This window comes from Actinophytocola sp. (assembly GCF_035762905.1).
Taxonomy (GTDB): domain Bacteria; phylum Actinomycetota; class Actinomycetes; order Mycobacteriales; family Pseudonocardiaceae; genus DASYTH01.
In genome coordinates, this window is sequence record NZ_DASUCC010000067.1 from 1 (window position 1) to 57671 (window position 57671).

General features: G+C 70.5%; 44 protein-coding genes (1 of these 44 running past the window's edge). 18 read left to right on the plus strand and 26 right to left on the minus strand.

Features of this window, described 5'->3' with window-relative positions; genetic code table 11:
- Positions 1–33: 33 nt before the first annotated feature.
- Complete coding sequence (locus VFV67_RS13120; RefSeq protein WP_326469994.1) at positions 34–1749, minus strand: IlvD/Edd family dehydratase; 1716 nt, start codon at positions 1747–1749, stop codon at positions 34–36.
- Between the two features lie 40 nt (positions 1750–1789).
- Here VFV67_RS13120 and VFV67_RS13125 point away from each other — a divergent pair, with 40 nt between their 5' ends.
- Positions 1790–2803 carry a zinc-dependent alcohol dehydrogenase gene (locus VFV67_RS13125; protein WP_326469995.1) on the plus strand — a complete coding sequence of 338 codons (1014 nt, stop codon included), beginning with the start codon at positions 1790–1792 and terminating at the stop codon, positions 2801–2803.
- Positions 2804–2807: 4 nt separating this feature from the next.
- Here the strand turns inward: VFV67_RS13125 and VFV67_RS13130 are convergent, their stop codons facing one another.
- The 3 genes from VFV67_RS13130 to VFV67_RS13140 all read right to left on the minus strand — a co-directional run bounded on the left by VFV67_RS13130 (position 2808) and on the right by VFV67_RS13140 (position 6171).
- The gene (locus VFV67_RS13130) at positions 2808–3506 is read right to left on the minus strand and encodes a response regulator transcription factor (RefSeq protein ID WP_326469996.1); all 699 of its coding nucleotides are present in this window, start codon (positions 3504–3506) and stop codon (positions 2808–2810) included.
- Between the two features lie 182 nt (positions 3507–3688).
- Positions 3689–4060: an STAS domain-containing protein gene (locus VFV67_RS13135; RefSeq protein ID WP_326469998.1), complete on the minus strand. Its 372-nt coding sequence runs from the start codon at positions 4058–4060 to the stop codon at positions 3689–3691.
- Between the two features lie 110 nt (positions 4061–4170).
- Positions 4171–6171 carry a SpoIIE family protein phosphatase gene (locus VFV67_RS13140; protein ID WP_326469999.1) on the minus strand — a complete coding sequence of 667 codons (2001 nt, stop codon included), beginning with the start codon at positions 6169–6171 and terminating at the stop codon, positions 4171–4173.
- Positions 6172–6276: 105 nt separating this feature from the next.
- Between VFV67_RS13140 and VFV67_RS13145 the strand changes: the two genes are divergently transcribed.
- The 4 genes from VFV67_RS13145 (at position 6277) to VFV67_RS13160 (ending at position 12783) form a co-directional block, all read left to right on the plus strand.
- Positions 6277–10137, plus strand: coding sequence for a HAMP domain-containing protein (locus VFV67_RS13145; protein ID WP_326470000.1), 3861 nt, complete (start codon positions 6277–6279; stop codon positions 10135–10137).
- Positions 10134–10682, plus strand: coding sequence for a response regulator (locus tag VFV67_RS13150; RefSeq protein WP_326470002.1), 549 nt, complete (start codon positions 10134–10136; stop codon positions 10680–10682). The genes VFV67_RS13145 and VFV67_RS13150 overlap by 4 nt, the downstream gene beginning before the upstream one ends.
- Positions 10683–10981: 299 nt before the next feature.
- Positions 10982–11962, plus strand: coding sequence for a trypsin-like serine peptidase (locus VFV67_RS13155; protein WP_326470003.1), 981 nt, complete (start codon positions 10982–10984; stop codon positions 11960–11962).
- 77 nt (positions 11963–12039) lie between these two features.
- Positions 12040–12783, plus strand: coding sequence for an META domain-containing protein (locus VFV67_RS13160; protein WP_326470004.1), 744 nt, complete (start codon positions 12040–12042; stop codon positions 12781–12783).
- Here the strand turns inward: VFV67_RS13160 and VFV67_RS13165 are convergent.
- Positions 12775–14415 carry an NPCBM/NEW2 domain-containing protein gene (locus VFV67_RS13165; RefSeq protein WP_326470005.1) on the minus strand — a complete coding sequence of 547 codons (1641 nt, stop codon included), beginning with the start codon at positions 14413–14415 and terminating at the stop codon, positions 12775–12777. The genes VFV67_RS13160 and VFV67_RS13165 overlap by 9 nt on opposite strands.
- Before the next feature lie 11 nt (positions 14416–14426).
- A complete protein-coding gene (locus VFV67_RS13170) occupies positions 14427–16892 on the minus strand; it encodes a glycoside hydrolase family 127 protein (protein ID WP_326470006.1) in 2466 nt (821 codons plus the stop codon).
- Positions 16893–16994: 102 nt separating this feature from the next.
- Here VFV67_RS13170 and VFV67_RS13175 point away from each other — a divergent pair, with 102 nt between their 5' ends.
- Both VFV67_RS13175 and VFV67_RS13180 read left to right on the plus strand, forming a co-directional pair.
- Positions 16995–19766 (plus strand): RICIN domain-containing protein, encoded by a 2772-nt coding sequence (locus VFV67_RS13175; protein ID WP_326470007.1) that lies wholly within the window; start codon positions 16995–16997, stop codon positions 19764–19766.
- 135 nt (positions 19767–19901) lie between these two features.
- Complete coding sequence (locus VFV67_RS13180; RefSeq protein WP_326470008.1) at positions 19902–24356, plus strand: AAA domain-containing protein; 4455 nt, start codon at positions 19902–19904, stop codon at positions 24354–24356.
- A gap of 24 nt (positions 24357–24380) precedes the next feature.
- Here VFV67_RS13180 and VFV67_RS13185 read toward each other — a convergent pair whose 3' ends face one another.
- The 4 genes from VFV67_RS13185 to VFV67_RS13200 are packed head-to-tail and all read right to left on the minus strand — an operon-like array spanning position 24381 to position 31881.
- Positions 24381–25232, minus strand: a complete 852-nt coding sequence (locus VFV67_RS13185) for a hypothetical protein (protein WP_326470009.1) — start codon at positions 25230–25232, stop codon at positions 24381–24383.
- A gap of 26 nt (positions 25233–25258) precedes the next feature.
- Positions 25259–26581 carry a DUF6055 domain-containing protein gene (locus tag VFV67_RS13190; RefSeq protein WP_326470011.1) on the minus strand — a complete coding sequence of 441 codons (1323 nt, stop codon included), beginning with the start codon at positions 26579–26581 and terminating at the stop codon, positions 25259–25261.
- 55 nt (positions 26582–26636) lie between these two features.
- Positions 26637–28031: a glycoside hydrolase family 43 protein gene (locus VFV67_RS13195; protein ID WP_326470012.1), complete on the minus strand. Its 1395-nt coding sequence runs from the start codon at positions 28029–28031 to the stop codon at positions 26637–26639.
- A gap of 13 nt (positions 28032–28044) precedes the next feature.
- Positions 28045–31881: a discoidin domain-containing protein gene (locus VFV67_RS13200; RefSeq protein ID WP_326470013.1), complete on the minus strand. Its 3837-nt coding sequence runs from the start codon at positions 31879–31881 to the stop codon at positions 28045–28047.
- Positions 31882–31983: 102 nt separating this feature from the next.
- Between VFV67_RS13200 and VFV67_RS13205 the strand changes: the two genes are divergently transcribed.
- Positions 31984–32991, plus strand: a complete 1008-nt coding sequence (locus tag VFV67_RS13205) for a LacI family DNA-binding transcriptional regulator (RefSeq protein ID WP_326470014.1) — start codon at positions 31984–31986, stop codon at positions 32989–32991.
- A 10-nt stretch (positions 32992–33001) separates the two neighbouring features.
- On the opposite strand, the gene VFV67_RS13210 is transcribed toward VFV67_RS13205, so the two are convergent.
- Positions 33002–33634 (minus strand): transcriptional regulator, encoded by a 633-nt coding sequence (locus VFV67_RS13210; protein WP_326470056.1) that lies wholly within the window; start codon positions 33632–33634, stop codon positions 33002–33004.
- A 203-nt stretch (positions 33635–33837) separates the two neighbouring features.
- Between VFV67_RS13210 and VFV67_RS13215 the strand changes: the two genes are divergently transcribed.
- Genes VFV67_RS13215 through VFV67_RS13230 form a run of 4 tightly spaced genes read left to right on the plus strand, consistent with a single transcriptional unit; the run spans position 33838 to position 36657 of the window.
- On the plus strand, positions 33838–34359 hold the full coding sequence (locus tag VFV67_RS13215) for a DUF2231 domain-containing protein (protein WP_326470016.1): 522 nt from the start codon (positions 33838–33840) through the stop codon (positions 34357–34359).
- A gap of 17 nt (positions 34360–34376) precedes the next feature.
- Positions 34377–34787, plus strand: coding sequence for a hypothetical protein (locus tag VFV67_RS13220; RefSeq protein WP_326470018.1), 411 nt, complete (start codon positions 34377–34379; stop codon positions 34785–34787).
- Between the two features lie 8 nt (positions 34788–34795).
- Complete coding sequence (gene folE, locus VFV67_RS13225) at positions 34796–35395, plus strand: GTP cyclohydrolase I FolE (RefSeq protein WP_326470057.1); 600 nt, start codon at positions 34796–34798, stop codon at positions 35393–35395.
- 29 nt (positions 35396–35424) lie between these two features.
- Entirely contained in the window at positions 35425–36657 is a 1233-nt protein-coding gene (locus VFV67_RS13230) for an NAD(P)/FAD-dependent oxidoreductase (protein WP_326470019.1), read from the plus strand.
- Positions 36658–36667: 10 nt separating this feature from the next.
- Here the strand turns inward: VFV67_RS13230 and VFV67_RS13235 are convergent, their stop codons facing one another.
- The 4 genes from VFV67_RS13235 to VFV67_RS13250 all read right to left on the minus strand — a co-directional run bounded on the left by VFV67_RS13235 (position 36668) and on the right by VFV67_RS13250 (position 42281).
- Positions 36668–37210 carry a hypothetical protein gene (locus VFV67_RS13235; RefSeq protein WP_326470020.1) on the minus strand — a complete coding sequence of 181 codons (543 nt, stop codon included), beginning with the start codon at positions 37208–37210 and terminating at the stop codon, positions 36668–36670.
- A gap of 90 nt (positions 37211–37300) precedes the next feature.
- Positions 37301–39154, minus strand: coding sequence for a RiPP maturation radical SAM C-methyltransferase (locus VFV67_RS13240; protein ID WP_326470021.1), 1854 nt, complete (start codon positions 39152–39154; stop codon positions 37301–37303).
- Complete coding sequence (locus tag VFV67_RS13245) at positions 39151–39489, minus strand: hypothetical protein (RefSeq protein WP_326470022.1); 339 nt, start codon at positions 39487–39489, stop codon at positions 39151–39153. The genes VFV67_RS13240 and VFV67_RS13245 overlap by 4 nt, the downstream gene beginning before the upstream one ends.
- Before the next feature lie 20 nt (positions 39490–39509).
- Positions 39510–42281 carry an AfsR/SARP family transcriptional regulator gene (locus VFV67_RS13250; protein WP_326470023.1) on the minus strand — a complete coding sequence of 924 codons (2772 nt, stop codon included), beginning with the start codon at positions 42279–42281 and terminating at the stop codon, positions 39510–39512.
- Between the two features lie 183 nt (positions 42282–42464).
- Between VFV67_RS13250 and VFV67_RS13255 the strand changes: the two genes are divergently transcribed.
- Positions 42465–43049: a sigma-70 family RNA polymerase sigma factor gene (locus tag VFV67_RS13255; RefSeq protein ID WP_326470024.1), complete on the plus strand. Its 585-nt coding sequence runs from the start codon at positions 42465–42467 to the stop codon at positions 43047–43049.
- A gap of 50 nt (positions 43050–43099) precedes the next feature.
- The gene (locus VFV67_RS13260; protein WP_326470025.1) at positions 43100–44260 is read left to right on the plus strand and encodes a hypothetical protein; all 1161 of its coding nucleotides are present in this window, start codon (positions 43100–43102) and stop codon (positions 44258–44260) included.
- On the opposite strand, the gene VFV67_RS13265 is transcribed toward VFV67_RS13260, so the two are convergent.
- The 5 genes from VFV67_RS13265 to VFV67_RS13285 form a co-directional block, all read right to left on the minus strand.
- Entirely contained in the window at positions 44200–45432 is a 1233-nt protein-coding gene (locus VFV67_RS13265) for a Fic family protein (protein ID WP_326470026.1), read from the minus strand. The two genes, VFV67_RS13260 and VFV67_RS13265, sit on opposite strands and share 61 nt — an antisense overlap.
- Positions 45433–45790: 358 nt before the next feature.
- The gene (locus VFV67_RS13270) at positions 45791–47845 is read right to left on the minus strand and encodes an NAD(P)/FAD-dependent oxidoreductase (RefSeq protein WP_326470028.1); all 2055 of its coding nucleotides are present in this window, start codon (positions 47843–47845) and stop codon (positions 45791–45793) included.
- On the minus strand, positions 47845–48660 hold the full coding sequence (locus VFV67_RS13275) for a ferredoxin (RefSeq protein WP_326470030.1): 816 nt from the start codon (positions 48658–48660) through the stop codon (positions 47845–47847). The genes VFV67_RS13270 and VFV67_RS13275 overlap by 1 nt, the downstream gene beginning before the upstream one ends.
- 147 nt (positions 48661–48807) lie before the next feature.
- Positions 48808–49584 (minus strand): DUF4142 domain-containing protein, encoded by a 777-nt coding sequence (locus VFV67_RS13280; RefSeq protein ID WP_326470032.1) that lies wholly within the window; start codon positions 49582–49584, stop codon positions 48808–48810.
- A gap of 2 nt (positions 49585–49586) precedes the next feature.
- Entirely contained in the window at positions 49587–49754 is a 168-nt protein-coding gene (locus VFV67_RS13285; protein ID WP_326470033.1) for a hypothetical protein, read from the minus strand.
- 235 nt (positions 49755–49989) lie between these two features.
- Here VFV67_RS13285 and VFV67_RS13290 point away from each other — a divergent pair, with 235 nt between their 5' ends.
- Positions 49990–50706: a hypothetical protein gene (locus tag VFV67_RS13290; protein ID WP_326470035.1), complete on the plus strand. Its 717-nt coding sequence runs from the start codon at positions 49990–49992 to the stop codon at positions 50704–50706.
- 1 nt (position 50707) lies between these two features.
- Here the strand turns inward: VFV67_RS13290 and VFV67_RS13295 are convergent, their stop codons facing one another.
- Entirely contained in the window at positions 50708–51229 is a 522-nt protein-coding gene (locus tag VFV67_RS13295; RefSeq protein ID WP_326470036.1) for a GNAT family N-acetyltransferase, read from the minus strand.
- A 170-nt stretch (positions 51230–51399) separates the two neighbouring features.
- On the opposite strand from VFV67_RS13295, the gene VFV67_RS13300 reads away from it, so the two are divergent.
- From VFV67_RS13300 to VFV67_RS13310, 3 genes are read left to right on the plus strand one after another with little or no spacing between them, the layout of a single operon-like run.
- Positions 51400–51960: a hypothetical protein gene (locus VFV67_RS13300; protein WP_326470037.1), complete on the plus strand. Its 561-nt coding sequence runs from the start codon at positions 51400–51402 to the stop codon at positions 51958–51960.
- The gene (locus tag VFV67_RS13305; RefSeq protein ID WP_326470038.1) at positions 51957–52586 is read left to right on the plus strand and encodes a hypothetical protein; all 630 of its coding nucleotides are present in this window, start codon (positions 51957–51959) and stop codon (positions 52584–52586) included. Before VFV67_RS13300 ends, VFV67_RS13305 begins: the two co-directional genes overlap by 4 nt.
- Positions 52583–52885, plus strand: coding sequence for a transcriptional regulator (locus VFV67_RS13310; RefSeq protein WP_326470039.1), 303 nt, complete (start codon positions 52583–52585; stop codon positions 52883–52885). The genes VFV67_RS13305 and VFV67_RS13310 overlap by 4 nt, the downstream gene beginning before the upstream one ends.
- Before the next feature lie 481 nt (positions 52886–53366).
- Here VFV67_RS13310 and VFV67_RS13315 read toward each other — a convergent pair whose 3' ends face one another.
- The 5 genes in view from VFV67_RS13315 to VFV67_RS13335 are tightly spaced (at most 56 nt apart) and all read right to left on the minus strand, a layout consistent with a single transcriptional unit that may run on beyond the window.
- Positions 53367–54269, minus strand: coding sequence for a hypothetical protein (locus VFV67_RS13315; RefSeq protein ID WP_326470041.1), 903 nt, complete (start codon positions 54267–54269; stop codon positions 53367–53369).
- 56 nt (positions 54270–54325) lie between these two features.
- The gene (locus tag VFV67_RS13320) at positions 54326–55435 is read right to left on the minus strand and encodes a DegT/DnrJ/EryC1/StrS family aminotransferase (RefSeq protein WP_326470043.1); all 1110 of its coding nucleotides are present in this window, start codon (positions 55433–55435) and stop codon (positions 54326–54328) included.
- Complete coding sequence (locus tag VFV67_RS13325; RefSeq protein WP_326470045.1) at positions 55432–56796, minus strand: NDP-hexose 2,3-dehydratase family protein; 1365 nt, start codon at positions 56794–56796, stop codon at positions 55432–55434. The genes VFV67_RS13320 and VFV67_RS13325 overlap by 4 nt, the downstream gene beginning before the upstream one ends.
- Positions 56793–57509 (minus strand): class I SAM-dependent methyltransferase, encoded by a 717-nt coding sequence (locus VFV67_RS13330; RefSeq protein WP_326470047.1) that lies wholly within the window; start codon positions 57507–57509, stop codon positions 56793–56795. The genes VFV67_RS13325 and VFV67_RS13330 overlap by 4 nt, the downstream gene beginning before the upstream one ends.
- A 10-nt stretch (positions 57510–57519) precedes the next feature.
- A protein-coding gene (locus tag VFV67_RS13335) for an activator-dependent family glycosyltransferase (RefSeq protein WP_326470049.1) crosses the window boundary here: on the minus strand, positions 57520–57671 show its final stretch. It continues 1096 nt past the right edge of the window; 152 of the gene's 1248 nt are visible here — the last part of the coding sequence; its start codon lies beyond the right edge, outside the window; its stop codon occupies positions 57520–57522.

The following is a 57671-nucleotide window of genomic DNA, read 5'->3' on the forward strand; positions in this document are numbered from 1 at the left end:
ACGGCGGCGGCATGCTGCGCGACTGAGCCGGCGTCAGTGCGATTCGCGGGCGACCTCCGAACCGCTGCGGCCGACGAGGAAGTCCAGGTCCGCGCCGGTATGGGCTTGCCCCACGTGGTCGATGTAGAGCCGTTCCCAGCCTCGATGCGGGTCGGCGAACCCGGCCAGGGTCGCTTCGTTCGGTGTCCGCTGCGCGAGTTCCTCGTCGGGGACCTCGACATCGATCCGGCGGCTGGCGATGTCGAGGCTGATGACATCGCCAGTACGGACGAGGGCGAGCGGGCCGCCGGCGGCCGCCTCGGGGCTGACGTGCAGGACGACGGTGCCGTAGGCGGTGCCGCTCATCCGGCCGTCGCAGACCCGGACCATGTCGCGCACGCCGGCCCGGAGCAGCTTGGTCGGCAGCGGCAGGTTGGACACCTCGGGCATGCCGGGGTAACCGCGCGGGCCGCAACCGCGCAGCACCAGCACGGAGTCGGCGGCCACGTCGAGAGCGGGGTCGTCGATGCGGGCGCGCAGGTCCTCGATCGAGTCGAACACGACGGCCCGGCCGCGGTGGTTGAGCAGGTGCGGCGAGGCGGCGGCCGGTTTGATGATCGCCCCGTTCGGGGCCAGGTTGCCGCGCAGCACGGCGATCCCGGCGTGCGGGCGCAGCGGGTCGTCCCGGCTCCGGATCACCTCGCGGTCCCAGATCCGCGCGGTGTCGAGCGTCTCGACCAGCGGCCGGCCGGCGACCGTCAGCGCCTCGGGGTCCAGCAGGTCGATCACCTCACGCAGCACGGCGGCCAGCCCGCCGGCCCGGTGCAGGTCCTCCATCAGGTGCCGGCCGGCCGGCTGCAGGTCGACCAACAGCGGGACGGCCGAGCCGATCCGGTCGAAGTCGTCCAGGGTCAGCGGCACGCCCAGCCGGCCGGCGATGGCCAACAAGTGAACAACCGCATTGGTGGATCCGCCTATTGCTGCCAAGGCGACAATAGAATTGTTGAACGATCCTCTTGTGAACAATCCTCTCGGTCTACGATCCTGCGCCACCATCTCCACCACCAGCCGACCGGACTCGTGCGCCTGAGCGAGCAGCCGGCTGTCCGCCGCCGGCAGCCCGGCGGTGCCCGGCAGGGTCGTGCCAAGCGCCTCGGCCAGCAGGCCCATGGTCGAGGCGGTGCCCATCGTGTTGCAGTGGCCCCGGCTGCGGATCATCGACGACTCCGAGGCCAGGAAGTCGTCCCGGGACAGGGTGCCGGCGCGGACCTCCTCGCTCAGCCGCCAGACATCGGTGCCGCAGCCAAGCGGTACGCCGCGGAAGGTGCCGGTCAGCATCGGGCCGCCGGGCACCACCACGGCCGGCAGGTCCACCGACGCGGCCGCCATGAGCAGTGCCGGGATCGTCTTGTCGCAGCCGCCGAGCAGCACCACGCCGTCGATCGGGTTGCCGCGCAGCATTTCCTCGGTGGCCATCGCGGCCATGTTCCGCCACAGCATCGCGGTCGGCCGCAGTTGCGTCTCGCCGAGCGAGACCACCGGCAGGTTGAGCGGCACGCCGCCGGCCTCCCACACCCCCCGCTTCACGTGCTCGGCCACCTCGTCCAGGTGACTGTTGCACGGCGTGAGATCCGAGGCGGTGTTGGCGATGGCGATCTGGGGTCGTCCGTCGAACGCGGAGCCGGGCAGCCCACGCCGCATCCAGGCCCGATGGATGTAGGCGTCCCGGCCGCGGCCCGCATACCAGGCGGAGCTACGCAGGGGGCTCATGATTCGCTCGCAAGCTCGCTCATCGGTGGACGATATCCAGGTGCGCGCTTTCGTCATCACCGGTCCGGGCCGGGCCGAGGTGCAGGACGTCCCGCCGCCGCGGCCCGGGCGGGGCGAGGTGGTCGTCGAGGTGGACCGGGCCGGGGTGTGCGGCACCGACGCCGAGATCTACTCCGGCGCGATGTCCTACCTGGACAGTGGTCAGGCGGCGTACCCGATCCGGATCGGACACGAGTGGTGCGGCGTGGTTGCCGAGACCGGCCCCGGGGTCGACCGGGCCTGGCTGGGCCGCCGGGTCACCGGGGACACCATGCTCGGCTGCGGGAACTGCGACCGGTGCACGGCCGGGCGGCAGCACCTGTGTGCCGACCGGTACGAGATCGGCCTGCGCAACGGCTGGCCGGGAGCGCTGGCCGAGCGGCTGCCGGTGCCGGTCACCGCGCTGCACCCGCTGCCCGAGCCGGTCGACCCGGTGCTCGGCGCGCTGGTCGAACCGGGCGGCGTTGCGCTGCGCTCGGTGCTCGGCGCCGGCCTGTCCCCCGGTGAGCGGCTGCTGGTGTTCGGTCCCGGCACGATCGGCCTGCTGGTCGGGCAGATCGCCGTCGCGCGCGGTGTCGAGGTGCACCTGCTCGGCCGGTACGAGCCGTCGCTGACGTTCGCAAGGTCGATCGGCTTCGCCCACGTCTGGACCGCGCAGACGCTGCCGGACCTGCGGTTCGACGCGGTGGTGGACGCCTCCAACGCGGCCGAGAACCCGGCCCGGGCGGTCGAGGTGGTCGAACCGGGCCGCCGGGTCGTCTACGTCGGCCTGTCCGGCGAGCCCAGCCTGATCGACAGCCGGGTGGTGGCCCTCAAGGACGTGACCGTGGTCGGCGTGCTGAGCGCATCGGGCGGGCTGGCCGGGACCATCGAGCTGTACGCGTCCGGAGCGGTGGACCCGCGGCCGCTGGTGGCCGCGACGGTCGGGCTGGCCGAGGCGGCCGGGGCGCTGGCCGGCGAGCGGCCGGCGGCCTGGGGCGCCGCTCCCAAGATCCACATCGATCCGCGGCGCTGAGCGGTCAGATCCAGCCGGCCTCGACCGCGATGCGGACGGCGTCGGCCCGGTTCCGCGCCCGGACCTTGGCCAGCACGCTGGACAGGTGGTTGCGCACCGTGCCCGGGGACAGGAACAGCTTGCGGGCGATCTCCGAGCCGGTGGCGCCCTCCGCGGTCAGCCGCAGCACGTCCATCTCCCGGCGGGACAGCGGGTTGGCCATCAGGGTGAGCGCCGCCTTGGCCAGTTGGGCGTCCACCACCAGCTCGCCCCGCGCCGTGCCGCGGATCGCCTCGAGCAGCCTGGTGGCGGGGGCGTGACGATCCACAGCGCCACGCACCCCGGCCAGCAGCAGCTGACGCACCGGTCCGGCCGGCCGGACCGCCGCGAGCGCGACGACCGGACAGGCCGGTACCCGGGACCTGATCTGCCCGACCAGCTCAAGGGCCCGGGTGGGCGGATGGTCGATGTCCACGACCACCACATCCGGCCGCATTCCGAGAATGCTCGGCAACACGTCCCGATCGGTTGCCGCCACCACACCCGCGACGTCCAGGTCACGCTCTCCGGACAGCAGGCTGACGAGCGCGGCTCCCATCAACCCCAGGTCCGCGACGAGCAGGACCTTGATCCGTTGCGGGACCGCTTCCCCGGCGTGCCACCCGGCCATTCGGGTGACGACACCGGACACGCGTCGCGACGACGGCACCGAAACCGCGACCATGCTGCCTCTTCTCTGCCGTGCTGGTCAGCCGGATGCTGGTACCCGGCCTGGACGCGCGGCAAACCGCGAAATTCTGCAAACTGCATTTCCACTCAGCAATTTCACCCGAATGGGTTCAGAGGTCCGATGAATGGCGGACGTCCACCTCGCCGAGGGTGAGCCCGTCCGGCGGTGCGGCGAGCTCAGCCGCGGTGCGCGAGGGCCTCGGTGACCGATCGGCGAATCGTGAACAGTCCGAGCGTCCCGGTCACCTGGAGGGGCCGAAGGACGATCTGGCTCTCGGCCACCAGCTGCAGCGCCACGTCCTGATCTTCGGCCGACTCGGCGGCGCGGACCAGGGTGGCCAGCCCGGCCGAGCCGAAGAAGGTCACCTCGGTCAGGTCGAGCACCAGATGGGCCTGGGGATGATCGGTGAGCTGCTTGACGATGTGGCTGTCCACCACCGGCGCGGTGAACAGGTCCAACTCGCCGGCGACGTGCAGAACCGCGGTGCGGTCGGCGGGTCGGGTGACCCGAACCGACAAGCGGTCGGGCGGCTGAATCGATTCGCTCACCGCGCCTCCAGGGGTCGAGCACCTCCCGGCTGTGGACTCAACCGCGGCTACCGAAGCACTCTAAGGCACCGTTTCGCGCGAACCGCGCGGCGCGTGACAACGGATCCGAATCAATGCCGTGGAGCGCGCACGACCATGATCACGATGTCGTCCTGCTGGGGCTCGGTGGAGAACACGTTGATGATCTGGCGGAGTCCGGCGACCAGGACCTTCGCCGAGGAAGCGGGGATCGCGGCGACGGCCTCGACCAGCCGCTCCGGACCGAACTGCTCCTGGGCCCGGCGCCGCTCGGTGACTCCGTCGGTGTAGAAGACCAGGGACTCGCCGGGATCCAGGTGATGCCGGGTGGCGTGCACGCGGAACCGGGAGACCAGGCCGAGTGCGTTGCCATGCTGACCGACCGGGGCCACCGTGCCGTCCGCCCGGACCATCAGCGGCTGATCGTGGCCGGCAAGCACCAGCTCGACGTCGAGCCCAGCGCCGGCCGGGTCCCGGTTGATGAACGCCGAGGCCATCGTGGCGAACTGATCGGGATCGTGCGCCTCGAGCATCATGTCGTTGAGCAGCTCGACCGAGCGGACGAGGGAATGTCCCTCGCGCACGAGGACCCGCAGCACGTCGCGCACCAGGCTGGTTCGCGCGGCGGCCCGAGGTCCCTTGCCGCACACGTCGCCGACCGAGGCGAGCCAGCTCCCGTCGCCGATCTCCAGCACGTCGTAGAAGTCGCCGCCGACGTCGGCGCCCGCGCTCGCCGGCAGGTAGGCGGCGGCGAACTCCACCTCCGCCCGGGCCGGCAGGGCGCGCGGCAGCAGGGCCTGCTGCAGCGCCTGCGCGGTCGCCACCTGGGTGGCGTTGCGCTGGGCGTTGTCGATGGCCTGGGCCGCCCGGCGGGCCAGCTCCGAGATCATCAGGACCTCGTCCGGGTCGTGCTGGCGGTCGGTGCGCCGGCCCACGCTCACCGTCCCGAGTGCCCGGCCGCGGACCTTCAGCGGCACCGCGATCCCGGCGATCGGCGGGGCGAGACCGGCGGCGTCGCCCGCGGTCGCGCTGAGCAACCCGCGCAACGTGTCGTGCGGCCGGCCGGCCGCACCGGCCTGGAGCCCGGCGCGCAGCTCGGCCAGGGTGGTCTCGTCGACGTGGGTGAGCGCCCGCAGCCGCAGCCGGTCGTGCTGGTCGAGCAGGTGCACCGCGCACCAGCGACCGAGCCGGGGCACCATGATCTGCGGCACGATCGCCGCGGTCAGCTCGACGTCGAGCGACTGGGCCAGCAGCTCGCTGGCCTCGGCCAGGTGGGACAGCCACGACCACTTCTTCCGCTCGGCGTCGCGGGCCCAGTCGGCCTCGACGGCCAGCGCGATCCGCTGCGCGGACAGCCCGGCGATCTCGGTCATCTCCGCGGTGCGTTCGGCGGTCCGGATCCGCAGCCGGCCACGCAGCGGCGCGGACAGCGGCAGCTCCACCGCGATCACGTGGCCGTTGCCGGCCGGCGAGCCGTAGCGGGCCAGCTCCCGTTCCCCGGTGCCGTTGTCCACCGACACCGTCCCGCCGTCGGCCTGCAGCACGTCACCGAGCCGCCGGAGCAGTTCGACGGTGAGCACCGAGGTCGGCAGCGTCGCGACGTGGTTCGCCGGCAGGTGCAGCAACCACCGCGAGGTCGCCACATCCGGCCAGCGGGTTTGCCGCAGGTCGAGTTCGCCCGAGGGCTTCGGCCCGGTCGCCGCCTCGTCCAGGCGCAGGGTGAACCAGATCTGGTGGCCCCGCTCGTCGTGCCGGGTCCCCCAGGCGGCGGCCAGAGCGTCGACCATCTGCAGGCCGCGGTTGTGGGTTGCCCGGCGGGGGGTGGGCGCGGCCCGGTGGATCTCCATCGCCGTGGCCCCCTGGTCGGTGACCGCGATGGTCAGCTCGCCGTCGCCGACGGTGATCTCCAGCTCGAACCCGGTGCCGGCGTGCAGAACAGCGTTCTCACAGAGTTCACTGGTCAACAGCAACGCGTCGTCGGCGAGGTCGTCCAGGCCGGAGTCGCGCAGCGCCGCCCGGACCAGCCGGCGGGCTACTCCGGGTGAACCACCCTCGCCCGGAAGTCGGGCACGGTGCACGGACGGCTGATTCACGATCGCAGTTTGCCGTGTGCCGGATTAGTCTGCACCACCCCTAGCGCTCGTAGACTTTCCGGCGGCGGGATGGAGCGGATCCTGCCGCGATGACAGGAGGCCCGCATGGTGACCGCCCGACCGACGAAGACTTCGGCGCAGTCGCCGGCCTCCGGAGCGGATGACCAGGTCGATGACCTGCTGCACGAACTGCTCGACGCGATGACCAAGGTTCGCCGGGGAACGCTCGACGTCCGGCTGGCCCGGCGCAGCGACCTGGCCGGGCAGGTGGTCGACGGTTTCAACGCGCTCGTCGACCTGCAGGAACGCCGCAACCGCGACCTGTTGCGGATCAGCCGGGTGGTCGGCCGCGAGGGCCGGATGCTCGAGCGGCTGGACGAGGAGGAGTTCGACGGCGCCTGGGCCACCGGAGCCGCTGCGATCAACTCGCTGATCGACGACCTGGCCCGGCCCACCTCGGAGATCGCCCGCGTCATCGCGGCGGTGGCCGAGGGTGACCTGTCCCAGCACATGGCGCTGGAGATCGAGGGCCGGCCGCTGCGCGGTGAGTTCAACCGGATCGGCCGGACCGTGAACACCATGGTCGACCAGCTTTCCAGCTTCGCCGACGAGGTCACCCGGGTGGCCCGCGAGGTGGGCACGGAGGGACGGCTGGGTGGCCAGGCGGACGTGCGCGGGGTGTCCGGCACCTGGCGGGCGCTGACCGACTCGGTGAACACGATGGCATCCAACCTCACCAACCAGGTCCGGTCGATCTCCCTCACCGCGACCGCGATCGCCGAGGGCGATCTGTCCCGGAAGATCACCGTGAGCGCGCGCGGCGAGATCGCCGAGCTGGCCGAGACGATCAACTCGCTCACCGACACCCTGCGGGTGTTCGCCGACGAGGTCACCCGGGTGGCCCGCGAGGTGGGCACCGAGGGACGGCTTGGCGGCCAGGCCCAGGTGCCCAACGTGGCCGGCACCTGGAAGGCGTTGACCGAAGCGGTGAACCAGCTCGCGGCCAACCTGACCGACCAGGTCCGCAACATCGCCCAGGTCACCACCGCGGTGGCCAAGGGCGACCTGTCCCAGAAGATCACCGTCGACGCCCGGGGCGAGATCGTGGCGCTGAAGGACACCGTGAACACGATGGTGGACCAGCTGTCCAGCTTCGCCGACGAGGTCACCCGGGTCGCCCGCGAGGTCGGCACCGAGGGCCGGCTGGGCGGCCAGGCCCAGGTCGAGGGCGTGTCCGGCACCTGGCGCGACCTCACCGAGAGCGTCAACCGCCTGGCGGCCAACCTGACCGGCCAGGTCCGCAACATCGCCCAGGTCACCACCGCGGTGGCCAAGGGCGACCTGTCCCAGAAGATCACCGTCGACGCCCAGGGCGAGATCCTCGCGCTGAAGAGCACCGTCAACACCATGGTCGACCAGCTCTCCAGCTTCGCCGACGAAGTCACCCGGGTCGCCCGCGAGGTCGGCACCGAAGGCAAACTCGGCGGCCAGGCCCAGGTGAAGGGCGTCGCCGGAACCTGGCGCGACCTCACCGACAACGTCAACTACATGGCGTCCAACCTGACCAGCCAGGTCCGCAACATCGCCCAGGTGGCCACCGCCGTCGCCGAGGGCGACCTGTCCCAGAAGATCACCGTCGACGCCCAGGGCGAGATCCTCGCGCTGAAGAAGACCGTCAACACCATGGTCGACCAGCTCTCCAGCTTCGCCGACGAGGTCACCCGGGTCGCCCGCGAGGTCGGCACCGAAGGCAAACTCGGCGGCCAGGCCCAGGTGAAGGGCGTCGCCGGAACCTGGCGCGACCTCACCGAGAGCGTGAACCAGCTCGCCTCGACCCTGACCATCCAGCTGCGCGCGATCGCCGGCGTGTCCACGGCCGTGACCCGGGGCGACCTGACCCAGCAGATCGGCGTGCAGGCCAGCGGCGAGGTCGCCGAGCTGAAGGACAACATCAACCAGATGATCGTCGCGCTCCGCGAGACCACCAGGGAGAACGCCGACCAGGGTTGGTTGGACTCCAACCTGGCCCGGATCGGCGGCCTGCTGCAGGGCCAGCGTGATCTCGGCGAGGTCTGCCAGATGATCATGAACGAGGTCGTTCCGCTGGTCAACGGTCAGGTCGGCGCGTTCTTCCTGGAGGTTCCCGGCAACTTCGACGGGACCGGCGTGTGGCGGCTCTACGGCGGTTACGGGTTGGGCACCGGCGACCAGGGAACCTACGCCCGCGGCGAGGGCCTGGTCGGCCAGGCCGGCGAGTCCAAGCAGATGATCGTGGTGCGCAACGCCGACGCGAACTTCACGCCGATCCGCTCCGGGGTCGGACAGTTCACCCCGGCCGCGGTCGGCGTGCTGCCCGTGCTGTTCGAGGGCGAGACCCTCGGCGTGCTGGAGATCGGCTCCGTATCAGCGTTTTCCGAACTGCACCTCACTTTCCTTGAGCGGTTGATGGTCACCATCGGTGTGGCGATCAAGACCATCCAGGCCAACCGGCGCACCGAGGAGCTGCTCGGCCAGTCCCAGCGGCTCGCCGCGGAGCTGCAGGAACAGTCGGCCGAGCTGCAGCGCACCAACGCCGAGCTGGAGGAGAAGGCCGCGCTGCTGTCCGAGCAGAACCGCAACATCGAGATCAAGAACCTGGAGATCGAGGCCGCCCGCCGCCGCGTGGAGGAGAACGCCCAACAGCTCGCCCAGGCCAGCCAGTACAAGTCCGAGTTCCTGGCCAACATGAGCCACGAGCTGCGCACCCCGCTGAACTCGTTGCTGCTGCTGGCCAGGCTGCTCGCCGACAACCCCGAGCAGAACCTGTCCGGGCAGCAGATCGAGTTCGCCAACACCATTCACAACGCCGGTTCGGACCTGCTGTCGCTGATCGACGACATCCTCGACCTGTCCAAGATCGAAGCCGGCCGGGTCAACATCGAGCTGTCCGCCGTGGATCTGACCACCGTGGCCGACGACGTCGAGCGGGCCTTCCGAGCCCAGGCCGAGGAGAAGGGCCTGCAGCTGCGGGCCCATTGCGCCGACCAGGTCCCGGCCAACGTCGTCACCGACGCACAGCGCCTGCAGCAGATCCTGCGCAACCTCCTTTCCAACGCGGTGAAGTTCACCGAGACCGGTACGGTCACGCTGAACATCGACTCGGCCCCGTCCACCCGGGAATTCGGCATGCACACGCTGGACAGTGCCGACGCGGTCGTCGCCTTCTCGGTACACGACACCGGAATCGGCATCCCGGACGAGAAGTTCGCCATGATCTTCGAGGCGTTCCAGCAGGCGGACGGCACCACCAGCCGGCGCTACGGCGGCACCGGGCTCGGGCTGTCCATCAGCAAGGAGCTGGCCCGGCTGCTCGGCGGCGCGATCACCGTGGAGTCGGAGTTGGGCATCGGCTCCACGTTCACCCTGTACCTGCCGCAGATCCTGCCGTCGGACGCGGTTCCGGTGCATCGCCGGTCCACCCCGCCCGCCACGACCGCGGACGGGCTTCCGCCGCTCACCGGCACCCCGATCATCGGCTCCACGGCGGTGGCCGCCACCCCCGGCCGACACTTGGACGGGGTCACCGTGCTGATCGTGGACGACGACGTGCGCAACGTCTTCGCCCTGACCAGTGCCCTTGAGCTGCACGGAATGACGGTCCTGTACTCCGACAACGGGACCGACGGCATCCGGCTGCTGACCGAGCACCCCGAGGTGGACATCGTGCTGATGGACGCCATGATGCCCAACCTGGACGGCAACCAGACCACCCAGATGATCCGTGCGCTGCCGATCGGGGCCCAGCTGCCGGTGGTGTTCCTGACCGCGAAGGCGATGCCCGAGGACCGCGAGTCCAGCCTGGCCGCCGGTGCCGACGACTACATCACCAAACCGGTGGACCTCGATCAGTTGCTCGGCGTGATCTCCTCGTGGGCGGCGCAGAGCCGCACCCGGCGGGCCGGCGCGGTCGCCGAGGGGACGCCATGACGGTCCGGCAGGCCAAGGCGCTGCTCGTCGACGACCGCCGGGAGAACCTGATCGCCCTCGAGGCGATCCTGCAAGGTCTTCCGGTCGAGGCCGTGTCCGTGACCAGTGGGGAGGCGGCGCTCAAGCAGCTGCTGGTCGACGACTTCGCCGTCATCCTGCTCGACGCCAGCATGCCCACGATGGACGGCTTCGAGACCGCCACCCACATCAAACAGCGGGAACGCACCCGCCACATTCCGATCATCTTCCTCACCGCTCTCAACTACGACGCCCGGCTTGCGTTCCGGGGCTACCAAATCGGCGCGGTCGACTATCTGACCAAGCCGTTCGACCCCTGGGTGCTGCGCTCCAAGGTGGTCGTCTTCATCGATCTGTGGACGAAGTCGACCGAACTCGCCGCCCAGGCCGCCGAGCGCAAGATCCTGCACGACGCCGTGACGGAAGCCCTCACCAAGCTCGACGCGTCGCCCCCCGACCCCACTGCGGCGGCCGCGGTCCTTCGCGAAGCCCAGGAGCGCGCTCGGAACTACGTGGCTCCACAGTAGACGCTCGAGGGTGTTGCGCTACCGCCGTCAACCGTCGTCCCTGCTCACTGCGCGAGTTCCCGGTTCCGGACCGCGAGTTGCCGGTTCCAGACCGGTTGCTGGGGGTGAAACGAGGCGCGGCGACCCTTTGTGTGGGCCCGGTCAACGAATGCGGCCGGCGGAAGGGCGGCCGTGGTTGCGCGGAAGGGCAGAGACCGGGTCGTGGCGGGGCAAACCGGCCGCGCCCGGGTATTTGGACCGGCCCGCTGGACTTCCTTCTCCCCGGCGGCACGAGATGCCGCGAGACAGAAGGGGTGTACATGATTTCTCTCGAGAGAGTTCGCAAGCTCCGCACGGTCGCGCTGGCCGTGGCGGGGTCCGCGGCGGTGGCACTGACCGGCGTGGTGGCGGGTCCGGCGGCGGCCGCACCCGCACCCGCACCGGCACCGGCGCCCGCGCCCGCGCCCGCGCCGGACGGCATCACGATGGTCAACGGAACCGGAAAGACCGTGACGCTGCCGGCGCAGACCGCGACGGCGCTGAAGTCGGCGGCGGGCGGCCGGTCCGGGTCGCTGGGTGCGGCCACGGCGGCGGCCACGGGCAAGGCGGAGCCGGGCGGGTTCGGCACCAACTCGGTGATCGGGCCGGACGGCCGGGTCCAGGAGTCCATCCCGTCCACCTACCCGTGGGGCGGAATCGCGCACCTGGAGACGAACCAGGGCGGCTGCACCGGCTTCATGCTCAGCCGCGACGTCCTGGTCACCGCCGGGCACTGCGTGCACTGGAACGGAAGCTGGGTCACCTCCTACACCGTCACGCCCGGGCGCACCGGCAACAGCAAGCCGTTCGGCACCTGCAGCGGCGGCATCGCGGACGTCTGGACCACCTGGAACTGGATCAACGGCTACCCGTCCGACTACGACTACGGCCTGGTGAAGCTGACCTGCGACATCGGCTACTCCACCGGATGGTTCGGCTGGTCGTACAACACCGGCGAGAACCTGGTGGGCCAGTACCTCTACGTCGAGGGATACCCGGGTGACAAGCCGTACGGCACCATGTGGTGGGACGGCGACACCGTCTACTCGCAGACCGCCAACAAGCTGTGGTACTGGGTCGACACGTTCGGCGGGCAGAGCGGGTCGCCGGTCTACCGGTACTCCAGCTCCGGTCCGTGCGTCGGCTGGTGCGTGATCGGTATCCACACCAACGGTGTGGCCGGCACCAACCCGGCGAACAGCGGCACCCGGTTCCGGCCGGATGTCATGGACTTCATCAACTACTGGATCTCGCAGCCCTGAGCCAGACCGGGCCGGGCCCACCCGGTGGGCCCGGCCCGTGGTGCAACCATGGAGCGGTGATGTCCCGTCCTTGGATCGTGCGATACGCAGCGCTGGCAATCGTGGTGGCCGCCGCCCTCCCTCTGGCCGGATGCGGCGCCAGGGACGAACCCGCCGCGGCACCGGGCGGTGCCGAACTGCGCGGCCGGACGTTCACGACGACCGAACCCGCCGGGACGACCACCACCCTGCGGTTCACCGAGGACGGACGCCTGGTGGCCAGCGGCGGCTGCAACACCATCAGCGGGCCCGTGGACACCACGGGCGGCCGGCTGGCCACCGCCGACATCAGCATCACCGAGATGGCCTGTGACCCGGACCGGCACGCCAGCGACGAACGGCTGGTGAGGTTCCTGACCGGCGGACCGTCCTGGCGGCTGGACGGGGACAAGCTGGTACTCGGTGCGGCCGACGCCGAACTGGTGCTCACCGAGGAGCAGGCGATGCCGCTGACCGGCACCACCTGGCGGCTGGACACCCTGATGGCGGGTGAGATCGCCGGCAGCACCCCGGCCGGGGTGGACGCCACGCTGATCTTCGATGCGGAGCAGGTGACCGTGACCGGGCTGTGCAACCTGCGCGCCGTGAAGTACCGTGCTGCCGGCTCGACACTCATCTTCGAACCCGGCATGTCGACGCTGATGGCCTGCGAGCCGGAGATCATGACCGTGGAGCAGGCCGCGACCGAAGTACTCAACGGCGCGGCCAGCTATCGGATCGATGGCCAGACCCTGACGATCACCAACAACGGCAAGGGTTTGCGACTCACCGCCTCAGGTTGAGCAGGTGATCTGGGGGTTCGCCCAGTCCGCGTGGTCGAAGTTGATGTTGTCGCCGCCGTTGCCGACGGTGAGGCGCAGCGTGGTACGGCCGGTGATGTCGACCGAGATGCGTTGCGCGGCCTGGCCGCCACGCCGGATGCCGGTGCTGGTCAGGGTGGTGCCGTCGCCGAGTACGGAGAACGTGACGGTGCCGTTGGTGCCGGTTTCGGCGTCCACGCCGACGTCGGCGGTGAAGGTGGAGCAGCGGCCGGCGAGGAACACGTCGATCGTGCTCGCCGCGTGGGCGCCGATGCCCTTCGCATAGCCGACCCCGCCGATGCTGAGCGGGCGGCCGTCACCGGCCGGCTGCTCGCCGTTGGACCGGTCGCGCTCGGCCGGACCCCAACCGTTGGTGGACGCCTGCCAGGGCAGGTCGCTGACGAACGAGGTGCCCGGCGGCGGGCCGGCCTGGGTGCCCGGGGTGACCCGGAAGGCGACGGTGCCGTGCGCCGGCACGGACGCGCTGATCGTGCCGGTGGTGGTGCTGACCGCCTTGGACCACACGTCGAACAGCCGGTACGAAGTGGCGCCGGGCAGCCCGGTCTCGGCCGGGTTGGTGGTGATCGTTGCGGTCGATCCGGTCTCGTTGAACAGCGCTACGGCGAAGTCGCCGCCCGCCAGCGGCCGGGACAGCACGTGCAGGCCGCCGGCCGAGCGGACCTCGCGCGCCTGCACACCACGTGCGTCCTGGTCGATCGCGATCACGTCGCGGTTGCCCAGGATCGCGAGCGTCGAAGGACTGGCCGTGCGCAGGTCGGTTCCGATCAGCAGTGGCGCCGCCATCATCGACCAGAGCGTGAAGTGGGTGCGGTACTCGGTGTCGGTCATGCCGCCGTTGCCCACCTCGAGCATGTCCGGGTCGTTCCACGCACCCGGTGCGGCGAACTGGGCCAGCGGCACGTTGATCCGGTAGATGGACAGCATCGAGCCGTACGAGTCGGTGATGTCGCCGGTTGTGCGCCACAGGTTTCCGACCGGCTGCGCCCAGTTCCACGGCTGGTTCTGGCCCCATTCGGTGATGCTGTACACCATCGGCCGGCCGGTGGCGATGATCGCGTCACGCATCCGGGTGTACCGGGTCTGCGCCGGCACACCCTGGTTGTTGCAGTTGTCGTACTTGAGATAGTCCACGCCCCAGGACGCGAACAGGTTCGCGTCCCGCTGCTCGTTGTTGAGGCTGGCCGGGAATCCGGCGCAGGTCTGCGTTCCGGCGCTGGAGTAGATGCCGAGCTTGAGCCCGCGGGCGTGCACGTAGTCGGCGACGGCCCGGATGCCGGCCGGGAACTTCACCGGATCCGGCACCAGGTTGCCGGCCGCGTCGCGGTTGCGGGTCATCCAGCAGTCGTCGATGTTGACGTAGCTGTAGCCGGCGTCGCGCAGTCCGGTCGCGACGAACCGGTCCGCGGTGGCCCGGACCAGTGCGTCGGTCACGTTGCAGCCGAAGGCGTTCCACTGGTTCCAGCCCATCGGCGGCGTTCGGGCCAGCCCGTTCTCCCAGGCATGGGCCGGCGGGGCGACGACGGCGAGGGCGAGGGCGAGCGGGATGCTCGCCGCCGCCAGCACGGCGGCGAGCAACGCGGCGAGGTGGCGCATGTACCTACTCCTCAGATGAGGGCGCGGATCTCGGTGGCGGACAGCGCCCGGCTGTAGATGCGGAAGTCGTCGAGTTGGCCGGACAGGAACGGGTCGCCGGCGTACTGGGAGCGGCCGAGGTAGTTCAGGCCGGTGCTGCCCAGGTTTGCCGGCCGCAGCGTCATGTTGGCGTTGCGGGCCACCTCGGTGCCGTTGACGTACAGGATGGCGAGGTTGCCGGCCAGGGTGACCGCCACGTGGGTCCAGGTGGCGGCCGGGAGCGCGGCCGGTGCCTCGATGCGTTGCTCGCCACCGGAACCGCTGGTGGTGATCGCGAACCGCGCGGTCCCGGTGCTGCTGCGCGGGGTGAGGAACAGGTAGGCGCTGGTTCCGGTGCCGAAGTCGAACACCCGGGACCAGGTGCTGACGGTGGTCAGCCGGACCCGGCTGGCGATGGTGAAGTCGTTGGCCCCGGACAGGATCGCGCCGGGCAGCCGGACGTGCCCGTCGGTGCCGGCCAGGCTGACCGCACCGGCCGCCCAGGACGCCGCGCCGACCAGTGTGGCGGTCCGGCCGTTGCCGGTGGCATCGCCCGCGGCGGTGCCGCTGGTCTCGTCGAACGGATAGTGCGCCACGAACGGCTGGATCGGCGGAACGGCGTTGTTCCGCCAGTACACCGTGTAGCGCTGGCCGTGCATCCGGAAGAACGGGATCAGCGACACCGCCCCCGTGCTGGCGGTTGCGGTGAACCGCAGCGGCACGTTCGGATCGGGGCGCAGGGTCGCGGAGTCCAGGGTGGGCATGGTGGACAGGTTGTTGGTGCCGTACTCGCCGGCGAGCACCACCGCGCCGTACTTCACCGCCCGCACGGCGGCGTTGTCCGGGGCCGATTCGAGCACGATCGACGGGGTGACCGCGATGTCGACCACATCGCCGGAGGCCCAGTTCCGGTCCAGGGTGAGGAAGGTGTTCGGCGTCGCCGTGACGTTCTGCACCACCCCGTTGAGCCGGACCTGGGTGCCCTGCCGCGCCCAGGACGGAACCCGCACGCGCAGCGCGATGTGCCCGGAGCCGGTGACGGTAAGCCGGGTGCTCGGCTGGTCCGGGAAGGTGGTGTCCTGCCTTATGGTGATGCCGCGGCCGGGCCAGGTGAGCACGGACGGGATGAACAGGTTGACGTAGAGCGTCTCGCCGGCGAAGAAGTAGATGCTGTCGGCGAACTTGGTGTGGCTCTCCATCCCGGTGCCGTGGCAGCAGGTGAAGTTGTTGTAGTCGTTGCTGTAGGTCTTGATCCCGCCGGGCCGCATCGGGACGTAGTAGGTGTGCTGATGCCTGGCCGCGTTGGGGTTCTGCCCGGCCAGGATGTGGTTGTACAGCGCGCGCTCGTAGAAGTCCAGATAGTCCACTCTGGACGGGTTGGTGAAGAACAGTTGCCTGGTCAGCTTCAGCATGTTGTAGCTGTTGCAGGACTCGCAGGTGTTGTCGGACAGCTGACTGGAGATCTGTTCCGGCGGCTGGAAGTACTCGCCGTTGCTGTTGCCGCCGATGGCGTAGGAGTGGTGCCCGGTCACGATGTCCCAGAAGTTGGTGGCGATCGTGCGGTAGCGCTCGACCCCGGTCTGGTGGTACTCGCGGATCGCGCCGATGATCTTCGGAATCTGTGTGTTGGCGTGGAATCCGGACAGCCGGTCCTGGTTCGCGGCGAGCGGGTCGAAGATCCGGGCGTGGTCGAACCGGCGCGCCACGGTGAGGTGATCGGGGTTCTCGGTCACCGCGTAGAGATTGGTCAGCACCTCGTTCATGCCGCCGAACTCGGTGTCCAGCATGCTCTGGATCTGTGCGGCGGAGAGCCGGTCGGTGCGGAACTTCACCCACGCCGCCTGGCGCACCAGCACGTCGAGTGCCTGGGCGTTGCCGGTGAGCAGGTGCATGTCCAGCAGGCCGGCCATGACCTTGTGCAGCGTGTAGTACGGCGCCCACACCGTCTGCCGGGCCTCGACCCGATCGATGAAGCTCTCCGGGTAGGCGGACAGGTAGCCGGTGTTGAACCCGACGGCGCCGGCCCGGGCCTGGCAGCGGGCCAACTCGGCGACCAGGTAGTCGCCCTTGGCCTTGTGGGCCGCGGTTCCGGTGTTGGCGTAGGCAAGGGCCAACGCGGACAGGAAGTGCCCCATGGAGTGCCCGCGCAGCTCGACGTTCGGCGCGTCCCAGCCGCCGACCGGTTGCGCGGTCGAGGAAAGGCCGACGTTGACCCGGAAGGTGTGCAGCATCCGGTCCGGGTCGAGGAACGACAGGTAGGCCAGGATCCGGTTCATGTTGGCCCGGAACGGGCTGTCCAGCAGGGCGACTTGGGGCAGGGGGAACGGGAAGACCGACACACCGACGTCCGGCCGGAGCGCGACGGCGGCGCTCGCCCGGCCGACCGGGAGCGCCGAGCACGCGACGGCGCCACCGGCGACGGCGAGCAGGGTTCGACGGGAGATTGCGGACCGGGCCACGACGCCCACCTCCGATGTTCGAAATACCGAACAGCGTTCTATATTCTGCACAACCACGGTAGAGTGCGGAGAGTGGTAGTTCAACTACCGGGACGGTGACCCATGCGACGACGCAGCAGCCTCCTGATCGCCACCCTGGTTGCCACACTGGGGGTTCCGCTCGGCGGTGCCGCACCGCCCGCGGCCGCGGCGGTCACCTTCACCTCGACCGCGGTCGTTCAGAACGGCGCCCGCTGCCTGGACGTGTTCGGCGCCCAGACCGGGGACGACGTGAACCTGATCCAGTGGAACTGCCACGGCGGAACCAACCAGTCGTTCACGTTCACCCCGCTGTCCGCGACCTCCGACACCTACACGATCGGCACGTCCGCCGGGAAGTGCGCGGACATCGCCGGCGCCTCGACCGCGGACAACGCCCGCGCCATCCAGCAGACCTGCAACAGCGGCAACAGCCAGCGGTTCCGGCTGGTGCCGGTGACCATCACCGGCACCGACAAGACGTTCAACCTGCAGGCGGTGCACAGCAACAAGTGCATCGTGGTCAGCGCCCCCGCCACCAACGGCGCGCAACTGGTCCAGCTGCCCTGCTCGACCGCGACCGACCGGGTCTGGCGGCTGCCCAACTTCACCTCGGACGGCGGTGGCGGCGGCGGGTTCGAGACGCTGCCCCAACTGCCCACCAACGCCTGCAACAACGCCAGCCTGCCGCGCAGCTTCGGCACTAACTTCCCGACCCCGCGCGACCCGTTCGCGTTCGGCTTCTTCAACCAGTCGGCGATCGGCTGGCAGGGCAACTGGTACCCGGCGTTCTCCTACCTGTCCGGCTCGTACTTCGCCCGCGGGGTGCCGACCACGTACACCGCGGGCGGCACCAGCTACTGCGGTGCCATGTACTCGTTCGGGGTGTTCACCTTCGGCCTGGCCGCCGGCCAGGCCCCGCCGGCGCAGTCGATCCAGTGGACCATGGACTCCGGCTACCTGCCGGCCCTGCGCACCGCGTTCACCCGCAACAACGTCGCCATCTCGATCACCAACTTCGCCAACCGGACCGTGATCGGCGGCAACCCGTTCGTGCTCGCCTACACCCGGATCTCGGTCACCAACAACGGTTCCGCCGCGGTCACGGTGCCGCCGAACGCGTCCGGGCCGAACCTGGTGCGGCTCACCCCGGTGAACGACAGCGTGCCCGCCGGCACCACGCGGACGCACGACTTCGTCGCCGCGATCGACCGGTTCGGGGCCAACGTGGCCTACCCGTCCACCGCGACGCTGGCCGGCGCGCCGAGCTACGACACCGCGTTCGGCCAGATGGCGGCCTTCTGGAACGGCCGGATCGACGCCACCGCCCAGCCGTCGCTGCCCAACGTGGCGCTGCCCAACACCGGTGGCCTGGCCAACCCGGGCACCGCGCTGCGCAACGCCTACCGGGCCGGCACCGCGTACCACCTGATGATGCAGGTGGGCAAGGCGCCGTTCTCCGGGGCGAACAACTACGCCTGGCTGCTCAACCACGACGTGCCCGGCGAGTTGGTCGCCCGGTTCGCCACCGGCGATTTCAGCGACGCGCGGAACCTGCTGCTGGTCGGCCGGACCTCGGAGCAGCCGGGCTTCCCGTCGGTCGGCGCGAACTGGTACTGGGACGGCCTGTGGAAGACGCCGTGGGCGTGGGCCGTCTACCTGTCCAAGACCAACGACACCGCGTTCGTCAACCAGTTCTTCAACGACAACCAGACGCAGTTCGGGCCGAGCCTGCGCACGATCATGCGCACCCACTTCCCGGCACAGCTCGACTCGGACGGCACGCTGCGGTCGAACTTCGACAACGACTCCACCGGAAAGTGGATCCTGTCGAACTACTCGGCGCTGATCGGGCTGGCCGCGTACAAGTACATCGCGACCCGGATCGGGCAGACCGCCGAGGCGACCTGGGCGCAGGGCGCCTACACCAGCCTGCACAACGCGTTGAATACGGTGATCGGCACCAACCAGTCGGCCAACGGGTTCAACTTCCTGCCGTGCGAGGTGCACCGGCCGAACACGGCCAACCGGTGCAACACCTTCAACGACGCCAACTGGGCGCAGGCCGGGTGGTCGGGGCAGAACCAGTGGGACACCATGCTGATGGGCGGCACCCCGCTGTCCGGCATCGTCGGTGACCCGGCCCAGCTCGACCGGATGTACCAGTGGGGCTTCGGCCGGCTCGCCGGCCGGGTGCCGTTCCCGTCGTTCGGCGCGTTCTCCGGCTACTCCACCGCGTACAACACCGCGTACTCGGAGGGTGGCCTGTACGGCACGGCGTTCCGCGACCTCGCGATCACCAGTTACGCCTGGCAGATCCAGACCACCACCGGCGGCCCGAACGCCTGGTGGGAGGCCAACGGCAGTGGGCCGAGCGCGAGCAACATCTGGGCCGGCAGCCATGCCGGACCGCAGTTCGGCGCGGTTCCCTATGCCTGGCCCATCGCTCACCAGCAGCTAGCGCTGATCCGGGCGGTGGCCGCGGAGGGCCTGACCGCGAGCGGCTCCGGTCCGTTCACCTACACCCGGCCGCTCTACATCGGACGCGGCATCCCGAACGCGTGGATCGCGCCGGGTCAGACCACCACGGTCAACAACATCACGTCGTCGTACACAGTGGATACCGCGGCGCGGTCCACCTACGGCGTCTCGCTCGCGGTGACCCAGCCAGGGGCCGGCCGGGTGATCACGGTCAACCTCACCGGCACCCCGCCCGGCGGCGCCGTGTTCGTCCAACTCCCGGTGTTCGCCTCGTCGACCGTGGTCAGCGTGACCGGCGGCAGCTACAACGCCACCACCCGCACCGTCACCATGACCCCGGGCGCCACCCAGGCCGTGATCACCCTGAACAACTGATCCGCGCCCGGGCACGTTGGGCCCGGCGCCGCAGGCGCCGGGCCTGCGGCATGTCCACCGGCCAATCGGCGTGCCAGGGGGAGGCGGGTGGGGGACACTCGGACGGGGTAGTGTCGTCGGCGAGGAGATCTCGTGGTGGATTCCCATCCTGGGGAGGATGTCGCGGCTTCGGATCCGTTGATCGGGCGCGCCAAGCGGTTGTTCGAGTTTCTGGGGCGGGCGCAGCAGTTGAAGAACCTGCCGCCGCGGGTGGTGGACAGCTACCGGCGGGACGGGGCGGTGCTGTGGCTGGCGGACCTGCCGGTACATCCGGCGGTGACGGCGGCGCACCGGGTGGACGAGCCGGGGTTCGATGACGCGCTGCTCACGATCGACCGCGTTGCGCGGTCGGAGCCGCCGGTGGCCGACGAGGAGTTGGCGCCGTGGCTGGCCGGGCCGCTGGACGACCCGGACCGGGCGCCCGAGCCGATCGCGGCGACCGAGTTCGACGGCACGACGGTCGAGGCGCCGCCGGACATCACGGCGCGGTGCCGGCAGTGGCTGGACGAATGGGAGCGGTGGGCCGCGCGGGAACGGGTCGAACGGCCGGTTCGGGCGGCGTACGGCGAGCTGTTCTCGGCCTACGTGACCGCCGCGGGCAATCCCGAGGAGCTGGAACTGGTGGTGGCCGCCGGCTGCCTGGCCTGGACGCCGCCCGGACATCCCACGATCAAGCGGCACCTGCTCAGCGCGCCCGCGGCGATCCACTTCGACGACGACACCGGCCGGCTGACCGTGCAACGGGTCGAGGCGGCCGACGCCGTCGAGGTCGAGCTGGACATGCTGGACCCCGGACTGGTCGCCAACCCGGCCCACGTCAACGAGATCCGCGCCGAGGCCCGGCTGTTCGAATCGCATCCGTTGCACCGCAAGGAGATCGGCGGGCTGATCCGCCGGCTGGTGCACAGCCTGGACGCGGACGGCGAGTACCGCGACACCGAGACCGCGCCGGAGCCCGCCCGGCACGCGGTCGCCGCGTTCGCCCCGGCGGTGATCCTGCGCCGCCGGTCCCAGCGCGGACTGGTGGACATCTTCCAGGCCATCGTCGATCAGCTCACCACCGCGGGCGCGGTGCCGGACGGCCTGCTGCCGCTGATCGACCCGCGACACACCCCGCGGGTGAGCCGCGACCCGACCGAGGGCGCGCTGGTCATGGTCGACGGCGACCCGTTCCTTCCGTTGCCGGTCAACGACGTGCAGTTGCAGATCCTGCAACAGGTCGACACCAGGGCGCAGACCCTCGTGCAGGGACCGCCCGGCACCGGCAAGACGCACACCGCCGCCGCGCTGATCTCGCACCTGCTCGCCCAGGGCAAGCGGGTGCTGGTCACCGCGCACACCGACCGGGCGCTGCGCGAGGTCCGCGACAAGCTGCCCGCGGAGATCCGGCCGCTGTCCGTGGCCGTGGTCGGCACCTCGCGCGAGGACATGTCCGACCTCAAGGTGGCGGTCGGCCGGATCGCCGCCGCCGCGACCGAGTACGACCCGGTCACCGCCCGGGCCACGGTCGGCGCCTGCCTGGACGCGGTCGAACGGCTGCGCCGCGAACGCGTCGGCCTGTACCAACAACTCGTGCACGCCCGGGAGCAGGAGGTCGGCACGCACGAGCACGCCGGCTACCGCGGCACCCTGGCCTCGATCGCCTGGCAGCTGCGCGCCGACGCGGTGCGGTACGGCTGGCTGGCCGAGCACCTCACGGTCCCGTCCGGCAGCCGGGCACCGCTGCGCGACGACGAGATCGCCGAGTGGCACGGTTACCTGCTCGACCGCGAGCTGGCCGCGGACGAGCCCGAATCCCTGCTGCGGCTGCCGGACGCCGAGACGCTGCCCGACACGGCCCGGTTCGCCGACCTGGCCGCCGCCGAGCGCGCGGCCGCCGGAGCCGAGGTGGAGCACGACACGATGCGCCGGCACCCGGCCTATCCGGCGGTGCTCCGGCTCGACCCGCAGACCCGCACCGAACTCCAGACCCGGCTGAACCAGCTCGCCGCGGAGGCCGACGATCTGGCCCGCAGGCGCGAGACCTGGATGACCGAGGCCCTCACCGACGTGCGCACCGGCCGGGCCGGCATCTGGCAGGGTCGTGCCCGCCAGCTCGGCGAGCTGACGCAGCGCTGTTCCGTGCTGGTCGGCCAGCTCGGCCCGGTGGTTCAGATCGAGGTGGCCGGCGGTGACGTCGGTCCGCTCATCCCGCCGGCCAACGCGCTCTACGCGCACCTGCAGGGCGGCGGTGCGATCAAGACCGGACCGGACGGGATGCCCAAACTCGGCGGCCTGGCCCCGAAACCGGTCAAGCAGGCCCAGTCCGTGTTCACCCGAGTGCGGGTGGACGGCCTGCCACCGACCACCACGGGGCAGCTGGCCGCGTTCCTCACCTGGGCCGAGGCCAACAAGATGCTCGCCGCGCTCGACCGCACCTGGCCGGACGGCGTTCCGGTGCCCGGCGACTTCGGGACGCCGCAGGAACGCCTGCAGTGGCACATCACCGAACTGACCCAGCTGCACCGGTTGCTGCGGCTGGCCGATGCGCTTGAGGTCGAGCAGGGCCGGCTGACCGGGCTCGGCATCCCCCGTCCGGACTGGACGGACCTGGACGCGGTGCGCGATTACGCCAAGCTGGTCGATGCCGCGGCCGCGGCCGACGCCTCCGGTGCGGCCGTCGAACCGTTGCGGCACCTGGAAAACTCCCTCGAGGAGGCGGCCAGGTGGGCGGACGCGGCACCGTGCGTGCCGGCCATGCTGGCCGCGGTGCGCGCCCGGGACCACGACGCGTACGCCACGCAACACCGGCGAGTGACCTGGCTCGCCGAGGTGCGCCGGATCCTCGCGCGGCGCGACCTGCTCGCCGCCGGGCTGACCCCGGCCGCGCCGCTGCGCGCGGCGATCGACCGGGATCCCGGTGACCCGCAATGGGTTTCCCGGCTCGCCGGCTTCACCGCGGCCTGGGCGTGGGCAGCCACCTGTGTCTGGGTGCTCGAGCAGACCGTCACCGACGTCAACGACCTGCAGGCGCGGATCAGCCGCACCGAGGAGCGGATCCGGCGGCAGGTCGAGACCCTGGCCGCGACCAGGGCGTGGGGCCACGCGGTGTCTCCGGACCGGCTCACCGGTCAGGCGCGGGCCAACCTCGAGCACTACGCATACCTGGTTCGCCGGCTGGGCAAGGGAACCGGACGCTACGCCGGGCAGCGCCGGGCCGAGGTCCGGACCGCGATGGACAGTTGCCGGTCGGCCGTGCCGGTATGGATCATGCCGATCTACCGGATCGCCGAGCAGTTGCAGATCCGGGAGAACATGTTCGACGTCGTGATCGTGGACGAGGCGTCGCAGGCCGGTCTCGAGGCGACGTTCCTGCAGTACCTGGCGCCGAAGATGGTGGTGATCGGGGACGACAAGCAGGTCTCCCCCACCGCCGTCGGCGTCGACCAGCAGCAGTTGCGCGATCTGGCGGCGCAGTACCTGGCCGACGACCCGTACCGGTCCGCCTGGCAGGACCCGCAGCGCAGCCTGTTCGACGAGGCGAAGATGCGCTACCGCGGCCTGCTCACGCTCACCGAGCACCGGCGGTGCGTGCCGGAGATCATCGGGTTCTCCAACCGGGTCGCCTACGAGCCGGACGGGATCCGGCTGCTGCCGGTGCGCCAGTACGGGGCCGACCGGCTCGAGCCGGTGGTCGCCGTGCACCTGCCGGACGGCCACGTCGAGGGCACCACCAACAAGGTCAACCCGGTCGAGGTGGAGGCGATCGTCGAGACCATCGAGAAGTGCCTGGCCGATCCGCGCTACGACGGGCTGAGCTTCGGGGTCATCTCGCTGCTCGGTTCGGCGCAGGCGAAGGCCATCGAGAAGCGGCTGCTGGACCGGGTCGCGCCGGAGGACTGGGCGGCGCGCAGGTTGCAGTGCGGCGACTCCGCGGCATTCCAGGGTGCCGAGCGCGACGTGATGTTCCTGTCCATGGTCGCGGCGCCGCGGGAAGGTCAGCGGATGGCGGTGCTCGGCCGGGATCTGTTCGTGCAGCGGTACAACGTGGCGGCCTCCCGGGCCAGGGACCAGATGTGGCTGTTCCACTCGGTCTCCCTGACCGAGCTGGACAACGCCGAGGACATGCGGTTCCAGCTGCTCGACCACTGCTACAGCGTGATCAACCGGCGGCGCGAGGGCGACGGCCGCGGGCTGATCGCCATGGTGCCGGAGGACCGCCTCGTGGACCCGTTCGCCTCGCTGTTCGAGCAGCGGGTGGCGAACCAGTTGGTGGACAAGGGTTACACGGTGGTGCCGCGTTATCCCGGCGCGGCGCACCCGCTCGATCTCGTGGTGGTCGGCGCCAAGTCGCGGCTGGCAATCGAGTGCGATGGGGACACCTGGCCGGGACCGGAGTCCTACGAGCGCAGGCTGGCCCAGCGGCGCGATCTCGAGCGGTGCGGCTGGCAGTTCTTCCGGATCCGCGAGTCGGCGTTCTACATCAACACCGCCGCCGTGCTCGACGAGCTGTCGAACACGTTGCGGGACCTGGACATCCACCCGCGCCAGATCGAGCCGCCGCGCCCGTAGCGGCCCGATCCGGCCCGGTCGGGATTACAAGCCGTAGCGGCTCTTGAGGTGCCGCCACCAGTCCCGGAACATCCACGCGTCGAACGTGGTGATCTGGGCGGCACTGCCCGCCTTCATCAGGAAGCCGGGCACGCCGGTGGGGGTCCAGTCGTAGAAGTCGTCCAAGCCGAAGCTGTGGCCGACCTCGTGCAGGAAGATGTGGATGTTCTCGTTGTTCAGCGCGCCGACGAAGTACTCGCTGCCGACCCGCTGACCCCAGTCCCCGCCTGCCCCGCCGCGGAACCCGGCGGTGAGCCACAGGGACATGTCGTAGTGCCGGGCGGCGCCGCCCGGGCAGCGCGAGTAGTTGCCGTCCTGGTGGAAGAACCGGCCGCAGTCGGCGCGGCACTGCGGTGCGTTCTCCCGGATGTCGTTGACGTAGATGTCGACCGAGTTGTCCGTCCACTGCAGCGTGCCGCGGTTGCGCACCGCCCAGCCGACCACGCGGACCGGCACGTTCGGGTACGGCCAGCGTTCCCAGCCCTGGCCGTTCTCCACCATGACGTTCATCCACTTGGTGAACTGGCGGGTGAGCGCGGCGTGGATCTGGTCGCGCAGCGCCGCGGACACCGGTGCGCTGGAGTCCCACCGCACGCAGTAGTTGATGAACCCGCGGTTGGCCATGACCTGGTCCCAGCCGTAGTTCCGGAACCCGTGCAGGTTCGGATAGGTGGACTCGACGTGCCGCCACACCTGGTCGAGCGGCTGCACGAGGTTGGCCGGCGGGTTCCACGCCTGGATGGCGACGTCGTCGGCCTGTGCCGTGCCCGGGCTCGCGACGGCGGTCAGCGCGGCGGCGACCCCGGCGAGCAGCGTACCGAGTCGTTTCGCGAACATTTCCGTACTCCTTTCCTTTCCTGGCCTCAGGTTGTTCCTGCTGCCGGTGTCGCGCCGCGGATGTTGAGCTGGTAGGGGTAGGTGTCGACGGTGACCCCGTCCCGGTAGTTGATGTGCACCGATGGAGTGGCCGCCACGGCGAGCATCAGGACGGACTCGCCGCCCTGCAAGGCGAACGTGGCGGTCTGGTTCGGCCCGAACTGCGGGCTGTACCGGACGGAGAAGTCGCTGCGCACCGCGACCAGGCTGAACCGCCAGTCCGACCCGATCGACGGGTTGACGTTGCCGGTCAGCCGAACGCTCACCTGGCCGCCGGACTGGGCCGGGTTGAGCCGGATGAGGTTGTAGCCATACTGCTGCGGAGCCTTCACGGCCGGGATCCGGTAGTCACCGTTGGCCTGGTTGACCGTTTCCAGCGACACCGTGTACCGGGGCGAGTAGCTCGCGCCGCCTCGCCAGACGTCGCTGCGGATCGACGCGCCGTCGCTGTAGTCGTAGACGACCTGACGGCGGGCATAGTCGCCGATCAGTTCGCCGAACCGGGAGTGGTCCAACCCGAACAGCCGCTTGATCGTCTGGATCGGGTGCTCACCCTGCTGCGCCTCGTACCACATCCGGTGGACCGACTCGAGGCCGAAGGTGTCCCGGATCTTGTTGATCAGGAACCAGTCGCCGTAGTACGTCTCCTGGGCCAGCCACCGGAAGTGGTGCCGGGCGCCGAAGTATCCGGAGCCGATCACGACCTCCGGGCGGCGCATCCGGGACATGAAGTTGGCGTGCGCCTCCCAGAACCGGCCCGAGTTCGGGTTGCCGAACCCGAAGCCGCCGCCGCGGCCCTGCTGCCGGTTGAGCTGGCTGGCGTAGGTCTGCAGCACGTGGTTGTACTCGTGCCCCTCCACCCACATGTCCCAGATCTTGTCGTAGGGCAGGCAGATGTGGCCGACGCCGATCTCGTCCGAGCCGGCCCAGTTCGCCGGCGGCAGGAAGTTGTTGCGCCAACTGCCGCACAGGTAGACGTTGATCCGGTAGTCCCGGCCGGGTGAGATGCTGTCCGGGTCGATGAACCGCGCGGTGTTCTTGAAGTAGGTGTAGGTCGCCTCCATCTTCTCCAGCACATAGGCCGGGTAGTCGTTGATGCCGCGGTTCGTGCGCGCCCACGCGACCACGTCGACCGCGTCACCCCAGCGGACGACGAAGTTCGCCGACTCCCGGAAGTTGCCGGTATAGGCGCCCGCCTGCGTGATGAACCGCGGAATGCGGCTCTGTTTGGCGAGGATGCCGGGCGACTCGGTGGCCCCGGTGGCCGGCACCGGGCCGGCCGTGACACCGACCAGGACGAGCGCGAGCATGACGAGTAACCTGTGGAATTTCCCCATTGTGTGTGTCCCCTTCAGAATTGGTGAATCAGTTCAATGCCATCCACTCCAACATGCCGGTGGAGAAACCGGATCTGGCGGTGATGTTCAATCGCAGCCGGGTGGTGCTCACCGGGCTGAACGTGGTGACGTTGAACGTGTTGGCCGCCACGCCGCAGGCGGACTGGTTGGGCACGTTGGCATACGCGCTGCCGGTCCAGTACTGCACCTGGCAGGACGCGGGCAGGTCGATGCCCTGGTTGTCGTCGAACCAGTAGGCGGCCGACCGGCTGACCGACACCGGGTTGGTCCACCGGTACTCCACCCACTGGGTGCCCTGCTGCGGCCAGTTCCCGTACACCGGGCGCGTGCGGTCCGCCGAGTTCGCCGGAACGAAGCCGTCGTTGACCGCGGCCAGGTTCTCCCAGGCGGACACGAACGACGTGGCCGCGGTGGCCGTGCGGGCGTGGTTGGTGCCGCTCGGCGGTCCGCCGCCGCCCCGGGTCTGCGCCACCTTCTGCATGGTGCCGTCGGCGTTGAAGAACAGCCGGTCCACCGCGACCGAGCGGCGGAAGTTGCCGCCGCCCGGCGCGTCCGCGGTGTGGTAGACCATGTACCACTGCCCGTTGAACTCGATGATCGCCGGATGGTTGGTGGTCGAGCTGACCTGGTCGAGCACCACGCCGCGGTGCGTCCACGGGCCGAGCGGGTTGCTCGCCGTGGCATAGCGGATGCAGGCGAAGCTGGACGAGCTGACGCAACCGGCGTCGTTGGCCGCGTAGGCCAGGTAGTAGACGCCGTTGCGCTTGAACAGCCAGGGCGCCTCCCAGAAGTTCGTGACGCCCTGCGGGGTGATCACCGGACCGTTCATGGAGATCATGTCCGGGTTGAGCCGGACGGCGCGCACACCCCAGAAGGAGCCCCAGTACAGGTAGGCCTGGCCGTCGTCGTCGACGAACACGGTCGGGTCGATGTTCAGCCCCGACGAGTTGGGTGTGCTGTCGCTGATCAGCGGGCCGCCGATGGCGTCGGTGAACGGCCCGAGTGGACTGTCGCCGACCGCGACGCCGATGTTCATCCAGCCCGGCCCGTTGCCGTTGATCGAGACATACCAGTAGTACCGGCCGTTGCGCGGCTCGACCTCGGCCGCCCAGGCGTCGGCGCCGGCCCACGGGAAGTCGCCGAGGGACAGCCGCGCGCCGTGCTGGGTCCAGTTGGTGGCGTCGGTCGTGGACAGCACCTGCCAGTCGCGCATCACGAAGTTCGTGCCGCCCGCCGGAGCCTCGTCGTGTCCGGTGTAGACGTACAGCGTGTTGCCGACCACCAGTGCCGCGGGGTCCGCGGTGTAGCGCGTGGTGATAATCGGGTTCACCGCGGATGACGGGCTGACTACGGTCAGTGTCAACACCACCGCGGCCAGGACCGCCGGCCAGCTTCTCCTCATGGGCGTGCCTTTCCTAGGGCAGCACGGTGACGGTGGCGGTGGCGCGCAGTGCGGTGCCGTCGACGATGCCGATCCGGGTGAACGTTCCGGGTCGCGCGACCAGGTCCGAGGTGATCGGCTGCCAGACCACCGGGGCGGCGGACGTCGTGCCGTCGGCGTAGACCTTGGTCGCCGTGCCGGGAAGTTCGGGTACCCGCCCGACCGTGGTGGCCACCGTGACCGGCTCGACCCGCACCGCCGGCTCGGCGAGCAGCTTCCACTCCAGCACCCCGACCGAGGCCAGGCCGCTCTGCAGCACGGCCCGCATCCGGGTGGTGGTCACGCTGCCGAACGTGGTGCGGTTGTACTGGTTGATCGCGGTGCCGTAACCGCTGGGATCGGCGAGGTCGACGAACCCGGCGCCGTCCCAGTACTGGATCCGCCAGGACGCCGGGGCGCGCACTCCCCCGTTGTCGTCGAAGAAGTACATGTCCGAGGCGTTGACCCGGACCGGGCTCGCCCAGTCCAGTTGGATCCACTGCTCACCCTCGTTGGGCCAGGTGCCCCAGCGTCGGTTCACGCCGTCGTTGGACGTCGGCGGGTCGATCCCGTCGTTGATCGCCGCGACGCTCTCCCAGGGCGACGTCGAGGACGCCGTCGGCGTACCGTCCATCGACACGTTGATCACGTCCGGGACCGGGGTCGCGACGACGGAGACCGTCGAGGTGCCGGTCGCCACGCCGTCGGTCCCGGACAGGCGCAGCGTGTACCGGCCGGGCTCGGTGAACGTGACCACGGTGGCCGCCGCGTCCGGGTCGGTGAAGATCGCCGTGCCCGGTCCGTCCACTTGCGACCATCGGGCGGCCAGGGTGGCGGATGGCAGGGCGTCGTCCTTGACCACCCCGACCAGCCGGGCCTTCGCCGAGCGGTTGAACCCGAGGTCCTGCTTGGCCAGCACGTAGGGTGCCGCGTTGGCCGGTCTCTGCACGCGCTCGCCGGTGCGCAGGACCTGGATCTCCTTGAGCCCGCTGCGCTGGCCGGCCTGGTGGGTGAGCACCACCCGGATCCGGTCCGTGCTGATCTCGCCGAACCGCACCTGGTTGTAGTTGGCCCGCGGGGTGAGCGGCATCCGGGCCGCACTCGGGGCGTCCACCCAGCGCGACCCGTCGCGGTACTGGATCCGGTACATCGCCGGCTCGGCCAGCCCGCCGGGAGTGCGATCCCGGTAGAAGTACAGCCGGACGGTGTCAAGGGGTTGCGCCCGACCGAGGTCGACCTCGAAGGTGTCCTCGGCGTTGGGCGAACCCCGGGTGCTCCAGTACGGCTCGTCGATCGTGGCGCCGTCCACCGCGCCGCGCGGGTCGAACCCGCTCTCGCTGAACGAGGCCGACACGTTCGCGCCGAGCGCGACGTTGGTCGCGTCGCCGGTCCGGCCGATGTCCGCGCCGGCCTTGGCGAACAGGTCGGTCAGCCGGTCGCCGGTCAGCCGTACCTGGTTGGGCGCGGCCATGTCCCGGAACCGCTGGGTGCGGCCCACCCTGGTCGGGTCGTCCGGGAACTCCAGCAGGCCGCGCTCCGGATCCCACAGCAGGTGGGTGAGCCGGTCGACGGTGAACGCCCGCCGGCCGTCGACGAACGCCGAGTAGCCCTCCGGAATGCCCGGGTAGCGGACGATCCCGTCGGCCGGGTCGTCCCACACGATGGTCAGATCGCTGTTGCGGTAGCGAATGTTGTTGACCGTGAAGTGGTCCCAGCCGATGTCGATCGGCGCGAGTTCCAGCCGGTGGTCGTCGCGCGGGCGCAGCCCGGCCACGTCCTCGATCATCGTCCAGTTGCTGCTGCCCAGGATCGTGTGGTGGATGCCGGAGCGGCCGTCGATGTTCTGGGTGGCCGGGTTCCAGTTGAACCAGAACTCGTTGGAGTCCGGGAACTGCGTGTTGCCCCGGACGAACCCGGCCCAGGCGTTCCAGTACAGCAGCTTCTTGTAGTCCTCCGCGGTGATCGCGTCGGTGTCGTAGTTGCGCAGCACCGAGGAGAACAGCCGGAACTGCACGGTGGAGTTGATCTGCGAGAAGTTGTTGGAGCCGGGGAAGCCGGCCTCGGCGGCCTCCGCCTTGTCGGCCTGGTTGGCGGTGTAGAACGGGAAGACCGGGTACTGCGCCGGATCGGCGAACAGCCGCAACGCGTTGGTGTAGGGCTGTTCGTTCGGGATCGCACCGACCGCGAACGGGTAGTAGTTGTTGATCTCCTTCCACGGGTCGTGCGCGTCGGTCGCGACGTGCCGGTGCTCGAACAGCTCGCGCTCGGGATTCCACAGCACGGACACGATCGCGGTGCGGATGCGGTCGGCAAGCGCGCGCAGCTCCGCCGCTTTCGCCGTGTTGCCGATGGTCTCGTAGGCGCGGGCGGCGGCCAGCGCGCCGCTGTACTGGTAGGCGGACTCGGCCCGGTCCAGGTTGCCCGGCCGCCAGTCGAACGAGACCGCGTCGGCGTCATTGCCGGTCAGCGCGCCCCAGTCGTACTCGATCAGGCCGTTGCCGTCGCGGTCGTAGAAGGCGAGTTGGCCCTTGACGTCGCCCTCGGCGTAGCGGGCCAGGTTCGCCACGATCTGGCGCTGGCCGCCGTGGATCTGGTAGCTGCGCCAGGCCGCCTCGGCGATGTACTGGGTGTAGCTGTTGCTCCAGTTCTCCGGATCGCCCGGGTTGTCCAGGAACCGCCCGCCGCGCGAGGACTCTCCGGTGGACACCCAGGGACCGTAGGAGTACATCGGGTCCCGCAGGTATTTCAGGTCGTCGATGAACATCGGGACGGTCAGGGCGATCGCGTTGTTGTAGCCGAGCACGCCCTCGATCGAGGTGGGGAACTGGAAGTCGTTGCCCGGGATGTCGGCGTCGAGGTAGTTGAAGCGCATCAGCCACCAGCGGTAGTAGATGTACTTCTTGATCCCCGGCTCCGGGACGTCGATGTAGGGGACGTTCTCGGCCCACCACAGGTTGTAGGCCCGCACGTGCCGGGCGAAGGCGTTGTCCGGCGACAACACCTGGTAGATGTCGTATCCGGTGCGCGACTCGGGGATCTCGTCGGACAGGAAGCCGAGCTGCACCTTGACCGTGACCGTCTGTCCACTTCCGACGGTCACGGTGCCGGCGAGCTGGCCGTCCCGCGGGGTCAGGCCCTGGCCGGACAGCCGGGGGAACACCGTGGTGAGCCGCTCGCCACGGGAGTTGAGCACGTCGTGCACGCCGGTCAGTTCGTCGCCCTCGGGTGTCGCGACCAGCGGGGAGGACACGGTCAGCGACAGGGTCTGGGCGGCGGTGCCGGTGTTGGTGATCGACACGTTGGTCACGGCCACGTTCTCGTGCGTGATGAACTTGCGCACGTCGGCGCGCAGGCCGAGGGCGGCGTTGAGGTAGCTGCCGCGCCAGTGGCTGGGCATCTGCAGCCGCTGCGCCGGCTGTTCGGCGAACCCGCCGGAGCCGATCGTGATCGCGTACCCGCCCTGGTTGGTGAAGCTGTCGAAGAACTCGTTGTAGTAGGCGACCCGGCCGCCGAAGCCGATCACCGCGTTGCTGTGCTGTCTCATGTAGACGGTCCGGCCGCGGGTCATCAGCCAGTTCCCGGCCGGGTCGGCGCCGGGCCGGGCGAGCAGCCGGTCCATCCAGAAGTCGGTGCCGGCCACCTCGCGGTCGTAGATCGCCCGCATCATGTTGCCGGGCGTGTACGCGCCCGGTTCGGCGGGCAGCGCCGGCCCGGAGAACGTCGGGTACCCGATGGTCTGCTCGGCCCGGGCGGGCACGGCGAGGGCGGTCAGGACCCCGGCGGCGAGAACGTTGGTCAGCAGGGAGGCCATCAGCCTCCGGATGATCGGCATGTGCGTCACCTCGAGAGGCCGAAAACGTTTTCGGCGATCTGACCGTAAGCGGACCGTTACAGTGGTGTCAATAGCCGAAAACCGTGCCGAAAGGGACTAGGGGTGACGCGACAGCGGAGCCAGGCGGTCACGCTGACCGACGTGGCCGCGCTGGCCGGCGTGTCGGTGGCCACCGCGTCCAAGGCGCTCAACGGCCGCGACGAGGTCGCGCCGGCCACCCGCAGCCGGGTGCTCGAGGCCGCCGAGAAACTGTCGTTCCAGCCCAACATCCTGGCCCGCGGGCTGATCTCCGGCCGCACCCGCACCGTCGGCCTGCTCACCGACGAGTTGGCCGGCCGGTTCGCCATCCCGATCCTGCTCGGTGTGGAGAACGCGCTTGGCAACGAGCAGATGTCCGTGCTGCTGTGTGACGCGCGCGGCGACCCCATCCGGCGCCGGCACTACATCCGCACGCTGCTGGCCCGCCAGGTCGACGGGTTCGTCATCCTCGGCGACAACAACGACACCCGGCCCTCGCTCACCGGCGACATCCCGGTTCCGGTCGTCTACGTCTACTGCGAGTCCGACGACCCCGCCGACCTTTCCATCCTCGCCGACGACGCCGGCGGCGCCCGGCTCGCCGCCGAGCACCTGATCGCCATGGGCCGCAAGCACATCGCCCACATCACCGGCCCGGCCAGCTACCGCGCCGCCCGCGACCGCGCCAGCGCGTTCCTCACCGTGCTTGCCGAATCCGCCCTCCCCCTCAGCGGCGACCCGTTGTACGGCGAGTGGTCCCAAGCCTGGGGCCGCCAGGCCACCCGGTCGTTGCTCGCCGCCCACCCCGACGTCGATGCGATCTTCTGCGGCAACGACCAGATCGGCACCGGTGCCGCCCAGACCCTCTCCGACCTCGGTCGCCGCGTCCCCGAGGACGTCGCCATCGTCGGCTACGACAACTGGGAGGTCTTCGCCGCCGACTCCCGCCCGCCGCTCACCACCGTGGACCTCAACCTCCCCCAACTCGGCGTCACCGCGGTGGAACACCTCTTCGCCGCTCTCGACGGCCGCCCCCGCTCCGGCGTCCTGCGCCAACCCTGCCGTCTGGTCATCCGCGCCTCGACCACATAGCCGACTCGGGTCAGCCGATGGGGCGGATCTCGACGCAGCATTCGCCGGGGCGGGGGGCGAGGACGGCGTCGACGGTGGTGGCGCGCAGTCCGGAGAGGAAGCCGGCGAGGTAGGCGCGGTTGATGCCGCAGACGAGGTCGGGGGCCTTGGCGGCGAGCGGATGGAACGGACAGTTGCGCATGCGGACGCAGGTCGGGTCGGGGCGGGTGGGTTCGAAGCCGAGGCGGGTGAGGAAGGACTCCGTGATGGTGAGGGCGCGTTCGGCGCCGAGCCGGCCGGGACGCAGGCGGTTGCGTTCGTCGGTGCCCTGGGACTCGCCGCGGGCGGCGGCCACGCGCAGGGCGGCGTCGCGGGCGGTTTCGCCGTCCGACTCGGTGATCACGGCGTCCATCAGGATGTCGGCGAGGACCTCGTGTTGGCGTTCCGGGATGTTGACCCGGATGTCGATCTCGGTCGGCTCGTAGACCTTGGGAGTGCGGCCGACCTTGCGCAGGCCGCCGACGCTTTCGTAGCGGGCGCGCAGCAGGCCGGCGTCCACCAGCTTGTCCAGGTGGAACGCGGCGAGCTTGCGGGAGATGCCGACGGCGGTGGCCGCCTCGTCCCGGGTCACCGGGCGGCGGACCCGCCGGATGAACACGTACATCCCCCGGCGCAGGCCGTCCTCCAGCGCCGCTACCGCTCTGATCGCCGGGTCGGCCGCGGGCTCGTCGGTCGTCACCCCCGCAGAATATCTCCTACGAGCGTGTTCACAAGTCGTGTGGGTGAGCATCTACCTGCTGGACTTGACGGACGAGGCGGATAAGACCAAACTCTGTTGGTGAAATAAACCCCTAGGTAGGTGTTATCGTGTCTACTCCGCAAGCCGCGGCGAAACGTCCCGTAAGCGCGCTCCTGGCCGGCCCGTACGGCCATCCGTTCCACCCGATCCTGGTGACCGTGCCCATCGGCGCCTGGGTCTGCGCCCTGGTCTTCGACCTCGCCTCCCGGTTCGTCGACGACCCGGGCTTCCTGGCCAAGGGCTCGGTCTGGCTGATCGCGATCGGGGTGATCGGGGCGGTGGCGGCGGCCCTGGTCGGGCTGCTCGACCTGTTCGCCATCCCGACCGGCACCCCCGCGTTCCGCACCGGGCTGCTGCACATGGGCCTCAACCTGGCGGTGACCGCCGCCTACATCGGGAACTTCTTCTGGCGCCAGGCCGACTACGACACCCCGGCAGCCGTCGCCACCGGCCCGCTGGTGCTGTCCGCGCTGAGCCTGGTCGCCCTCGCGGCATCCGGTTACCTGGGCGGAAAGCTCGCCTACCACTACGGCGTCCGGGTCGCCGACGAGGCCACCCAGGCGCAGGGCTACCAGACCAGAACTGACTGACCACAGGAGGACTCATCGTGGGTATCGCCGCGCTCATCACCTGGCTGCTCACCGCGGTCGGCGGCTTCGTCATGCTGGGAACCTGGGTTGCCAAGGGTGGTGTGCGAAACCCCAGCAGCACCCGGCTCTCCCCACCGCTGATCTTCGGCCACTTCGCGCTCGCCGCGATCGGGCTGGTGCTGTGGATCGTCTACCTCATCGCCGACTCCACCGCCCTGGCCTGGACCGCGGTCGTGCTGCTGGTCCCGGTGGCCCTGCTCGGCTTCGCGATGCTGGTTCGCTGGCTGCCCACCGTCCGGGGCACCACCGCCGGCGCGAGCGACGCACCGCCGGAGCGGAGCTTCCCGGTTCCGGTGGTGGTCGGCCACGGGCTCATCGCCGTCATCACCGTCGTGCTGGCGCTGCTCGCCGCGCTGAACGCGAGCTGACCGTGACGATGCGTTCGACCTCCGCACTGCGGGTCGTGCACGAGCCGGGTGACCAGGTCGACCTCGAAACCGCCGAGCGCGCCGCCCGGGAGTTCCTGCAGGCGCTCGGCGTCTCGCTGGAGTCCGAGAGCCTGCGCGACACGCCGGCCCGCATGGCCCGCGCCTACGCCGAACTGTTCACGCCGCGGCCCTTCGACCTGACCACCTTCCCCAACGACGAGGGCTACGACGAGCTCGTACTGGCCAGGGGCATCCCGGTGCGGTCGGTGTGCGAGCACCACCTGCTGCCCGTGGTCGGCGTCGCGCACGTCGGATACCTGCCGGGTGAGCGCATCCTCGGGCTGTCCAAGCTCGCCCGCGTGGTCGAACACTTCGCCCGTCGGCCCCAGGTCCAGGAACGGTTGACCAAGCAGGTCGCCGACTGGCTGTGCGATCACCTGCAACCCAAGGGCGTCGGCGTGGTGATCGAGGCCGAGCACAGCTGCATGACGCTGCGCGGTGTGCTCGCCGTCGGGTCCAACACGGTCACCTCGACGCTGCTCGGTTCGCTGCGCGCCGACGCCCGCTCCCGGCAGGAGTTCTTCGCCCTCACCGGGGTCCACGGCTGACCTCGCCGCTACGTAAGGAGAACGGCCAGATGGCCACCCAGCATTTCATGATCGTCGGTGCCGGCCTGGCCGGCGCCAAGGCCGCGGAAGCCTTACGCGGTCAGGGATTCGACGGCCGGGTCACGCTCATCGGCGATGAGCAGTACCGACCGTACGAGCGGCCGCCGCTGTCCAAGGACTACCTGGCCGGCAAGGCCGACCGGGACACCGTGTTCGTGCACACGGAGAAGTGGTACGCCGACAACGACATCGACCTGCGGCTGGGCGTCGCGGTGGCCGGAATCGACCGGAGCAGCAGCCGGGTCCGGTTGGCCGACGGCGCGAGCGACGGCTACGACCGGCTGCTTCTGGCCACCGGCGCCCGGCCGCGCCGGCTCCCGGTGCCGGGCGCCGACGCGACCGGCGTGCACCACCTGCGCGCGCTGCCCGACTCCGACGCGCTCAAGGAGGTCATCGCCAACGCCGCCCGGCTGGTCGTGATCGGCGCCGGGTGGATCGGCCTCGAGGTGACCGCGGCCGCCCGGACCAACGGCGTCGCGGTGACCGTCGTCGAGTCGGCCGAGCTGCCGCTGCTGCGCGTGCTCGGCCCCGAGGTGGCGCCGGTCTTCGCGCAACTGCACCGGGAACACGGTGTGGACCTCCGGTTCGGCGTCCAGCTCACCGAGATCACCACCGCGGACGGCGTGGCCACCGGGGTCCGGCTGGCCGACGGGAGCCACATCCCGGCCGACGCCGTGCTGGTCGCCGTCGGGGTGGAACCGAACACCGGATTGGCCTGGGACGCCGACCTCGACGTGCACAACGGCATCGTGGTGGACGACTCGCTGGCCACCAGCGATCCGCACATCTTCGCCGCGGGCGATGTGGCCAACGCGTTCCATCCGGTGCTCAGCCGGCACATCCGGGTCGAGCACTGGGCCAACGCACTCAACCAGCCGGCCACCGCCGCCACCGCGATGCGGTCGGGCAAGGCAAGCTACCGGGAGCTGCCCTACTTCTACACCGACCAGTACGACCTCGGCATGGAGTTCACCGGGTTCGTCGAGCCGGGCGAGTACGACCGGGTGGTGTTCCGCGGCAACGTCGAGGCGCGCGAGTTCGTCGCGTTCTGGTTGAAAGACCAACGGGTGCTGGCCGGGATGAACGTCAACGTGTGGGACGTCGTCGACCCGATCAACACGCTGATCCGCTCCGGCGGCGCCGTCGATCCGGTGCGGCTGGCCGATCCCCGACACCCGCTGGACGAGCTGGGCGTGGAGTAACAGCGCCGGCTCAGCCGACCGCGATCCGGTCGCCTGCGCCGGCGAACACCCGGTCGTCGCCGGGAACCCGCTGGGTGGGCAGCTCGGCCGGGTCCGGGTCGGTGGTGAGCAGCGGGACCGTGCCGGCGACCAGCGCACCGTCCCGGCAGGCGCGCTCCAGTTGGGCGCTCAGCCGACCGGTTCCGGTCCGCAGGCCGAGGCCGTAGCCGACCAGAAGCAGCAGTTCGCCCGCGCCGGAGGCGGTACGCAACCAGCCGGACGGCAGGTCCAGCGGGACGCCGTCGACCAGCGGCCGGTGGTGCGGCCACTCGACCGTGACGGCGTGGATCCGGTCGATCCGCACCCGCCAGCCGCCGACCGGCCGGGTGTCCCGCCGGTCGAGATCGGTGGTCAACCGCAGCCCGCGGGCCAGCGCGATCCGGTGCAGCGCGTCGACGGCAACGCCGCCGCCGTCGGACCGGTCGCGGGCCGCCCCCTCCATGACAAGGACGGCGGTGCGCCCGTGCTTGCCGTTCCACAGGCTGGCCTGCATGTGCAATTCACTGTCTGGCATTCCCCGGCCTCCAAATTCCCCTCCCCATTTATCGACCCTAACCCATTCAGCCGGTGACCATTACGACGAAAACTACCTAAGTGAAAACAGTTATCGGCCGGGGGTGGCCGGGATGGCCAATGCCAGCGCGAGCGAGCCGTCCAGGAACATCAGGCCGCGCGCCTGGAACTCGGCGAACGCGTCCTCGATCACCCCGACCGGCTGGGTCAGGCCGAGCCGGCGGCGGACCGCCTGCGCGGTGCTCGGCCGTTCGCTGCACGCCAGGTAGATCTCGGCCAGGGTGTCGCGGAAGGTGTAGCTGCCCTCCCGGCCGGGAAAGCGGGTGTCGTCGATGCGCAGGTGACCGGGCGCGGACCGGTAGCGCAGTACCGGCGGGGACCCGGCCGTCCAGGTCCGCTTCCAGCTGTCGACCGCCGCGGCGAGGTCGGCATAGGCCGCCTCGGGCAGCGCCTGTTCCAATTCGTAGTCGAAGAAGTACGCGATCCGCTCGAGGTCCACTGTGGACGGATAGACGAACCGGTAGCTCCGCTCCGGTTCGCGGTGACGCATCCGGAACCGGTCCGGCCGGGTGAACAGCGGGCTGAAGCGTTCCAGCCACACCCGGTCCGCGCTCATCGGCGGCTGCAGGTGCACCAGGTGCGGAACGACGGCCGCCTGCGCGGCGTAGTCCGCCTCGGTCTCACCGGGAAACCCCCACAGAATGTTCCAGCCGACCCCGATCCCGTAGTACCGCGCCCAACGCAGCAGGTTCACGTTCTGCGCGGCGCGCACGCCCTTGTCCATCAGGCGAAGCACGTTGGAGCTGAGCGACTCCAGGCCGGGCTGCAGGTGCGTGACACCGGCCCGGGCCAGGGTCCGCAGCGCCGCCCGGTTCAGGTTCGCCTTGACCTCGTAGAAGATCTGGTAGTCCAGCTCGTCCGAGGCCAGTGCCGGGAACAGCTCCCGGACATAGGCCGGTTCGAGGATGTTGTCCACCGCCTCGAACCGGAAGGTGCGGTACCTGCGGGACTGCCCGGCCAGTTCGGCGCGCACCCGGTCCGGCGACTTGGCCCGGAACCGCATCGTGGTTCCGTTCAGGCCGCAGAAGGTGCAGTGGTGCTTGGCGCCCCACCAGCAGCCCCGGGCGGACTCGAACGGCAGCCAGACGTTGTCGACCGGCAGCCCGAGCCGGGCCGCCCGGTCGAAGTACTCGTCGTAGTCCGGCGCGGGCAGGTCGTCGAGGGCGGTCAGCGGGGCCGCGGGCGGCGTCGCGACCACGCGGTCCCCGACCCGGCGGGCGACCCCGGGGATCCCGTCCACCCCGGTGCCCGCGGCCAGCGCCTCGAGCAACCGGGGAAACGCCGTGTCGCCCTCCCCGATCACCGCGTAGTCCACGCAGTCCACCGACCGCACCAGTTCCCGGCCCATTTCGCCGTCGAAGTTCGCCCCGCCGAACACGGTCACGAGCTCCGGAAACCGCCGCTTCAGCCGCCTTGCCAGCGCGAACGAGGCGGTGTTCTGCTGGAACGTCGAGCTGAACCCGACCACCCGCACCTCGTGCCACGGAAAGCCGTCCAGCAGGTCGTCCAGGAACGCGGGCACGTCGCGATCCCTGGTGCGCAGCAACCGGTCCAGCGCGGGCTCCGCCGCCGAGGTCAGGTAGTCCAGCTCGCCGGTCAGCTCCGCGAGCAGCCGGGCGTCGCGGTCGGGCGCGGCGTCGCCGAACGCCTCGACCGCGAACAGCCAGTCCCCGACCAGCCGGCCGCGGGACTCGGCCAGCAGCCGGTACCAGTCCGCCCCGATCCGGGCCGCGAAGTCCAGGTTCGCGTGCAGCGTCCGGACGTCGTGGCCGTGCGCCGTGCCGATCTCCTTGAGCAGTCCGAGTTGGATGGACGGCCGGTCGATCTGCATGAACGGCATGGACACCAGCACGGCCGGCCACGCGGCCCGGTTCGGGCCGGTCATGGGGAGGGAGTTCGACTGATCATCGGGGGGGACGCCGAGGCCGAGTCCGCCGACGGGATGCCGGGCTGACCGGCCGGGTCGACGAGCTGAACGCGAGGGTATCCCAGGAGCAAGTCGACGGTCTGCGGCGTGAACGAGTTGGCGAACTCGTCCCTGAAGCTCGGTACCTCGGACGGGGTGTAGTCGAGCGGCTTGTCGAGCGGGCTACCGACGATCATGATGTCCTTGGCGACCCACAGGATCGCCCGCGCCAGTTCGCGCTCCTCGTCGTCCAACTGGGCCAGCCCGTCCAACTTGTCGAGCAGGCGCTCGGCCAGTTCGCTGGGTTCACTCATCATTTGCCTCCTCAGATCATTCATCTCTCGTTCGTCCCTTGTGGACTGTTGGTCAGCTTGACCCGGTGTACGTCGGCCTCCGGATGGCCGAGCTGGTTGAAGATGTCGATGCCGGCCCGCCACGCGGCCCGCGCGGACGCGGTGTCTGCCGCCTGGTGATAGGCGTCGCCGAGCGCGGCAAGCGAGCGCGCCTCGTTGATCCGGTACTCGGCCTCGCGGAACTGTTCGACCGCCGCCCGATAGCAGACGATCGCCCGGTCGAGCTCACCGAGCTGCTCGTGGGCGTAGCCGAGGCTGTGCCAGGTCTCGCCGGCGCCGACCCGGTCGCCGAGCTCCGTTTGCAGATCAAGGGCCTGCCGGCAGTATCCGATGGCCGCCGCGTGGTCGCCGAGCAGGGCGCGAAACCAGCCGACCGCGTTGAGGCAGCGGCCCTGTCCGGGTCGGTGCCCCGCGGAGCCGAACAGTTCCAGCGCCCGCAGGGTGTGCGCCAGTGCCTCGCCGATCCGGTCCTGCCGTTCGAACATCCAGGACAGGTAGAACTCGACGTAGCCGCTGCCGACCTCGTCGCCCGCGGCCGCATACAGGTCCTGGGCGGCCAGCAGGAACGCGTGAGCGTCCTCGTACTTGTCCAACCAGACGTAGGTGCACCCGATGTAGCACTGCGCGAAGGCTTCCTTCGCCGGGTCGCCGAGCCGTTGCGCCGCCTCCAGCGCGGCCGAGAGCATGTCCAGCTCGTCGTACCAGAGTCCTTGGTGGGCAAGGAAACGCCGCGCGGTCCAGGCCAGCTCCCAGACCTGCGGGTCGAACTCTCGGTCCTGGTGCACGGCCAGCAGCAGCACCCGGTGCTCGGCCACGAACCAGGCCAGTGCGGCCGCCTTACCGGTCATCCGCTCCGGGCTCACACCCGGCGGAACCCCGGTCAGCTCGGGTTGGCTCTGCCAGTGGATGTCGATCAGCCGGTCGGCGTTCGCCGCGCTGTGCACGTAGTGGCCGAGGATTCGGCGGGTGGCCGCGTGCAGGTCGGCCGCGGACTCGGTTGCGTGGGCCAGCTCGGCGGCGTAGGCACGCAGCAGGTCGTGGCAGGTGTACCGGCCGGGCTTGTGTTCGGCGACCAGGTGCGCCCTGGCCAACTCGGCCAGCAGCGGGCGCACCCCGCCGACCGGCAGCCCGGCCAGGCTGGCCGCCGCGCGCACGCCCAGATCCGGCCCGGGGTGCAGCCCGATCAGCCGGAACATCCGGGCCGCCGCCAGGCTCAGTTGCAGGTAGGACCAGGAGAACACGGCCCGGGCGTCGGTGGCCGGGTCGGCGCCGGCGAACTCGTCCAGCCCGCCGCGGGCGTCGCGCAGTTCGCCGGCCAGCGCGGCGAGTCCGAAGGTGGGATGGGTCGCGGCCCGGGCCGACACCACGGCCAGCGCCAGCGGCAGCCCCGCGCACAGCCGTACGATCTCGTCCACCGCCCGTGGCTCGGTCGCGATCCGGTCGGCGCCGATCCGCCCGGCCACCAGTTCCCGGGCCGCGGCCGGGTCGAGCAGGTCCAGCGACACCGGCCGGGCTCCGCCTGCGACCAGGCCGGCCAGCAGATCGCGGCTGGTCACCAGGGCCAAGCAGTCCGGCGTGGCCGGCAGTAACGGGCGGACCTGCTCGGCGTCGCGGGCGTTGTCCAGCAGGATCAGCACCCGCCGGTCGGCCAGCAGGCTGCGGTACAACCCGACCTGCGCCTCGAACCCGGCCGGGATCCGGTTCGACGGCAGGTCGAACGCGGCCAGCAGGGTGCGTACCGCCTCGGTCGGGGTGACCGGCGCCCCGCTCGGGTCGAAGCCGCGCAGGTTCAGATACAGCTGCCCGCCGGGAAACCGGTCCCGCATCCGGTGCGCCCAATGCACGGCGAGCGTCGTCTTCCCCACACCCGCCGTTCCGGACACGGTGACAATTCGCGCGGCGGCCAATTCGTCGAGGCGGCGCAATTCCGGATCCCGGCCGGCGAAACCGGGAACGTCGGGCGGCAGCTGCGCCGGGACGGCCGGCGAAATCCCCCGGTCGGGGGAGGCCGGCTCGCCGCGCAGGATCGTGCGGTGCAGCGCCTTAAGCTCCGGCCCGGGATCGGTGCCGAGCTCGTCGGCCAGCCGGCGGCGCAGCGCCGCGTAGCGCTCCAGCGCCTCGGCGGCCCGGCCGGCCGCATGCAGGGCGCTCATCAGCACCCCCTCCAGCGCCTCGGCCAGCGGGTGCTCGGCGGCCAGATCGGACAGCGGGCCGATCACCGCGACCGCGTCGCCGAGCCCGGTGGCCAGCTCGCCCCAGCGGACCGCCGCGTCCAGCCGGCGCCGCTGCCAGCTCGCCCGGACCTGCTCGGCCCAGGCACCGGGCATCCCGGCCAGCGGCGGGCCCCGCCACAGCCGCAGCGCCTCGGCCAGCTCGGCCGCGCGCTCGGCCGCCGGTCGCCGCGGGTTCGCGGCCCCGGCCGCCAAACGCGCGAATCGGTGCAGGTCCACCCGGTCCGGGTCGATTTCCAGGACATATCCGGCTATCCGCCGGTCGATCCGCACGACTATTCCGGTGCGGTCCGCGCCGCGTTTGAGCAGCTGCCGGATCCGGCTCAGGTGTGAATACAGCACATTTCGCGCCTCGGCCGGCGGCGCGTCCGGCCACAACCGGTCGACCAGCGTCTCGATCGGCACCGGCCGGCCGGCGTCCACGGCGAGCACGGCGAGCACGGCCTGCTGCCGCGGCGGGCCGATCTCCATGACCTCGTCCGCCGCCCAGATCTGCATCTCACCGAGCAACCGGAATTCCATGCAGCGGACCCCCGGTGATCGCCAGACCGCCAACGGATCTGTCGATGCTGCCTGCTCCGCAAGATCGCCGCAAGGTGGCCGAGCAGACCGGGAGCCGATCGTGAATTCGCCGGCCAGGTCGGGGATGGAGTAACCGAACTGGGCCGGATCGAGAAAACGAGTCGCCGGATTGAGGGGGCCCAAATGCGAAAGGACATGCCGGTCGCGACGCTGCTGGAAAACGCGGCGTGCGGAATGAATTCCGCCTGGCAGGAAATCATGCGGCGCTACGCGGCCCTGGTGTCCGCCGTGTGCCGCCAGCACGGCATCGGCGGTGCGGACGCCGACGACGTCGCCGGGAACGTGTGGCTGCGGCTGGTGACGAACCTGGACACGATCCGCGAGCCGCAGGCGCTGCCCGGCTGGCTGCGCACCACCACCCGCCGGGAGTGCCTGTCCCTGCTGCGCGAGCGGCACCGCGAGATCCCGGACGACGAGGAGTTCCCCGACCTGGCCGCGCCGCCAGCGGACGCGTCGCTGCTCGGCACCGAGCGCCGCACGGCGATGCTGGCCGCGGTGCGCACGCTGCCCGAGCGGGACCGGCGGCTGCTGGCACTGCTGTACTCCGACCCGCCGACGCCCTACACGGTGATCAGCTCGCGGCTGGGGATGCCGATCGGCGCGATCGGCCCGACCCGGCAGCGCTGCCTGGCGCGGGTGCGCCGGTCGGCGGCGATCGCGGCGCTGCTGATCGAGGACGGTCACGCCCGTACAGAGCGGGCCAGCTGACCTCTGATACAGCGTGTTGCTCGGAGCGCACCGCGTCCGGGTGAGGCACGATGCACACCGTGTCCTGGGAGCACGCCTACGACGCCTGCCCGCCGGAGGCCGCCGACCTGCTGCGCGCGGTCTCCGTGCTGGACGTGCCGGCGCTGGCCAGCCCGGCGGTGGGCGCCGCGGCCGGGCTGACCGCCGAGCAGGCGGCGGCCGGGCTGGCCGGGCTGGCCGAGACGGGCTGGACCGACGGCGAGCGGCACACGCTGCCGGCACCGGCCCGGGCCTGGCTGACCGGGCATGCGGCCGGCCTGGTGGCACCGCGCCGGGCGGCCGAGATCGTCCGGGAGTTCGCCGAGTACCACGCGGCCGCGGTGGATCCGGACCGCCGGACCGCCGTCGAGGTGCGGGCCTGGCTGGCCGGGCACCGCGCGGAGATCGTCGCCGCGGTGGCCGCGTGCGACCGGGACGGGCTGCGGCCGCACGGGATCCGGCTGGCCAGCACGGTGTGGCCGGAGGCCGGGTTGGTCAATGATCCGGCCTGGTGGGACGCGCTGGCCGAGGCCGGGGAGGCGGTGGCGGTCGCCGCCCACGACCCGGCCGGACTGGCCGAGCTGCTGCACCGCAGCGCCACCGTGTTCGCCGCCAAGGGCGACCGGCTGCGGGCCGAGGCACAGTGGGTTCGGGCCCTCGCGGTCGCCCGCCGCCGGCTCCGGGAGCACCCGGACGACGCCGAGGACCGGGACCGCGCGGCGGCCATCCTGGCCGCGCTGCGCGGGCTTTACCACGATTGGGGTCGCCCGGCCAAGGCGCTGGACGCCGAACAGGAACTGGTGGAGCTGCACCGGTCGGCCGGCGACGAGCTGGCCGCCGCCGAGGCGCTCAGCCGGGTCGCGGCCACCCTGTACGCGGTCGGCCGCACCGACGGGGCCGCAGACTACTTCGCCCTGGCCGACGAGGCCATGGCGGCGGCCGGCGGCGCCCCCGGCCAGCACGCCCGGATCCTGCTCTGGACCGGCCGCGCGTTGTGGGAGCTGGGCCGGCACGGCCACGCGCGCCGGCAGTGGCACCGGGCGCTGGCCATGACGGTCGACGTCGACGACGCCGTCGCGGACCACGCCCGCGCCCTGCTGGCCACCGCGCCGGACGCCCCGTTGCCCGAGGGCTATCCGATCCCGGCCGGGTCGCCGAACACCTCGTCGTCGGAGTCCGGCGGCCCCGGGTAGCTCAGCTCGAACAGGTCCATGACATCGGGGACCAGGAACACCTGCCGGTAGGCCTTGCCGTTCAGGCTGCGGATCACGCCCATCCGTTTGAGCTGTTTGGTCAGGTTCGCGGCGTGTTGCACGCTGATCCCGGATCGCTGGGCGATCTGCAGGTTGGTGGTGACCGGGGTGGCGGCGAGATCCCGGGTCACCCGGACGATTCCGTCCATGCGCTTGCCGAGCCGGTCCAGATGCCGCTCGCAGAGGCGCTCCGCGCGAAGGATGAATTGCATCTGGCTTCGGCACAACTCGGCGATGCCGGAGGCGAAGAAGACCAGGAATCCGTCCACGTCGGCGCCATGCACCAGGCGGAGTATGCGGTCGCGGTATTCGTCGCGGTGTCGGCTGAGCCATTCCGAAACGGGCAGCACCGCGTCGCGCAATGCACCCGAACGGAGCAGGGCGAGCGTGATGTAGAGGCGGGACAGATGACCCGAGTGGGCGACCGGGGACAGGACGGCGAGTTGGTAGTGGCCGAGCGCGACCCGGGCCAACAACGGCGCCTCGCACCCGGAGTCGACCCAGGCCGACCATTGCACGCCGCCGGTCTGCAGTTCCGCACCGGGCGGGACGGTGATCAGGTAGGCCTCCCGCGGGTCCGGGCCGCCGAGCCAGCCGGGACCGGTCCGCCAGGCCACCTCGCTGACCTCGTCCTCGGCGTAGGCACCGAGCCTTTCCCTTGCACCGTCCAGGATCGCGCCGAGCTGGCCGAGCAGGACCAGGTTGATCGGGCCGCCGCCGGCCACCCAGGCCAGCGCCGCGTCGTTGGCCCGCAGGTAGCGGACCAGCTTGCCGTCCACCTCCGGCGTTTCCACTACGCCCGGCAGATCGGCCATCAGCATCTCGCGCAGCCCGGCGTGGATTCCGCCGAGCTCACCGGAACTGCGGACATCGCGCAACTGCGCAAGGCGCACCAAACCGGCCCGATTGGACAGCCGGGCGGCGGCCTCGTCCAATCGGCCTAATGCCTGCTCGGCCTCGGCGAGGATGCGGTAGGTCGGCGGGTTGAGGCGCAGCGTGGACGGCAGCGGGTTGGGCAGAAAAGCGCCCGCAGAACGAACCCGTTCGGGAAGGCCATCGATCTCCGGAGCGGCGAACCACCGGCCCATCTTCCGGGGCCCTGCTTCAGACATGGCGGAAAGAGTGGCCGAACCAACAGAAAACCAGCAAACCTTTCAAAGTCCACATTCAAGATCACCAACCCGGCTGGCGCTTACGGGGCGTGACGAGTTAGCCCTGGGCACCAAATTGGCAGCGACCATTGTTTGGGCTGCTCGGGAGTAATTCCGGCGGCCCACTGAATCCACCGGCAAACGGTGCGTAGCGATTTGCCCGATAGCTCACGGCGCTCGGCCGAGCGCCCGCACCGCCCAAAGCGTGATCTTGAACGCCATCCGCACTCCCCGAGTAGGCCCAACCGCCGGTCTCCGCGACGGCCACCACCTACCAAGTCGAACAAATGTTCGACGCCGTGTCAAGCGCCGGATCGGGTCACGGGTTGGGCAGGGGCAGGAACCGCCCGGAGGCGTCCACCGGGCGGATGCGCCCGTAGGTGTCCACCACCGGGATGCGGCCGGTGGCGTCCAGCGGTTGCTGCTGCTGGGGTTGCGGCAGGCGGGGGTGACCGTTGGCGTCCAGCGGCGGCAGTTGGGTGGTGACGTCGGGTCCACCGGCCGGCCAGGCGTTCGGGACCGGGCGGAACCGCATGCTGACGTCCGCGGGACGCAGCCGCCCGTGGGTGTCCATCGGAGCGGGCCGGCCGTCCGCGCCGACCACCGGAATACGGGTCGTGGACTCGGTGTCCGCCGGGGAGGGCGGCCGCATCCGGCCGTTGGTGGCCACCGGATGTGTCGGGATGCCGTAGCTCGCCAGGTGGCCGTTGGTCGCGGTGGCCGGGTGCATCCGCAGGTCGCTGGCGGCGGCCGGATGCGGATGACCGTTGCTCGCCGCGGCCGGGCGCATTCGGGGGTTGCTGGCCGCGGCCGGATGCGGGTGCCCGTTGGTCGCCGCCGGATGCAGTTGGCCGCTGAACGTGTTGGCCGGGTGCATGCGCGGGTTGCTGGCGGCGGCCGGGTGCAGGTGGCCGTTGGTCGGTGGCGGGACCGGCGTGACCCGGGTGCCGGTCGATGCCGCGACCGGTTGGCCGTTGGTCGCCGGGGACTCGGCGGGTTCCACCGGACGCAGCCGCTCGCTGGTGTCGAGCGGCTTGATCCGGCCGTTGGACCGGCTGGACCGGTCCGTCCGGGACCGCTTGGCCTCGGCCGGAATCGCGTGCCGGCCGGTCCTGCGGCCCTTCCCACCGCCGACCGCGACCGCATCCTGCTCGGCGGCGACGGCCGGCGCCGGCTCGCGCTCCTCGCCCGGTACCGGGTTCTGCTCGCACACGCTGTCGGTCCAGCTCAGCACGGAAGCCGGGCAGTCCACACCGACCACGCCCATCAGCCGGCCGTCCTTGACGTAGCCGACCAGCTCACCGGTGCCGGCACCCGCGGTGCCCAGGCTCATCGTGTCATCGCCCAGCTTGGGCACTCCGGCAGCCTGGATCCGCACGCCGTACTGCTCGGTCCAGAACCGCGGCATCGGGGTGAACGGCTTGGCGCCGGCCCGGCCGGCGAGCAGGCTCTCCGCCGCCGCCCGGCCCATCTCGACCGCGTTGAGCCAGTGCTCGATCCGCCTCGGCACCTCGTCGAACCGCAGGTTCGGCCACTGCGCGACGTCCCCGGCGGCCACCACGTCCTCGGCGCCGACCACGTGGCAGGTCGGCTCGCACACCACGCCGTTGTCCAGCGGCAGCCCGGAACCGCGCAGCCAGGTGGTGCACGGCTCGGTTCCGGCGGCGATCACCACGCAGGCCGCCACCATGGTGCTGCCGTCGGTCAGCTGCAGCGCGATGCCGTCCGGTCCCGGTGCCCACTGTTTGACCGAGTTGCCCAGCGCCAGGTCCACCCCGTGCTCGCTGTGCGTGCGGGTCAGCCACTCCCCCAGCTTCGGGCCGAGCACGTTGCCGAGCAGGTTCTTGCCCCGGCCGATGATCGTCACGTCGCGGCCGAGATGCCGCAGGCTCGCCGCGATCTCGCAGCCGGTGAACCCGCCGCCGACCACCGCGACCGGACCGCGGTGCGCACCGAGCGCGCGCTCCAGCTCCAGCGCGTCGGAAAGCGTGCGCATGAGCACGATCCGGTTGTCGTGGTACGGAACGTTGTTGGGCCGCTTGGCTTCCACGCCGGTGGCGATGATCAGGCCGTCGTAGCTGAGCTCCTCGGCGCCGGGCAGCCGGACGATCCGGTTGCGCGGCAACAGGTACGCCGCCTGGGTGCCCAGCCGCCACTTGGCGCCGATGTCCCGGTAAGCCGGCAGCATCAGGTCGTTGGGCCGCATGTTGCCCATCAGCAGCTGCTTGGACAGCGCGGGCCGGTGGTACGGCGCGACCCGCTCGGAGCCGACCATCACCAGCTCACCGTTGAAACCCAGCTCGCGGAGTCGTTCGGCCGCACGGAGACCGGCAAGGCCGGCCCCCACCACGACGATCCGCTCGGCCTGGCTCATCAGTTGACCTCTTGGAGTTTGATCGCACGCATGGGGCAGGACCGCGCCGCGGCTTGCGCCCCGGCACGGTCCTCGGTGTGCGGGTCCCGGATGTAGCGCAGGCGTCCGTCCTCGAGGAGCTGGAACAGCTCCGGCGACTCGGCCTGACAGATTCCGTACCGCTTGCAGCGCTGGTTGTCGACGTTGACGCGGATCTTGGTGCGGCCGTTGACCGCGCCGTTCGAGCTTCCGTTGACCGCGCCGTTGCGGTTGCCCGTGCCGGTCGGGACCACCGCGTACTCCTGCGGCACCGGCGATGCGTTGGCGGCCGGCGCGGCGGTGAGCAGGCCGGCCTTGATCAGCCAGCGGGGCGGCAGCACGCGCAGCACGGTCAGGGTGACCGCGGGAACCAGCACGGTGACCCCGCCCAGCCAAAGCACGGCCAGGTGCCCGTTGGCGACCGCGCCGAACCACGAGTGCACCACGATCATGGCAACGGCCAGATAGGCGAGCTGGTGGAAGCGCAGCCACTTGCGGTAGGCGATGAACCGCTTGAGCGCGACCGCGACCGTGATGCCGATCATCAGCTCGAGCCCGAAGATCCCCAGTGCGTGCCGGAACAGGCCGCTGAACGGCACGGTGATGCTGAACAGATCCAGTCCCTGCTCGCGCAGCAGCAGGAAGATCCCGGCGTGGGTCATGCCGGTGGACAGCGTGAAGATCGCCAGGACCATGTGGAACGAGCGGACCGACTGGTAGCCGGTGAGCCGGCGGATCCATCCGGTCGCGGTGAAGATTCCCCAGCACAGGGTGAGGCACATCAGTACATAGGACAACCGGGCCGAGAGTGCGGCGACTTCACGGATACCGATGTCGTGCTGTGGCAAGGCGAGATAGCCATGCACCGGTCTTGCCTCCAAGATACGACGGAGCGGGACGTTGGGTCTGGTGGCGACGCGGCCATCACCGCGGCATGGTCGCGCTCACCTCTCCGCCGTCCCATGGCGGGTTCCGGTCCGCACCACGATCAGGGTTCCGACCACCATGACCGCGCCGAGGACGATGGCCATGATGATGGCGCTCTTGCTGAGCCGGTTCTCCGGGTAACCGTTGGTGCGTGCGGCCGCCTGGGCGAACATCCCGTGCTCGGCGTCCACGAGACCGGTGCTCTCCAGCAGGCGCATGTGCTTCATCACGATCACGTTGGCGGTCTCGGCGAAGCCGCGGATGATCTCGTTGCGGGTTCCGGCGCGAACCTCGGACACCAGTCCGAAAACGGTGCCGTGTGCCGCCCGCAGCCGGTCGACGAACGTGCGGTCGAACTCGGCGCCGGACTTGCCGGCGATCTCGGTCATCCAGCTCTGCTGGGACGACGAGGCCTGTTCCGGAAGTGACACGCCGAACTGTCCGGCGAGCTTCTTGATGTCGATGTCGAGCTGGGTGTGATCGGCGGCGATCTCGGTGCCCACGTCCTTGACGACCTGGGTGCTTCCCTTCTTGGCCGCCAGCTGGCCCATCGGGATCTCCCAGAGGTTCGCGAACCGGATCACGGTCATGAACTCCCGCTCGATGGCGGTCGCCTGGCCCGGCTCGGCGGGCGCGTCCGGTTGTTCCTGTTCCGCGAAGACGATTCCGGCGAGCGGGAACAATGCACCCAGAATTGCCACCAGCGTCGCTATGGTCCAGCGTGAGGTACCGCGCAGCATTAATTGAGCCCACATTCGGTCAGAATTGCTTGACAATTGGCCGGTATTGCCCATTGTTACCGCAGTAACGACGGCTCGGGCGCCCAGTCGATGCCCGGCGCCAGGCCGCTCGCCTTGCCGTACTCACTGTCCACACCTTCGCGCAGCTCACAGCCGCTGAGCAGTACCGCGGCGAGTGCCGCCACGGCCGCCAGGCTTACGACCCGCAAGCCAAGAACCCGCATCGAACCCGACCCCTTCCAGCAGATTCGCGTCGACCGGTTGGTCGCAGCGGCATCGTCGGCGCGCGATTCACCGTTCGTCGGTGAACATGTATACGTTAGATAACGGTTGGGCGGTTCAGCCTAACGCCCTGTGTCGACTATGGCGTGGATCACAAGAGCAATTTTGAACCGCCGAAGGCCGGTTTCCGTAGCAACGCCGGGTTTCGTCCCGGGCCGGCCGGGGAACCTCCCGGACGTGGGCAAACCTGGACGAGCCGCGCTGGCCGTGACCATGGCGCTGGTGCTGGCGGGCTGCACTGACGACGATGAGCCGGTGCTCGGCGCGGCGCCGCTCGGCGACCGGGACGGCCGGACCGTCACCGCGGAGCTGGCCGACCGGCAGGAGGCCCGGCTGGACATCGTCAGCGGTGCCTCGGTGATCATCGTGCGCGCCGCCGACCTGAACGGCGCCCTGTTCCGCGCCAGCACGCCGGACGGTTCCCGGGTGCTGCCCACCGCCGGCGTGGACGGCGACACCGTCCGCGTGGCCCTGCGCGACGGCGCCGGCCCGGGTAACGCCGAGCTGCGGGTGGAGCTGAGCAGCCGGGTGACCTGGCGGATCCGGCTCGACGGCGGCGCCAACCAGCAGTCGTTGGACCTGCGCGAAGGCCGCCTGGCCGGCCTGGAGTTCGGCGCCGGCAGCACCCGGATCGACGCCACCCTGCCGCGCCCGAGCGGCAGCGTCGTGGTGCGCATGGCCGGCGGTGCCAGCGTGTTCGACCTGCATCTGTCCGAGGGCGACCCGGCCACGGTGCTGATCGCCGGCGGGGCCGGCTCGGCCACCCTCGACGGCACCACCCGCACCGGCATCGCCGCCGGCACCACCCTGTCCACCGGCGACACCGCCGCCACCGACCGCTACCAGGTCGACCTCATGGCCGGCGTCTCCACCTTCAGCATCGACCGAATCTGACTCAGGGCAACACATCGGTCACATAACGCAGCTCCGGGACCGGCGGGCTGAACCGGGGATCCGGCCGCACCGTGCCGTCCGGCCGCCACCCCAGACGCTCGTAGAACCGCCGGGCCCGGTCGTTGCCGTCCACCACCCACAGATACCCCGACCGGTAGCCGAGCCCGGCCAGCTCAGCGACCAGACACTCGAACAGCGGCTTGGCCACGCCCCGGCCCCACCAGTCCGGGTGCACATTGATCATCCGCAGCTCCCCCGTCCCGTCCGGCACGGCCACCCGTGGCGCCCCCACCTCCCCGATCCCGACGACCCGCCCGCGCCGCTCGGCCACCAGGTGCCGGACCGGACCGGGCGGCTCGGGCTCGACCAGCGCCGCTGCCCACCGCCCGGACCGCTCGTCCACGTCGAGGCCCCGCAACACGTCGTCGGGAAGAATGCCGGCATACGCCGCCCGCCAGGCCGCGATCTGCACCCCAGCGAAGTCACGGGCATCGGCCAGCCGGGCCACCCTGATCCGGACCATTGCGCGGACGCTAACAGCGGGCGCTCGCGGTTGCGAACACCTCGTTGCCGCGCAAGGGAGTTCCGGGTCGCCGACACTCATCGGTGCCGCGGTCATCGTCGCCGGCCGATTGACTTTGCGCCACAAAGTCAGCTACTTTGTGGCGCAAAGTCGATGGATGGCGAGGATTCATGACCGATCTGATGCACCGCACCCCGCCGACCGTTCGGGATACGGCCGCCACCGCGCTGGTGCTTGGCTTGGCTTCGGCCGCCTGGGCTGGTTGGGGACTGGCGCAGCCACCGGACGGCTGGTCACTGCCGCTGATCGTGGGCTCGATGCTCGGCGTGCTTGTCGCGGCCGTCGCGGGGATACGGACGTGGACGTACCGGGCGGGCGCGTCCGCCATGCACGACCCGGCCGGCCGGCGCCGCTACGTCCGCATTGTCGGCGTCGAGGTCGGGCTCATCGTGCTCGGCGTGCTCGTGCTCGAGTTCGCCGGCCGGTCCGACTATCTGGCGCCGTGGACCCTGTTCGTGGTCGGTGCGCACCTTCTTCCGCTGGGCGGGTTGTTCCGGGTCGCCGGTCTGCGGATCGCCGGCGTACTGCTGGCGCTGGTGGCGGTCGCGGCCGGGCTGAGCGGCATGCTCGGCGGCCCGGCGCCCAGCGCGGTGTCTGGCGCGGGCGGCGCGCTGGTCATGATCGTGGCCGGTGCGGTGGAACTGGGCCGGTCCTGGACGATCGCCGCATGACCGCGCCCGGCGAGAACGACGACTTCGACCCGAGCGCGGCGGCCGCACTGCTTCAGCAGACCACGCACCGGGTCCGCCGGTCCACCGCCGTCCGCACTCCCGTCGTGTACGCCGGGTGGGGCGTGGCCTGGCTGGTCGGCCTTGGCGGGATGTGGCTGTCCGTGCGCGACCAGCGGCCCTACCACGGCCCGGCCACGGCGCCCACCGTGGTGCTCGGCGTGCTGCTGGCGGCCGCGCTGGCGCTCACCATGGTGGTGGTGCTCAGACCGACCAGGGGGATCAGCGGCCAGTCCGAGGCGCAGGGCCGGATCTTCGGGCTGGCCTGGCTTTGCGGGTTCGTCCTGGTGTTCACCCTGATGGACGCCCTTGGCAGGCTGGGTGCGGACCCCGCCGTGCTCGGCACCGTCGGCGGGGCGGCGCCGATGCTGGTCACCAGCCTGTCCTACCTGGTCGGCGCGGCCGCCTGGCTGGATCGCGCCATGCTCACCATGGGTCTGTGGCTGGCGCTGGTCACCGCGGTCGGCGTGTACACCGGCCCGGTCACCCTGCTGTTCATCGCGGCCACCGCAGGCGGTGGCGGATTCCTGTTGATGGCGGGGTTCCTGTGGTGGCGTAGTCGGTCGTGAGCGCCGCCGACGCCGAACTGGACCCGATCATCCACGTGCCCACCCGGCTGCGCATCGTGGCGACGCTGGCCACCTTGTCGGCCGGCGACAGCCTGTCGTTCTCCCGGTTGCAGCAACTGCTCGACCTCACCCCTGGCAATCTCATCACCCACCTGCGCAAGCTGGACGAGGCCGGCTACGTGACGAGCGTGAAGTCCCGTGGCAACAGTGGCAGCCACACCTCGGTGCACCTCACCAACGAGGGCCGCGCCGCCTTCGACCGCTATTCCACCGCGCTGCGGCGGCTCATCGACCCCTGACTGTTCAGCCGCACCAGGACACGGCAGTGGGTGCCGTCCCGGCAGCGTCGGAACGCTCGGGGTGGGCACCTTTGCGGGGCTGGGCCCGGCGTTCCGCGGCACGGCTGTGGGCAGGTGCTCCGTGCACATCTCCGGGGCGCGGCCTGCCCACAACCGTGCACCGGGCACGCGGCGGCCGCTCGGTTGGGTTCTTCGGCTCGGGAAGGTGTGGGCGGGTGGGCGGGGTGGTTGAGCATGGGGAGAACCCGTGTCCCGGACCGGCCGCTGCGCGGCCGGTCCGGGACACGGCCTCGGGAACGGGGGTTCGGGGAGCCGGAAGCGGGGACTCGTTGGCTGGAGCTGGGAACTCAGCTGCCGGAACCAGGAACTCGGGTGCTGGAACCAAGACCTCAGCTGCCCGAACCAGGAACTCGGGTGCTGGAAACGGGAACTCGACTGTGCGGCGTGCGGCGTGCGGCCGGCGGTTGGAGGAGTGCACGGTTCAGCGGTTGTGGATTCGGGTCAGTTCCAGGCGTACAGGTGAGGCGTTGCCGGTGAAGGTTCCGGTGATCGTGAGCCGGTCGCCGGTCAGCTCGTAGGTGCCGGTGAACACCGGGGGCGAGTCCGGGTGGAGCCAGGTCTCCCACATCCGTAGCTCGCGCCGCGTGGGGTCGACCTCGAAGTCGTGTTCGATCCAGTGGTTGTCGAAGCGGAAGACGACCAGGCGGGCGCGGTTGTACTCGAAGTAGACACGGTCCAGTGGTCGAGGCGAGCCGGTCGGCTGATAGGTCCCGGTGTGCACCTGCCAGGCGCCGTCCAGTGGAGTCGGTGCGCGGTTGTTTTCGTTGGCGAGCCAGTAGGTGCCGGCGAAGACGGCGGCCGTCACCACGGCCAGGACGCCGATCTTCACCATCACCGTCGGGCGATGTCGCGTGTCCGGGGAGGGTTGGTCGGTCCAGAACACGCGCCGCAGTTGCGCGCGGTGCCGCGACACCACGTAGCCCAGGCACGCCGTGGTGCTGGCAGCCATGACAGTGCCACCGGGGTCGATCCCGTAGGTCAGGTCGATGAGCGTGATCGTGGCCAGCACACCCAGCCCGGCGCACGCGGCGATCAGCGTCGTTCTGCGCCAGCACAACAGCACACCGAGGATGATCTGGACCAGCGCGACGAGGGTTCCGAAGATCGGCGAGAAACTGAAGTAGTGCCACGTCAGCCAGAATCCGGAGACATCGCCCATCGGCTTGTCCAGTTCGGACGACAACACCGTGAACTGCGCCCCGGTGAGCTTCGCGCAGCCATAGACGACAAGGACCAGCGCGGCCGCATACCGGCAGAACGCGTACATCGTACCCCCCGTTGCGCCGAAACCAGGACCGATACCCACATGGACCGCAAAGAGCAAGCGGCTTCACCATGCCATGCGGGTTGGTTCCGTAATGGGTAGGCCGGGCGGCGACGTCAGAGGGTGCGGAGGACCTCGTGGAGGGCGTGGACGACCTTGTCCTGGAGGTCTTCGGAGAGGGAGGAGTACATGGGGAGGGAGAAGATCTCGTGGGCGAGGGATTCGGTGGTGGGCAGGGAACCGGGGGCATAGCCCAGGTGGGCGAAGCCGGTCATGGTGTGGACCGGCCAGGGGTAGCTGACGTTGAGCTCGATGTCGTAGGCGCGCAGGGCCTCGATGATGGCGTCGCGGCGGGGGTGGCGGACCACGTAGAGGTAGTAGGCGTGGGTGTTGCCCGGCTCGACGGTGGGGAGGACGAGATCGGTGTCGGCGAGGGCTTCGGCGTAGCGGGCGGCCACGGCTTGGCGGGCGGCGACGTAGGTGTCCAGGCGGGTGAGCTTGCGGCGCAGGATCTCGGCGTGGACCTCGTCGAGTCGGGCGTTGTGGCCGGGGGTGGTGACGACGTAGTAGCGGTCGCGCATGCCGTAGTAGCGGTACTGGCGGAGCTTGGCGGCCAAGTCGTCGTCCGAGGTGATGGTCGCCCCGGCGTCGCCGTAGGCACCGAGGACTTTGGTGGGATAGAAGGAGAAGGCGGCGGCGGTACCCATGGTGCCGGCGAGGGCGCCGTGCTGGGTGGCGCCGTGGGCCTGGGCGCAGTCCTCCAGGATGGGGAGGTCGTGGGTGGCCGCGAGCGCCCGCAACCGGGCCATGTCGACGCATTGGCCGTACAGGTGCACGGGGAGCAGGCAGCGGGTGCGGGGGGTGATGGCGGCGGCAACCTGGGCGACGTCCATGAGGTAGTTGTGCGGGTGGACGTCGACGAAGACCGGGGTGGCGCCGACCTGGTCGATGGCGATGACGGTGGGAGCGGCCGTGTTGGACACCGTGATGACCTCGTCGCCGCGGCCGATGCCGAGCGCGCGCAGGGCCAGCACCAGGGCGTTGGTGCCGTTGTCGACGCCGACGCAGTGGGCGGCGCCGTGGTAGGCGGCGAACTCGGCCTCGAAGCCGCGCATGCTGGCGCCGAACACCAACTGGCCGGAGCGGAAGACGGTGTCGACGGCGGCGAGGATCTCGTCGCGCTCCTGCTCGTACTCCGCGAGATACGACCACACGCGGATGGTCATGGGTGTGCTCCTTCGTTGGCCAGGGGATCCAGGACGCTGTGTAGGCAGGCGACGATGCTGCGGGCCTGCACGTTGAGGTAGTGGCTGTGCCGCAGCAGGGCGCCGAGTTGGTGCAGGGTCAGCCACCGGTGCTCCGGGTACGCCGCAGGCGGGACGTCGAGGTCGGTTTCCAGTACCACGTAACGGGTTCGGGCGTGCATGAACCGGCCGCCCTCCTCGGAATGCACGGCGTCGAACCGGAACCCGTCCGGATCGGCGGCCAGCACGTGGTCCAGGAACGCCGGGCGGACGCCGGTGTCCAGCGCGTCGTAGGTTTCCGGGGTGCACTGCACGGTCGGGGCCAGCTCGAGCACGTCCAGGTAGCCCGGCTCGGCGCGGGCGTGCATGAGGGCGTGCCACACGCCGCCGATCCGGCGGATCAGCAGGGCGACCAGGCCGGTGCCGTGCGGGGCCAGCATCGGCTGCTGCCACCGGCCGACCTCGCGCCCGGCCGCATGCACTCCGACGCCGATCACGTCGAAGAACAGGCCGCGCTCATGGGAGATCCGGCCCTCGGCGTGCCGCCAGCCGCGGACCGCGCGCAGCGGGATCGGGGTGGCGTGGACGTCCTGGCGGGTGCGGGCCTCGGTGATCCAACTCAGGATCTCGGTCATCGTGTGCCTGCTCGAACTCGGCGCCCGGCCGGCCGCCGGCAGGCAGCCGAGCACCGTCCGGGTGTCCATGTTGACCAGATGGTCGATCAGGAGCAGCGACCGCAGCTGACCGATGGTCATCCAGCAGAACCCGTCCAGCACCGGCACGTCCGCGGTGGTCTCGACCACCATGTTCCGGTTGCGCTTGTGCCGGAACCAGGCGCCCTGCTCGGATTGACGCACGTCGGCGATCACCGCCGGCCCGGCCACGTCCCGGAAATAGTCCAGGTACGGCACGGGTTTGCCCCGATGCACGCCGGTGTAGTTGCTCCGGGTGGCCTGAACCGTCGGGGACAGCTGCACGCCGTTGCAGTTGCCCGGCTCGACCTTGGCCTGCATCAGGCAGTGCAGCACGCCGCCGAACGACTTGACCAGGATGCCGAGGATGCCGACCTCCGGCTGGCTGATGATCGGCTGGCACCAGCGCTCGATCGGGGCGCCGGGAATGTGCACGTCCAGCCCTTCCACCCGGAAGAACTTTCCGGTGTCGTGCACCACGTTGCCGGTGTCCGGTTCGAAGTGCCAGCCGGACAGTTCGGCGAGCGGCACCGGCTCGGTGGTGGCGTGGAACCGGTCGGCGCAGTCCTTGAGCCAGGCGTCCAGCTCGGGCCCGGTGGTGAGCAGCCCGTCCGGTTCCGCGGCGGACTGGGCGATCCGGGCCTCGATCATGCCGAGCGCACCGCGATGAACACGCCCCGCCCGGACTGCACGCCCGGGATGTACTCGGTGGCGAACCCGGCCCGCTCGAACGCCTGCTCGTACTGCGCCCGGCTGAACAGCCGGGCCACGTAGGTCTCGGTGAAGTGCCGGATCCCCGAGTCGCGCCCGGCGATCACGTAGTGCACGGTCATCCGCGAGCAGTCACCGTCCCGCGCGGCGTGCGAGACCCGGGCGATGGTGCGGTCCTCGGCGGTGCACACGTCGCCTGCGGTGTAACCCGGGGTGAACGTCTCGGCGAACCACCACGGGTCGACCAGCACCACGCCGCCCGGTGCCAGGTGCGCCTCGAACCGGCGCAGCGTCGTGGTCAGATCCGCCTCGGTGAGCGCGTGTCCGATCGTGCCGAACATGCAGGTGATCGCGTCGAAGGTCTGGCCGAGGTCGAAGTCACGCATGTCGCCCTCGTGGATCACGTCCGCGCCGAACTTGGTGCGCGCAACGGAAACCATGTCCCCGGACAGCTCCAGCCCGGCGACCCGGCCGAACAGCTCGTCGAAGCACACCAGATGCGCCGCGGTGGCGCAGCCGACGTCGAGCAGCGAGTCCGCGTCCGGCGTGCGGGTGCGGATCAGCTCGGCCATGTACTTGGCCTCCTGGGGATAGTCCTTTCCCCGGCTGCTGTAGATCAGGTCGTAGATCTCGGCGAATTCCGCTCCATACATGGAGATCCCCTCACGCGTGTTCGGCGGCGAGCCGCTCGAGGTCGGGCACGATCGCGGCCGGGCTCGGCGCGGACTGCGCGTCCAGCCGCAGCCGCTCGGCCGCCTCGGCGAACCCGGGCTCGTTCAGCAGCCGCACCAGGTCGCCGCGAATCCGCTCCGGGC

Excerpts from the sequence above, each read along its gene's own strand:
- VFV67_RS13120 (WP_326469994.1), bottom strand. The coding sequence starts at position 1,749 with ATGAGCCCCCTGCGTAGCTCCGCCTGGTATGCGGGCCGCGGCCGGGAC.
- VFV67_RS13130 (WP_326469996.1), bottom strand. The coding sequence starts at position 3,506 with ATGGTCGCGGTTTCGGTGCCGTCGTCGCGACGCGTGTCCGGTGTCGTC.
- VFV67_RS13145 (WP_326470000.1), top strand. The coding sequence starts at position 6,277 with ATGGTGACCGCCCGACCGACGAAGACTTCGGCGCAGTCGCCGGCCTCC.
- VFV67_RS13150 (WP_326470002.1), top strand. The coding sequence starts at position 10,134 with ATGACGGTCCGGCAGGCCAAGGCGCTGCTCGTCGACGACCGCCGGGAG.
- VFV67_RS13155 (WP_326470003.1), top strand. The coding sequence starts at position 10,982 with ATGATTTCTCTCGAGAGAGTTCGCAAGCTCCGCACGGTCGCGCTGGCC.
- VFV67_RS13165 (WP_326470005.1), bottom strand. The coding sequence starts at position 14,415 with ATGCGCCACCTCGCCGCGTTGCTCGCCGCCGTGCTGGCGGCGGCGAGC.
- VFV67_RS13175 (WP_326470007.1), top strand. The coding sequence starts at position 16,995 with ATGCGACGACGCAGCAGCCTCCTGATCGCCACCCTGGTTGCCACACTG.
- VFV67_RS13185 (WP_326470009.1), bottom strand. The coding sequence starts at position 25,232 with ATGTTCGCGAAACGACTCGGTACGCTGCTCGCCGGGGTCGCCGCCGCG.
- VFV67_RS13190 (WP_326470011.1), bottom strand. The coding sequence starts at position 26,581 with ATGCTCGCGCTCGTCCTGGTCGGTGTCACGGCCGGCCCGGTGCCGGCC.
- VFV67_RS13195 (WP_326470012.1), bottom strand. The coding sequence starts at position 28,031 with ATGAGGAGAAGCTGGCCGGCGGTCCTGGCCGCGGTGGTGTTGACACTG.
- VFV67_RS13200 (WP_326470013.1), bottom strand. The coding sequence starts at position 31,881 with ATGCCGATCATCCGGAGGCTGATGGCCTCCCTGCTGACCAACGTTCTC.
- VFV67_RS13210 (WP_326470056.1), bottom strand. The coding sequence starts at position 33,634 with ATGTACGTGTTCATCCGGCGGGTCCGCCGCCCGGTGACCCGGGACGAG.
- folE (WP_326470057.1), top strand. The coding sequence starts at position 34,796 with ATGCGTTCGACCTCCGCACTGCGGGTCGTGCACGAGCCGGGTGACCAG.
- VFV67_RS13230 (WP_326470019.1), top strand. The coding sequence starts at position 35,425 with ATGGCCACCCAGCATTTCATGATCGTCGGTGCCGGCCTGGCCGGCGCC.
- VFV67_RS13235 (WP_326470020.1), bottom strand. The coding sequence starts at position 37,210 with ATGCCAGACAGTGAATTGCACATGCAGGCCAGCCTGTGGAACGGCAAG.
- VFV67_RS13240 (WP_326470021.1), bottom strand. The coding sequence starts at position 39,154 with ATGACCGGCCCGAACCGGGCCGCGTGGCCGGCCGTGCTGGTGTCCATG.
- VFV67_RS13245 (WP_326470022.1), bottom strand. The coding sequence starts at position 39,489 with ATGAGTGAACCCAGCGAACTGGCCGAGCGCCTGCTCGACAAGTTGGAC.
- VFV67_RS13250 (WP_326470023.1), bottom strand. The coding sequence starts at position 42,281 with ATGGAATTCCGGTTGCTCGGTGAGATGCAGATCTGGGCGGCGGACGAG.
- VFV67_RS13255 (WP_326470024.1), top strand. The coding sequence starts at position 42,465 with ATGCGAAAGGACATGCCGGTCGCGACGCTGCTGGAAAACGCGGCGTGC.
- VFV67_RS13260 (WP_326470025.1), top strand. The coding sequence starts at position 43,100 with ATGCACACCGTGTCCTGGGAGCACGCCTACGACGCCTGCCCGCCGGAG.
- VFV67_RS13265 (WP_326470026.1), bottom strand. The coding sequence starts at position 45,432 with ATGTCTGAAGCAGGGCCCCGGAAGATGGGCCGGTGGTTCGCCGCTCCG.
- VFV67_RS13270 (WP_326470028.1), bottom strand. The coding sequence starts at position 47,845 with ATGAGCCAGGCCGAGCGGATCGTCGTGGTGGGGGCCGGCCTTGCCGGT.
- VFV67_RS13280 (WP_326470032.1), bottom strand. The coding sequence starts at position 49,584 with ATGGGCAATACCGGCCAATTGTCAAGCAATTCTGACCGAATGTGGGCT.
- VFV67_RS13285 (WP_326470033.1), bottom strand. The coding sequence starts at position 49,754 with ATGCGGGTTCTTGGCTTGCGGGTCGTAAGCCTGGCGGCCGTGGCGGCA.
- VFV67_RS13295 (WP_326470036.1), bottom strand. The coding sequence starts at position 51,229 with ATGGTCCGGATCAGGGTGGCCCGGCTGGCCGATGCCCGTGACTTCGCT.
- VFV67_RS13300 (WP_326470037.1), top strand. The coding sequence starts at position 51,400 with ATGACCGATCTGATGCACCGCACCCCGCCGACCGTTCGGGATACGGCC.
- VFV67_RS13305 (WP_326470038.1), top strand. The coding sequence starts at position 51,957 with ATGACCGCGCCCGGCGAGAACGACGACTTCGACCCGAGCGCGGCGGCC.
- VFV67_RS13320 (WP_326470043.1), bottom strand. The coding sequence starts at position 55,435 with ATGACCATCCGCGTGTGGTCGTATCTCGCGGAGTACGAGCAGGAGCGC.
- VFV67_RS13325 (WP_326470045.1), bottom strand. The coding sequence starts at position 56,796 with ATGATCGAGGCCCGGATCGCCCAGTCCGCCGCGGAACCGGACGGGCTG.
- VFV67_RS13330 (WP_326470047.1), bottom strand. The coding sequence starts at position 57,509 with ATGTATGGAGCGGAATTCGCCGAGATCTACGACCTGATCTACAGCAGC.